Annotated in this window: 50 protein-coding genes (1 of these 50 cut by a window edge); 28 read left to right on the forward strand and 22 right to left on the reverse strand. The window is 68.4% G+C overall.

The features are described from left to right. Positions 1–99 precede the first annotated feature (99 nt). Together MTBUT4_RS17770 and MTBUT4_RS17775 are read right to left on the reverse strand one after the other, a co-directional pair. On the reverse strand, positions 100–3,105 hold the full coding sequence (locus tag MTBUT4_RS17770) for an HD domain-containing phosphohydrolase (RefSeq protein WP_173981048.1): 3,006 nt from the start codon (positions 3,103–3,105) through the stop codon (positions 100–102). A gap of 88 nt (positions 3,106–3,193) precedes the next feature. Continuing rightward, on the reverse strand, positions 3,194–3,691 hold the full coding sequence (locus tag MTBUT4_RS17775) for a YdcF family protein (RefSeq protein WP_173981049.1): 498 nt from the start codon (positions 3,689–3,691) through the stop codon (positions 3,194–3,196). 65 nt (positions 3,692–3,756) lie between these two features. Here MTBUT4_RS17775 and MTBUT4_RS17780 point away from each other — a divergent pair, with 65 nt between their 5' ends. Beyond that, positions 3,757–4,401, forward strand: coding sequence for a class I SAM-dependent methyltransferase (locus tag MTBUT4_RS17780; RefSeq protein ID WP_254434923.1), 645 nt, complete (start codon positions 3,757–3,759; stop codon positions 4,399–4,401). Further along, on the forward strand, positions 4,401–4,805 hold the full coding sequence (locus tag MTBUT4_RS17785; RefSeq protein WP_173981051.1) for a bacteriohemerythrin: 405 nt from the start codon (positions 4,401–4,403) through the stop codon (positions 4,803–4,805). The genes MTBUT4_RS17780 and MTBUT4_RS17785 overlap by 1 nt, the downstream gene beginning before the upstream one ends. 225 nt (positions 4,806–5,030) lie before the next feature. Here the strand turns inward: MTBUT4_RS17785 and MTBUT4_RS17790 are convergent, their stop codons facing one another. Both MTBUT4_RS17790 and MTBUT4_RS17795 read right to left on the reverse strand, forming a co-directional pair. After that, positions 5,031–6,344 carry a hemolysin family protein gene (locus MTBUT4_RS17790; protein WP_173981052.1) on the reverse strand — a complete coding sequence of 438 codons (1,314 nt, stop codon included), beginning with the start codon at positions 6,342–6,344 and terminating at the stop codon, positions 5,031–5,033. Between the two features lie 61 nt (positions 6,345–6,405). Further along, positions 6,406–6,648 (reverse strand): hypothetical protein, encoded by a 243-nt coding sequence (locus MTBUT4_RS17795; RefSeq protein ID WP_173981053.1) that lies wholly within the window; start codon positions 6,646–6,648, stop codon positions 6,406–6,408. Between the two features lie 144 nt (positions 6,649–6,792). On the opposite strand from MTBUT4_RS17795, the gene MTBUT4_RS17800 reads away from it, so the two are divergent. Beyond that, positions 6,793–7,011 carry a DUF2795 domain-containing protein gene (locus MTBUT4_RS17800; RefSeq protein WP_173981054.1) on the forward strand — a complete coding sequence of 73 codons (219 nt, stop codon included), beginning with the start codon at positions 6,793–6,795 and terminating at the stop codon, positions 7,009–7,011. A 399-nt stretch (positions 7,012–7,410) separates the two neighbouring features. On the opposite strand, the gene MTBUT4_RS17805 is transcribed toward MTBUT4_RS17800, so the two are convergent. Further along, complete coding sequence (locus tag MTBUT4_RS17805) at positions 7,411–9,567, reverse strand: amylo-alpha-1,6-glucosidase (protein ID WP_173981055.1); 2,157 nt, start codon at positions 9,565–9,567, stop codon at positions 7,411–7,413. A 3-nt stretch (positions 9,568–9,570) separates the two neighbouring features. Further along, a complete protein-coding gene (locus MTBUT4_RS17810) occupies positions 9,571–10,632 on the reverse strand; it encodes a glycosyltransferase family 4 protein (RefSeq protein ID WP_173981056.1) in 1,062 nt (353 codons plus the stop codon). 237 nt (positions 10,633–10,869) lie between these two features. Here MTBUT4_RS17810 and rpoH point away from each other — a divergent pair, with 237 nt between their 5' ends. Further along, a complete protein-coding gene (gene rpoH, locus MTBUT4_RS17815) occupies positions 10,870–11,748 on the forward strand; it encodes an RNA polymerase sigma factor RpoH (protein WP_173981057.1) in 879 nt (292 codons plus the stop codon). Positions 11,749–12,305: 557 nt separating this feature from the next. On the opposite strand, the gene MTBUT4_RS17820 is transcribed toward rpoH, so the two are convergent. Together MTBUT4_RS17820 and MTBUT4_RS17825 are read right to left on the reverse strand one after the other, a co-directional pair. Beyond that, on the reverse strand, positions 12,306–13,466 hold the full coding sequence (locus MTBUT4_RS17820) for a type III PLP-dependent enzyme (protein ID WP_173981058.1): 1,161 nt from the start codon (positions 13,464–13,466) through the stop codon (positions 12,306–12,308). Next, positions 13,463–13,981 carry an SET domain-containing protein-lysine N-methyltransferase gene (locus MTBUT4_RS17825; protein ID WP_173981059.1) on the reverse strand — a complete coding sequence of 173 codons (519 nt, stop codon included), beginning with the start codon at positions 13,979–13,981 and terminating at the stop codon, positions 13,463–13,465. The genes MTBUT4_RS17820 and MTBUT4_RS17825 overlap by 4 nt, the downstream gene beginning before the upstream one ends. A 238-nt stretch (positions 13,982–14,219) precedes the next feature. Here MTBUT4_RS17825 and MTBUT4_RS17830 point away from each other — a divergent pair, with 238 nt between their 5' ends. Then, a complete protein-coding gene (locus MTBUT4_RS17830) occupies positions 14,220–16,553 on the forward strand; it encodes an adenylate/guanylate cyclase domain-containing protein (protein WP_254434924.1) in 2,334 nt (777 codons plus the stop codon). Between the two features lie 7 nt (positions 16,554–16,560). Here MTBUT4_RS17830 and MTBUT4_RS17835 read toward each other — a convergent pair whose 3' ends face one another. From MTBUT4_RS17835 to MTBUT4_RS17845, 3 genes are all read right to left on the reverse strand, one after another. Then, positions 16,561–16,863 (reverse strand): STAS domain-containing protein, encoded by a 303-nt coding sequence (locus MTBUT4_RS17835; RefSeq protein WP_173981060.1) that lies wholly within the window; start codon positions 16,861–16,863, stop codon positions 16,561–16,563. An 18-nt stretch (positions 16,864–16,881) separates the two neighbouring features. After that, the gene (locus MTBUT4_RS17840; protein ID WP_173981061.1) at positions 16,882–18,843 is read right to left on the reverse strand and encodes a methyl-accepting chemotaxis protein; all 1,962 of its coding nucleotides are present in this window, start codon (positions 18,841–18,843) and stop codon (positions 16,882–16,884) included. Positions 18,844–18,945: 102 nt separating this feature from the next. Continuing rightward, on the reverse strand, positions 18,946–19,782 hold the full coding sequence (locus MTBUT4_RS17845) for an alpha/beta fold hydrolase (protein WP_173981062.1): 837 nt from the start codon (positions 19,780–19,782) through the stop codon (positions 18,946–18,948). Between the two features lie 78 nt (positions 19,783–19,860). Between MTBUT4_RS17845 and MTBUT4_RS17850 the strand changes: the two genes are divergently transcribed. Beyond that, the gene (locus tag MTBUT4_RS17850; RefSeq protein WP_173981063.1) at positions 19,861–21,318 is read left to right on the forward strand and encodes a succinate-semialdehyde dehydrogenase; all 1,458 of its coding nucleotides are present in this window, start codon (positions 19,861–19,863) and stop codon (positions 21,316–21,318) included. A 104-nt stretch (positions 21,319–21,422) separates the two neighbouring features. Here MTBUT4_RS17850 and MTBUT4_RS17855 read toward each other — a convergent pair whose 3' ends face one another. Continuing rightward, complete coding sequence (locus MTBUT4_RS17855; RefSeq protein WP_173981064.1) at positions 21,423–23,447, reverse strand: methyl-accepting chemotaxis protein; 2,025 nt, start codon at positions 23,445–23,447, stop codon at positions 21,423–21,425. Between the two features lie 156 nt (positions 23,448–23,603). Beyond that, positions 23,604–23,921: an STAS domain-containing protein gene (locus tag MTBUT4_RS17860; protein ID WP_173981065.1), complete on the reverse strand. Its 318-nt coding sequence runs from the start codon at positions 23,919–23,921 to the stop codon at positions 23,604–23,606. A gap of 183 nt (positions 23,922–24,104) precedes the next feature. Here MTBUT4_RS17860 and MTBUT4_RS17865 point away from each other — a divergent pair, with 183 nt between their 5' ends. After that, entirely contained in the window at positions 24,105–26,132 is a 2,028-nt protein-coding gene (locus MTBUT4_RS17865; RefSeq protein WP_254434925.1) for an exonuclease domain-containing protein, read from the forward strand. 55 nt (positions 26,133–26,187) lie between these two features. Here the strand turns inward: MTBUT4_RS17865 and MTBUT4_RS17870 are convergent, their stop codons facing one another. From MTBUT4_RS17870 to aprB, 3 genes are all read right to left on the reverse strand, one after another. Then, positions 26,188–27,132 carry a YkgJ family cysteine cluster protein gene (locus MTBUT4_RS17870; RefSeq protein WP_173981066.1) on the reverse strand — a complete coding sequence of 315 codons (945 nt, stop codon included), beginning with the start codon at positions 27,130–27,132 and terminating at the stop codon, positions 26,188–26,190. Between the two features lie 103 nt (positions 27,133–27,235). Beyond that, a complete protein-coding gene (gene aprA, locus MTBUT4_RS17875; protein WP_173981067.1) occupies positions 27,236–29,158 on the reverse strand; it encodes an adenylyl-sulfate reductase subunit alpha in 1,923 nt (640 codons plus the stop codon). Between the two features lie 35 nt (positions 29,159–29,193). Further along, positions 29,194–29,616, reverse strand: a complete 423-nt coding sequence (gene aprB / locus MTBUT4_RS17880; RefSeq protein ID WP_173981068.1) for an adenylyl-sulfate reductase subunit beta — start codon at positions 29,614–29,616, stop codon at positions 29,194–29,196. A gap of 219 nt (positions 29,617–29,835) precedes the next feature. Between aprB and MTBUT4_RS17885 the strand changes: the two genes are divergently transcribed. From MTBUT4_RS17885 to MTBUT4_RS17920, 8 genes are all read left to right on the forward strand, one after another. Beyond that, complete coding sequence (locus tag MTBUT4_RS17885; protein ID WP_173981069.1) at positions 29,836–30,255, forward strand: MazG-like family protein; 420 nt, start codon at positions 29,836–29,838, stop codon at positions 30,253–30,255. A 103-nt stretch (positions 30,256–30,358) separates the two neighbouring features. Then, positions 30,359–31,534 carry a sulfate adenylyltransferase gene (gene sat, locus MTBUT4_RS17890; protein ID WP_173981070.1) on the forward strand — a complete coding sequence of 392 codons (1,176 nt, stop codon included), beginning with the start codon at positions 30,359–30,361 and terminating at the stop codon, positions 31,532–31,534. Between the two features lie 136 nt (positions 31,535–31,670). After that, positions 31,671–32,927, forward strand: a complete 1,257-nt coding sequence (locus MTBUT4_RS17895) for an FAD-dependent oxidoreductase (protein WP_173981071.1) — start codon at positions 31,671–31,673, stop codon at positions 32,925–32,927. A gap of 17 nt (positions 32,928–32,944) precedes the next feature. Beyond that, positions 32,945–35,206, forward strand: coding sequence for an FAD-dependent oxidoreductase (locus tag MTBUT4_RS17900; RefSeq protein WP_173981072.1), 2,262 nt, complete (start codon positions 32,945–32,947; stop codon positions 35,204–35,206). A gap of 3 nt (positions 35,207–35,209) precedes the next feature. Continuing rightward, complete coding sequence (locus tag MTBUT4_RS17905; RefSeq protein ID WP_173981073.1) at positions 35,210–35,824, forward strand: 4Fe-4S dicluster domain-containing protein; 615 nt, start codon at positions 35,210–35,212, stop codon at positions 35,822–35,824. A gap of 11 nt (positions 35,825–35,835) precedes the next feature. Then, positions 35,836–36,735 carry a CoB--CoM heterodisulfide reductase iron-sulfur subunit B family protein gene (locus MTBUT4_RS17910; RefSeq protein ID WP_173981074.1) on the forward strand — a complete coding sequence of 300 codons (900 nt, stop codon included), beginning with the start codon at positions 35,836–35,838 and terminating at the stop codon, positions 36,733–36,735. A 136-nt stretch (positions 36,736–36,871) separates the two neighbouring features. Then, positions 36,872–37,087, forward strand: coding sequence for a type II toxin-antitoxin system PrlF family antitoxin (locus tag MTBUT4_RS17915; protein ID WP_173981075.1), 216 nt, complete (start codon positions 36,872–36,874; stop codon positions 37,085–37,087). Next, positions 37,074–37,421 (forward strand): type II toxin-antitoxin system PemK/MazF family toxin, encoded by a 348-nt coding sequence (locus tag MTBUT4_RS17920; protein WP_173981076.1) that lies wholly within the window; start codon positions 37,074–37,076, stop codon positions 37,419–37,421. Before MTBUT4_RS17915 ends, MTBUT4_RS17920 begins: the two co-directional genes overlap by 14 nt. Before the next feature lie 7 nt (positions 37,422–37,428). Here MTBUT4_RS17920 and MTBUT4_RS17925 read toward each other — a convergent pair whose 3' ends face one another. Beyond that, entirely contained in the window at positions 37,429–38,607 is a 1,179-nt protein-coding gene (locus MTBUT4_RS17925; RefSeq protein ID WP_173981077.1) for an MFS transporter, read from the reverse strand. 95 nt (positions 38,608–38,702) lie between these two features. Here MTBUT4_RS17925 and mobB point away from each other — a divergent pair, with 95 nt between their 5' ends. Next, the gene (mobB, locus tag MTBUT4_RS17930) at positions 38,703–39,194 is read left to right on the forward strand and encodes a molybdopterin-guanine dinucleotide biosynthesis protein B (protein ID WP_173981078.1); all 492 of its coding nucleotides are present in this window, start codon (positions 38,703–38,705) and stop codon (positions 39,192–39,194) included. A gap of 383 nt (positions 39,195–39,577) precedes the next feature. After that, the gene (locus MTBUT4_RS17935; protein WP_173981079.1) at positions 39,578–40,213 is read left to right on the forward strand and encodes a response regulator transcription factor; all 636 of its coding nucleotides are present in this window, start codon (positions 39,578–39,580) and stop codon (positions 40,211–40,213) included. Positions 40,214–40,222: 9 nt separating this feature from the next. Here the strand turns inward: MTBUT4_RS17935 and MTBUT4_RS17940 are convergent, their stop codons facing one another. Continuing rightward, positions 40,223–41,494: a diguanylate cyclase gene (locus MTBUT4_RS17940; RefSeq protein WP_173981080.1), complete on the reverse strand. Its 1,272-nt coding sequence runs from the start codon at positions 41,492–41,494 to the stop codon at positions 40,223–40,225. An 88-nt stretch (positions 41,495–41,582) separates the two neighbouring features. After that, positions 41,583–43,022: a DUF294 nucleotidyltransferase-like domain-containing protein gene (locus tag MTBUT4_RS17945; protein WP_173981081.1), complete on the reverse strand. Its 1,440-nt coding sequence runs from the start codon at positions 43,020–43,022 to the stop codon at positions 41,583–41,585. A 488-nt stretch (positions 43,023–43,510) separates the two neighbouring features. On the opposite strand from MTBUT4_RS17945, the gene MTBUT4_RS17950 reads away from it, so the two are divergent. Further along, positions 43,511–43,822, forward strand: a complete 312-nt coding sequence (locus tag MTBUT4_RS17950) for a DUF485 domain-containing protein (RefSeq protein ID WP_173981126.1) — start codon at positions 43,511–43,513, stop codon at positions 43,820–43,822. Next, on the forward strand, positions 43,822–45,504 hold the full coding sequence (locus MTBUT4_RS17955) for a cation acetate symporter (RefSeq protein WP_173981082.1): 1,683 nt from the start codon (positions 43,822–43,824) through the stop codon (positions 45,502–45,504). Before MTBUT4_RS17950 ends, MTBUT4_RS17955 begins: the two co-directional genes overlap by 1 nt. A gap of 105 nt (positions 45,505–45,609) precedes the next feature. On the opposite strand, the gene MTBUT4_RS17960 is transcribed toward MTBUT4_RS17955, so the two are convergent. Further along, positions 45,610–46,407: an undecaprenyl-diphosphate phosphatase gene (locus MTBUT4_RS17960; protein ID WP_173981083.1), complete on the reverse strand. Its 798-nt coding sequence runs from the start codon at positions 46,405–46,407 to the stop codon at positions 45,610–45,612. 36 nt (positions 46,408–46,443) lie between these two features. Between MTBUT4_RS17960 and MTBUT4_RS17965 the strand changes: the two genes are divergently transcribed. The 9 genes from MTBUT4_RS17965 (at position 46,444) to metC (ending at position 54,953) form a co-directional block, all read left to right on the forward strand. Next, complete coding sequence (locus MTBUT4_RS17965; protein WP_173981084.1) at positions 46,444–47,808, forward strand: hypothetical protein; 1,365 nt, start codon at positions 46,444–46,446, stop codon at positions 47,806–47,808. Next, positions 47,733–49,307, forward strand: coding sequence for a hypothetical protein (locus MTBUT4_RS17970; RefSeq protein WP_173981085.1), 1,575 nt, complete (start codon positions 47,733–47,735; stop codon positions 49,305–49,307). Before MTBUT4_RS17965 ends, MTBUT4_RS17970 begins: the two co-directional genes overlap by 76 nt. 152 nt (positions 49,308–49,459) lie before the next feature. Beyond that, entirely contained in the window at positions 49,460–50,101 is a 642-nt protein-coding gene (gene parA, locus MTBUT4_RS17975; protein WP_173981086.1) for a ParA family partition ATPase, read from the forward strand. 11 nt (positions 50,102–50,112) lie between these two features. Continuing rightward, complete coding sequence (locus MTBUT4_RS17980; protein WP_173981087.1) at positions 50,113–50,583, forward strand: CopD family protein; 471 nt, start codon at positions 50,113–50,115, stop codon at positions 50,581–50,583. Between the two features lies 1 nt (position 50,584). After that, complete coding sequence (locus tag MTBUT4_RS17985) at positions 50,585–51,196, forward strand: NUDIX domain-containing protein (protein ID WP_173981088.1); 612 nt, start codon at positions 50,585–50,587, stop codon at positions 51,194–51,196. Positions 51,197–51,450: 254 nt separating this feature from the next. Then, entirely contained in the window at positions 51,451–52,455 is a 1,005-nt protein-coding gene (locus MTBUT4_RS17990) for a cysteine synthase A (protein ID WP_173981089.1), read from the forward strand. 39 nt (positions 52,456–52,494) lie between these two features. Continuing rightward, positions 52,495–53,352: a sulfurtransferase gene (locus MTBUT4_RS17995; protein WP_173981090.1), complete on the forward strand. Its 858-nt coding sequence runs from the start codon at positions 52,495–52,497 to the stop codon at positions 53,350–53,352. Between the two features lie 105 nt (positions 53,353–53,457). Then, positions 53,458–53,703, forward strand: a complete 246-nt coding sequence (locus MTBUT4_RS18000; protein WP_217424207.1) for an entericidin A/B family lipoprotein — start codon at positions 53,458–53,460, stop codon at positions 53,701–53,703. An 80-nt stretch (positions 53,704–53,783) separates the two neighbouring features. Further along, a complete protein-coding gene (gene metC, locus MTBUT4_RS18005; protein ID WP_173981091.1) occupies positions 53,784–54,953 on the forward strand; it encodes a cystathionine beta-lyase in 1,170 nt (389 codons plus the stop codon). A gap of 34 nt (positions 54,954–54,987) precedes the next feature. Here metC and pflA read toward each other — a convergent pair whose 3' ends face one another. Then, positions 54,988–55,785, reverse strand: a complete 798-nt coding sequence (gene pflA / locus MTBUT4_RS18010; protein ID WP_173981092.1) for a pyruvate formate-lyase-activating protein — start codon at positions 55,783–55,785, stop codon at positions 54,988–54,990. Positions 55,786–55,787: 2 nt separating this feature from the next. Continuing rightward, positions 55,788–57,046 carry the 3' portion of a formate C-acetyltransferase gene (pflB, locus tag MTBUT4_RS18015; protein WP_173981093.1) on the reverse strand. Its footprint extends 1,021 nt past the window's final position, so the window shows 1,259 of its 2,280 coding nt (coding positions 1,022–2,280); the start codon falls outside the window, past its right edge; its stop codon occupies positions 55,788–55,790.

The following is a 57,046-nucleotide window of genomic DNA, read 5'->3' on the forward strand; positions in this document are numbered from 1 at the left end:
TCAATAAATTAGAGTGCGCTCCAGACGATCATCGAATAGACGAGATATGCGAACTCCCCTCCCCTTGATGGGGAGGGGTTGGGGGTGGGGGGGCTTCACTCAGGCGCTGATGTATTTGGAGATATCGACCTCGTCCAGCTGCTCGGGCAGCAGGAAGCGCTCCGCGTAGTCCTTGTAGATGCCCGAGGTCAGGAACAGGTCGAACAGGTCGGGGTCGATGTGACCGTCCTTCTTGAAGAAGGACAGGATCTTGATGCACTCCGACAGGGTCTTGGCCTTCTTGTACGGGCGGTCCGAGGCGGTCAGCGCCTCGAAGATGTCGGCGATGGCCATGATGCGCGACGGCACCGACAGCTCGTCCTTGGTCAGCTTGCGCGGATAGCCGGTGCCGATCAGGGTCTCGTGGTGGGTGCCGGCATATTCCGGGACGCGCCGCAGCTGCTTGGGGAACGGCATGGTCTCCAGCATGGCGATGGTCTGCATGATGTGTTCGTTGATCTTGAACCGGTCTTCCTCGGTCAGCGTGCCGCGGCCGATGGACAGGTTGTAGACCTCGCCCATGTTGTAGAGGTTCTCCGGCACCTTGACCTTGAAATCCAGGGTCTCATAGGCCTTGTGCATGCCGCCCAGGCGCGGGATGACGTGGTGCGGCTTGTCGCCCAGCAGCGGCTCGGCCACCGGCAGCGGCGCATCCTCCATGTGGTCGTAGCGCTTCAGTTCCTCGTGGCCGAGGCCCAGGCGCTCGTCGAAATGGCGCCACCAGGTCTGGGACGCGATCTGCTGCAGCCGCTCCACCTTCTCGGGGGCCATGAACTCGCCGCCGACATTGCACTCGGCGACGAAGGCGAAGTCGTCCAGCAGCTGCGCCTTGCGCGCCGCCATGCGGGCGTTGGCCTGGGCCGGGTCCATGCCCTCGGCGATGGCGCGCAGGCGCAGAATCTCGGCGTCGCGCAGCAGCACCTCGAAGCGCATCCGCACCTCGTGGATGCGGTTGTAGATGGTCTCGAGCTTGGTCGCCTTGTCGACGATGTATTCCGGCGTCACCACCTTGCCGCAATCATGCAGCCAGGCGCCGATCCTGAACTCGCGCCATTCCTCGTCGGTCTCGAAGCGGAAGTCGGCCAGCGGGCCGGCCTTCTGGTTGGTCGCCTCGCGCGCCAGCATGAGAGCCAGTTCCGGGACGCGTTCGCAATGGCCGCCGGTATAGGGGCTCTTGGCGTCGATGGCGCCCGCGATCAGCTGGATCATGGAATCCATCAGGCGTTCCTGCGCCGACAGCAATTCGCGATTGTACATGGCGGTGGCCGCCTGGGCCGCCAGCGCCTCGACGAAGCGCTGGATCTCGGCGACGAAGGGAATCACCTTGTCCGACCCCGGCGGGCGCGCGTTGATCAGCTGCAGCGCGCCGATGATGTCGCCGCCACGCGGCTTCAAGGGCACCGTCATGAACGAGGTCGAACGGTAGCCGGTGCGGGCGTCGAAGGCCTTGGTGCCGGAAAAATCGAACGCGGTGGAATCGTAGGCGTCGGCGATGTTGACGGTGACCTGCTCGTGCACCGCGTGGCTGACCACGTTGCGGTGGTTGGGCCGGCCCTCGTCGTCGAACAGGGGCACCGCCGGGATGGTGATGGGATTGCCCGAGGTTCCGCCGAGGGCGACGTTCAGGGTATCGTTGCGCAGGATCTGGAAGTGCAGCTTGCCGTCGTCGCCGATGGTGTAGAGGGTGCCGCCATCGGCGTTGGTCAGCTCCTTGGCGCCCACCAGCACCATTTCCATCAGCTTTGTGGTGTCGCGCTCGGCCGACATGGCGATACCCAGATCGACCAGCCGGCCCAGCTTCTCCTGCTCGACCTCCAGGGCGCGGGTCTTGGCCTCCAGCGTCGCCTTCATCATGCCGAAGGCGGTGCCGAGGTCGGAGAATTCGATGATTCGCGACGACGGCGCCTCGCGGCCCGAGAAATCGAAGTTCTGCACCCGCACCGCGTCGGCGGCCAGCGCCCGCACGGTCGCCGCCATGCGCGCCGAGAAGAACAGCGCGCCGGGCAGGAACGCCACCAGCGCGCCCAGCGCCAGCAGCAGGATCTGCTTCTGCATGTCGCGGATGCCGCCCGAGAAATCCTCGATCGGGGCCGCCACCGCGATGCCGATGGAGCGGCCGCCGCCCCGCCATTCCTGCATGCGCACCAGCAGGCGGCCGCCAGCATCCTCGACCACCCGGGTGCGCTCGCCGCCGCCTTCGGCCGCCAGCCGCGCCAGGGCCTGCATGATCCCGGTATTCAGCGACTTCATCTCGGCCAGGGCCGGCTGGCCGGCATCGCCCAGGCCGTGGCTGTAGGCCAGGATGCGCTGGGCGTCGTCGAACAGCACGATGCCGCCATTGGCGGAGACCGACTGCTCGGCGACGAAGTCGTCGAGGCCGGACAGGGTGATATCGACGCCGAACACGCCGGCGCCGCCCACCATCCGCCGCGAGGCGGTGATGCCTGGCTGCTGCAGCGAGTTGAAGACATAAGGCGCCGACAGTTGCGCGCCCTCGGCCGCCTTGGCCGCCTCGTACCACGGGCGCTTGCGCGGGTCGTAGGACGGCGCCTGGTCGACCTGGCGGCTGATTTCCATGCGGCTGGCATCCAGGAAGCTCCAGACCTGGCGGCGGGCGTCGCCGCTGCCCGAAATGGAGCGCACGATCCACGCCGTGCCGGCGGGGGCCTTGTGCGCCTCGAGGATGCGGGAGTCGGAGCGGGTGGCGATGACCTGCAGGAAATTGGCGTTCTCGAAGCCGTAATAGACCGAATAGATCGAGGGATCATCGGCCAGCGCGGCATAGAGCAGCGGCAGCGCCGGGAAATCCAGGCCCTGCTCGGACAGCGCCCCGAAGAACGGCTGCGACGCCCCCAGGCCGGCCAGCTTCAGGGTGTCCCCCACTTCGCGATCGACCCGCTCCTGCGCCGTCCGTGCCACCCCGGCGAACAGCTGGCCGGCGGTCTCCTCGGCCGTCTTCGAACTGGCGACATAAACGCTGCCGAGGGTCGCCGCGCTGAGCGCCACGACGATCACCAGAATGGCCGAGACGATACTGACCTGGAAGGGGACCTTGAAACGCAGCATGGAAACACCCGTACAGGGGGAAAGCCATACTTTTAGATCAGGTGGCGAACCGCCGTCCCCTGCTATTTTTGAATGCGCACAGGCTCCGTCACCGAGCCGCCACCTCGCGCCACAGCGTCTTGAGCATCGCGAAAACCTCGCGCAGATGCGCACACCACCATTCGTATCCGGGACGCTCGGGCCGAGCCGCCGAGCCCGCGGCGGCGAGGCCGTGGCGGCGGAACAGGAACAGGGCGCGCGGCAGGTGGTAGGCATCGGTCACCACCACCACCCGGCGCCATCCCCGGGCGGCGACGATGGCGGCCGACAGGCGGGCATTGCCGCGGGTGTTGACCGACCCGGTCTCGACATGGACGCGCTCGGGCGCCACCCCCTCGGCCAGCGCCAGGGTCCGCATGATTTCGGCCTCCGGCACCGGATGGCGCACCGGGCCGCCGCTCATCAGCAGCTCGGCGACGATGCCGGCGCGCACCAGGCCGACGGCATGGCGGACCCGCCGGCGCAGCGCCGGCGACGGGCTGCCGTCGGGCAGCACCTTGGCGCCAAGGACTATGGCGATGTCGAACTCGACAGGGGGGGGCGGCATCGGCTAAGCAGTTCGGACGGCGATCAGGAGGTCTCATGGACAGGCGGCGCAATACGGATGTGATCGTGGAGACGCTGGACCTGGAAGGCAAGCGCGTCATCGACGTCGGCTGCGGCGACGGCCATCTGGTCCGTCACATGGCCCGCCGGGGCGCCAGCGTGCTGGGGGTGGAATGCTCGGCCCGCCAGCTGGCCAAGGCCCGCGCCGGCGAGACCGTCGGCGCCATGGACATCATCGAAGGTGTCGGGCAGGCGCTGCCCGCCGCCGATGCCTCGGCCGACATCGTGGTGTTCTTCAACTCGCTGCACCACGTCCCCGCCGAGCACATGGAAACCGCCCTGGCCGAGGCCGCCCGCGTGCTGGTGCCGGGCGGCACCGTCTATGTGTCCGAGCCGCTGGCCGAAGGGGTGTTCTACCGCACCTGCCGCCCCATCGACGACGAGGCCGAGGTGCGCGCCCTGGCCTACCGCGCCCTGGGCGCCTGCCCGCAACTGCGCATGGAGCGCGAGTTCACCTATCTCCACACCGTGGTGATGCGCGACTACGAGGCCTTCCGCGAGCGCATCATTTCCGCCAATGCCGAGCGCGAGGCGAAATTCGCCGCCATGGACGGCGAGATGCGCGCCCTGTTCGCCGCCAACGGCACCCCCACCCCCGACGGCATGGAATTCGACCAGCCCATGCGCGTCAACCTGCTGCGGAGGGCCTGATGCCCCTGGAATGGCGCGACCAGCTCAGCATCGGCGTGCCCTCCATCGACGCCGACCACAAGCAGCTGATCGCCATCATCAACGAGTTCGAAGCCGGCTCGAGCGCCGGAGCGGAGCGGCTGCAATCGGTGGCGCGCAAGCTCTTCCAGTACGCCGCCAGCCATTTCGAGCGCGAGGAGCGGCTGCAGGTGCTGAACGGCTACGGCCGCCACCAGGCCCATCAGGCCGAGCACAACGCCCTGCTGGACTCGCTGGAGGCCTTCATCCAGTCCCACTTCATCGACCGCACCAAGCCCATCGACACGGCCAGCGCCGCCGAGATGGCGGCGTTCCTGAAGCACTGGCTGGTGGACCATCTGATCCATTCCGACCTCAAGATGAAGGGACTGGTGACGGAGCGGTAAAGTTTTCCGATACGATGTGGTCACCCTCTCCTTCGTCATGCCCGGACTTGATCCGGGCATCCATGCTGCGGAAGGCGGCTCCGCCGCCGCATCCATGCTGCCGAAGGCGGCTCCGCCGCCGCATCCATGCTGCCGAAGGCGGCTCCGCCGCCATGGACCCCCGGGACAAGCCCGGGGGTGACGATCAGGGGGAGGTATTTCCTTGCGTGCGCAAAGCGGGTTAGTTCAAATCCCGCTGCCGCTGGTCTCGCCCGAATTGGGCGGCGGCGTCATCATCACCCGGTCGATGCGCCGGCCGTCCATGTCCACCACCTCGAACGACCAGCCGCGCCAGATGAAGGTCTCGCCGATCTGCGGCAGGTGACCGGTCTGCGACAGCACGAAGCCGGCCAGGGTGTGGAAGTCGCCCTCGTCACCCATGCCGGCCAGGCCGGTGACGGCCTCGACCTCGTCGATGGCGATGCCGCCGTCCATCAGCCACGAGCCGTCGTCGCGGCGCACCGCCGCCGGGTTGTCGTCCCCGTCGGCGGCCGGCATCTCGCCGGCGATGGCGGTCAGGATGTCGGTGATGGTGACCACGCCTTCGACGCCGCCGTATTCGTCCAGCACCACCGCCATGGGGGCGCCGGTCTCGCGGAACATCTCGAGGATGCGTGGCACACGTGTGTCCTCGTGCACCACCGGGGCCTCCACCACCGCCGCCATGGGATCATGATCGGTGCCCGCCAGCACGCGGTTGAGCAGCCGGCGGGTGTCGAGGATGCCGACCAGATCGTCCAGTGTCCCGCGCCCGACCGGGAACCGGGAGTGGCGCACCTCGGCCAGCCGCGCCGCCCAGCCGGCGGTGTCCTCGGCGTCCAGCCACACCACGTCGGGCCGCGGCGTCATGATCGAGCCGACCGGGCGGTCGGTGAGGCGCAGCACGCGGTCGAGCATGGCCTTCTCGGCCGGCTCGATGGCCCCGACCAGGGCGCCTTCGGCGATCAGGGCGCGCACCTCGTCCTCGGTCACCGCCCGCGTCTGGTGCGGCCGCTGGCCGAGCAGGCGCAGCACCGCGTTGGTCGAGGCCCGCAGCAGCATCACCAGCGGACCGCCCGCTGCCGCCAGGCGGTGCATGAAGGGCGCCACCCGCACCGCGATGGCCTCGGCGTGGTGCATGGCAAGGCGCTTGGGCACCAGTTCGCCGGCCACCAGGGACAGGTAGGTGATGGCGCCGATCACCACGGTCATGGCGATTTCCACGGCATACGGGGCCAGGGCCGGCGACGCCGCGGCGATGCGGTCGGCCAACTTGCCGCCCAGGGTGGCGCCGGAATAGGCGCCGGCGACGATGCCGACCAGGGTGATGCCGATCTGCACCGCCGACAGCAGGCGCGACGGGTCGGCCTGCAGCTGCAGCGCCACCTTGGCCCCGTGCGAGCCGGTCGCGGCGCGGCGGCGCAATTCGCCGGCGCGGGCGGAAACCAGCGCCAGCTCGGACATGGCGAAGAAACCGTTCAGCGCCACCAGCAGGGCGACGACAAGTATTTCCCACCACATTCGGCGACATATCCCGGCTGTTGAAGACCAGTGGCCATTCTATCAGCCGGGGCGCGCCAGGTCACCGCCGCCAGACGGGCTTGCCCAAATCCAGATCCTCCTCGTCGGTGAGCGCCCCGGCGGCGGCACCGCCGGCGCCGCCGATGGCGGCACCGCCCAGGATGCTGCCGCCGGTCACTGCGGCGGTGCCGGCGCCGACACCGGCGCCGATGCCGGCACCGGACAGGGCGCGGTCGGTGGTCGAGGTACCGCAGCCCGCCAAAGCGAGCACGGCCAGGGCAGCAGCGAGCAAGCGCGGGTTCATGGACGGCCTCCTCCGAAGGGTGATGCAGCGGCAACAGGCGGACGCACCGGCGGGTTCCCGGGGGCGCGGAAGAAGTAGGCAAGGAACTTGCCGGCGGCTGGCCGGTTAACCCTGCGAGCGTCAACCGCGAAATCGGAGGAATTCATGGCTCAGGAAGGCAGCAGCGGCGGCTCGCAGGGTTCGGCCGCCAACGTGACCCACGCCTTGAAGGGTATCGACTTCCCCTGCTCCAAGCAGGACATCATCAAGCACGCCCAGCAGAACAACGCCGACAAGACGGTGTTGGACGAACTGAACAACCTGCCCGACGAGCAGTACGCCAGCATGGCCGATGTCATGAAGGGGTTCGGCCAGTCGCGCTGAGTCCGGCACGCCCTGCCCCCCTCCCCCTGCCGCAGGCGGGGGGAGGTCGGGTGGAGGGCCACATTGGGGGCTCGCCCTGGGGAGGCCGCGGCAGCGGTCGTCTCGATGGGCGGAGCCCGTCGCACCCCCCCATCGCAAACCCTTGGCCCGCCTCGCCCTTAGCAGGGTGCGGAACCCCCCCTTTTTCTTCCGTCATTCCCGCGCAGGCGGGAATCCATGCCTCAGCGCACTATATATTGCGGCAAGCTCTCCGCATTGCCCCAACATGGACCCCCGCCTTCGCGGGGGTGACGGGTCAGAGGGTGGCAAACCGAGTTTTTCCGCACCCTGTTAGAGACGACCCCCAAAGGGTGGCTCGTCAGGACGAGGCTACGGGTCGAGCGGATTGGCAAATATCCCTCAGAACTCCATCCGGATATCCACCTCGCCCTCGCGCCGCAGCACGTTGATTCCCACCGAATGGGGATGGCGGTTGAGGATGATGTCGACCGAGGCGCCACCCACCGTCAGATTGCCGATCTCGACCCGGTTGAGGAAATCGGGCAATGCCGGGCGGTGGAACAGGATGGTCGGCGGCGACGCCTTCAGTTCCAGCCCCAGCACCGATTGCAGCATCAGGAAAGCCGAGGCGGCCGACCACGCCTGCGGGATGCAGGCCACCGGATAAAGCGTCGGCCCCTGTCCCGCCTGACGCGGGAAGCCGCAGAACAATTCGGGCAGACGGTTGAGATCGACCGCCAGGGCGGCGTCGAACATACCGGCCAGGATCTTGTGGGCACGCTCGGCCATGCCGTAGCGGGCCAGCCCGGCGGCGGCCAGGGCGTTGTCGTGGGGCCAGACGCTGCCGTTATGGTAGCTCATGGGGTTGTAGCGCCGCTCGCGCTCGGCCAGGGTGCGCACCCCCCAGCCCGAGAACAGCTCGGGTCCCATCAGCGAATCGGCGACCAGCCGCGCCCGCTCCGGACTCACCACGCCGCAAAAGAGCAGGTGCCCGGGATTGGAGGTTTCCACCCGGCAGGGGCGCTTGGCGCCGTCCAGGGCCAGCGCGTAGGTGCCGAGATCGTCCAGCCAGAACGCCGCCTCGAACCGCTCGCGCAGGGCCTGGGCGCGCTGCTGCAGCTCGTGGGCGCGTTCCGGCTCGCCCAGCGCGCTGGCCAGTTCGGCGGCCCCCACCAGGGCGGCATAGACGTAGCCCTGGACCTCGCACAGGGCGATGGGACCCTCGGCCAGGCTGCCATCGGCATGGGAAATCGAATCCTCGGAATCCTTCCAGCCCTGGTTCACCAGGCCCTCGGGCCGCTGGCGGGCGTATTCGACGAATCCGTCGCCGTCCGCGTCGCCGTAACGTTCGATCCAGTCCAGCGCCCGCTCCACGTGCGGCCACAGCCCGTGCAGGGTGGCGCGGTCGCCGGTGCGGCGCCAATAGGCGTGGGCCAGCATGACGAACAGCGGCGTCGAATCGGCGCCGCCGTAGTAGCGGCCGTAGGGCACCTCGCCCAGATTGGCCATCTCGCCTTCGCGCCATTCGTGCAGGATCTTTCCCGGCTCGGCGTCCTGCACCGGGCTGGACCGGTCGGCCTGGTTGGCCGCCAGGGTGGCGAGCACGCCGCGGGCGATGCCGGGGTCGATCCACAGATATTCCAGCGCGGTGATGATGCCGTCGCGGCCGAACACGGTGGAGAACCACGGCACCCCGGCATAGGGATAGGGGCCGTCCGGGGTGTCGGTCTCGAGCATGCGCAGGTCGGACGCCGATCGCTCCAGCCAGTGGTTGAACTGCTCGTTGGAGGTGGTGAGCGTGGTGCAGCGGCGGCCCAGCTTGCCGATCAGCTGTTCGCGGCTGCGCTGGAAATGCACGGCTCCGGGGGGCTCGGCCGCCCCTTCCTCGAAGGACGCGGTGTGGTAGAGCTCGAAGGCCTCGCGCGGGCGCAGGCGGGGGGTGAAGCGGGCGTGGCCGGCGGCCAGCTCGGCCGGCGGCTCCGAGAACTCCATCCGGGTGATGCGGCGAACGCCGTCCAGCCCCTGGTAGCACAACGCCACGGTGTCGCCCTCGACGTCCACCCATTGCCGGCCGCGCTCGCGCCGGTGGACGCCGCGCACCTCGAAGACGTCGGCGAAATCGGCCTCGAACAGGTAGGTGATGTCGGTCTCCAGATCCTCGTCGCCGTAGTTGAACACCCGGGTGCGGCAGCACATGGCGCCCTGCCACAGGAACAGCGAACGGAAGACGTGGATGGCCCCCCTGGGAATGATGCGGTTGCCGCCCAGGGGGATGTCGGGATTGGTCAGGTCGACGGCGACGAAGGCGTTGTATTCGTGCACCGTCGAGGACAGCAGCAGCGGCCGCTGGTGGCCCAGGCGCAGTTCGTGGTGGGCCAGCATGCGGGTGCCGCGGTGGTAGATGCCCTGCTCGCCCGAGCCGACGCTGCCGGTGTCGCCGTAGCGGTCGAACACCGCGAAGGTGTCGCCGTCCTTCAGCGTCAGCGTGCGCATGGCCACCCGTGGCGAGGTGGCGAGCACGTAGGCGTGGCCGCTGACGCGGATGATGTCGCTCATGGCTCAGGCCCCCCCGATTGCGGGGCGCAGCGGTGTCCGCCAGCGGGCGGCCAGACGGCGATAAACAGAGACGTAGTCGGCGGCCATGCGGGCGGCGGTGAAGCGGTCCTCGAAGGCGGCGCGGCATGCGGCGCGGTCGAAGCCCCGGCACCGCGCCACCGCCGCCACCGCCTCGTCGACCGAGCCGACCACGAAGCCGGACAGGCCGGGCTCGATCACCTCGGGCACCGCGCCCCGGTCCCAGGCGATGGTGGGGGTGCCGCAGGCCATGGCCTCGATCATCACCAGGCCGAACGGCTCGTTCCAGTCGATGGGGAACAGCAGCGCCAGGGCATCGCCAAGAAAGGCCGATTTGTCCGCCTCGGACACTTCGCCCACCCATTCCACCAGCGGGTCGGCCAGCAGCGGCCGGATCTCGGCCTCGAAATAGGCGCGGTCGGCGGCCTCGACCTTGGCCGCCGCCCTGAGGCGCAGGCCGGTGCGGCGGGCGACCTCGACGGCACGGGGGAAGCCCTTCTCGGGCGAGAACCGCCCGAGGAAGGCGAGATAGCCGCCGGCGCCGCCCCCCGGCTGCAACAGGCCGGGCGGCAATCCGTGCTGGACGGTGCCCACCCAGCCGGCCCACGGAATGGGCTGGCGCTGTGACTCCGAGATCGACACCAGCGGCAAATCGTCGAACTCGCGGTAGAGGGCCGCCAGATCGGGGATGTCCTGGCGCCCGTGCAGGGTGGTGAGCACCGGCACCCCGGCGCGCCGCCCCCACGAATAATGGATGTAGTCGCAGTGGTAATGAACCACGTCGAAGGCGGCGGCCCGCTCCTGAACTTCCTCGAGCTGCAGCAGGTGATGGACCATTCGGTCCTCGACCCCGGAATCCAGCCGCAACGCCCGCGGCGCGCAGGCCACCAGCCGGGCCGAGGTGACCGAATCGGCGCTGGCGAACAAGGTCACGTCGTGGCCTTGGGCGACCAGTTCCTCGGTCAGATAAGATACCACTCGCTCCGTCCCGCCGTAATAGAGCGGCGGGACCGCCTCGTTGAGAGGCGCCACCTGCGCGATCCGCATGCTCTCATCCCTTTGCTGTGGCACACCGACACTTGGGCAGCGCCCCGAACGAGGGCAACGTGAGCTTCGGAGGCAGGGGAACAACCGCGCCGCACCCCCTGTTGCGCCGTTCCGGGCTTGACGTGGATCACTTCGGTTTGCATAATGTTCCCACACCGGTCGTTCATGCGAAGGCCGTTGCGCGTCGCCCGACCTTGCAGGGTGGGCATCGTCATGTTGCTCGTGGGAGGATATGACATGAGGGGTTCCTTGCCGATGGTCGCCGACGATGGCGGCCTCACCAAGTATTTCCGTGACATCCGCGCCTTCCCGGTCCTCGAGGCCGAGGAGGAGTACATGCTGGCCAAGCGCCTGGTCGAGCACGGCGACACCGCCGCCGCCCACCAACTGGTCACCAGCCATCTGCGCCTGGTCGCCAAGATCGCCATGGGCTACCGCCATTACGGCCTGCCCATCGCCGACCTCATTTCCGAGGGCAACCTGGGCCTGATGCGCGCGGTCAAGAAATTCGACCCCGAGCGCGGCTTCCGCCTCGCCACCTACGCCATGTGGTGGATCAAGGCCTCGCTGAACGAGTTCGTGCTGAACTCGTGGTCGCTGGTCAAGATCGGCACCCTGGCGGCGCAGAAGAAGCTGTTCTTCAACCTGCGCCGGATCAAGGCCCGCCTGCGTCTGCTGGAGTCCGGCGACATGGCGCCCGAGCACGTCGCCGCCATCGCCACCGAACTGAAGGTGGACGAAGCCGACGTGGTCAGCATGAACCGCCGCATGGCGGGGCGCGACTCGTCGCTCAACATCCCGGTGGGCGAAAGCGCCACCGAGATCGTCGAGCTGCTGCCCGACGAATCCGACAACCAGGAGACCGCGCTGGCCAAGCGCGAGGAGCTGGGCCAGGGCCGCGCCCTGATCGCCCGGGCGCTGGCGACCCTGACCGAGCGCGAGCGCGAGATCTTCGTCGAGCGCCGCCTGCGGGACCAGCCGCCGACCCTGGAGGAACTGGGCGAGCGCTACGGCGTGTCGCGCGAACGCATCCGCCAGATCGAGGTCAAGGCCTTCGACAAGGTCCGCGCCCTGGTCACCGCCGGCTTCGCGCCCAAGGCACTGGCGGCGGTGTAAAAATGGCCCCCCTCCCCCCTTTTGCGGGGGAGGGTCGGGGTGGGGGGCGAACCGCGTCGGCGCCGTCGCGGAACTCACCCCGCCCCCGACCCCTCCCCATCAAGGGGAGGGGGGCTCAGCTCTGACCTCCCGATCACCGTTACTGTGGCGCCCCCCTATGACCGTCGTCCCCGCGACTCGCGGTGTGAAAGAATGGGTTCACCACGAAGACACGAAGGGCACGAAGAAGGCACAAAGGAAATGACCCTTCTCTGTGACTTCTCTGTGTCTCTGTGTCTCTGTGGTTATTCCCCCGGCGGTTCTGCGACCCCCTATGACCGTCGTCCCCGCGCAGGCGGGGACCCAGGGGTGCACCGACAGTGTGTCCGCGACTCCTGGGTTCCCGCCTGCGCGGGAACGACGGATGAAGATGGTTCTGGGGGGTGATGGTTGATTCACCACAGAGACACAGAGAAGGCACTGAGGAAAAAACACCCTTCTCTGTGACTCCTCTGTGTCTCTGTGGTTATTCCCCCGGCGGGGCCGCGCCAGGTGCCGGGGGTGTAGCCTCCCGCGGCTCAGCCCTCGATGCCGTTATGCCCGGCGAAATCGGCCTCGATCACCGCCACCGCCTCGGACGTCATGCCGTTGTAGCGGGCCGCCATCTCGCGGCCGTAGGCGCCGATCAGGTTGAATTCCAGGTAGTCGCCGTCGGCCACCTCCGCGGGCAGCTCCAGCCGGTAGGGCAGCACGTCGTTGCCGTCGCAGGTCGGGCCGTAGGCGGTGAAGGGGCGCACCGGGCCGCCGCGCGGGCCGCCTTCGGGGGTCACCACGCGGTAGGGCAGGCTGAGGTCGTCCTTGCCCCAGTACACCTCGGTCAGCCCGCCGAAGATGCCGTCGTTGAGATAGACCGCATCGTCCTTCCTCAGGATCACCCGCGCCAGCAGCGAGCCGCCCTCGGCGGCCAGGCCGCGGCCGGGCTCGCACAGCAGGCGGATGCCGCGCGGCGCGGCCCACTCACGGCGGGCCTCGTCGATCACCTGGAAGTAGCGCTCCAGCGGCGGCGCGCCGGTGCTGCGGTAATAGGCCGGGAAGCCGCCGCCGATATCCATCAGCGCCACCGCGATGCCGGCGCGGTCGAGGCACTCGGCGGCCATGCGGATACCCAGCCGGAACGCTTCGGGGTCGAGGCATTGCGAGCCGACGTGGAAGGTGACGCCCGGCCGCAGGCCCAGCTCCGCCGCACGACGCAGCACCGCGCCGAAGAGGTCGGGCGGCGCGCCGAACTTGGTCGAGAGATCGTAGACCGCGCCCGAGCCCTTGGGGATGGCGAGGCGGACCATGGGCACCGCGTCGGCGCCGCCATGGGCCTTGACCTTTTCCAGCTCCGGGATGCAATCGACGGCGTAGTGCCGCACCCCGGACTCGCGGGCCAGGCGGATCTGCGCCGGGGTCTTGGCCGGGTGGTGGTAGAACATGATGCCGTCGGGCACCGCCTCGGCCACCCGCCCGATCTCCATCGGCGAGGCGACGTCGAAATGGCGCACGCCTTCGGCCCGCAGGGTCTTCAGCACCAGCGGATGGGCGTTGCACTTGACCGCGAACAGCACGTCGCCGGGAAAGCCGGCGACGAAGGCCCGGGCCGCCGCCGCCAGACGATGGGGCCTGAGCAGGTGGACCGGGGTGTCGGGGGCGTCCTGGCGAAGCAGCGCTGCGACCGAGCCGAAGCTGCCGATCACCTGGCCAGCTTTCGCGGCGAGCGGGTGACGATGCGCTTGACCTTCTTCGCCTCCAGCCCGGCAAGATAGGCGCGGCCCATCTCGTTGGGCGGTTCGCGCCGCCCGGTGATCCACTTGCGGCAGGCCGAGGAGCCGCAGCCGCAGGCGAACTGGCGGTGCAGCATGTCCTCGGTGACGGCATAGTCGATGGTCAGCAGATCGCCCGGCTGAACGTCCGACAGGGCCCACACCTCCAGGCGCTGCATGTCGAGCATGCAATTGGGCGCGCAGGAATGGGTGAGCAGGCCGACGAACCACGGATCGTGGAGATGGGCGCTGGGCGAGACCTGCAGGGTGTGCTGCAGCACCTGCGCCGACAATTGCCCGGTGAAGGTGGCCACCCGGGTGCCGCGGGCGAACGGAAGGTTGGCCCGGACTCCCACGCCGACCTTGCCGTTCACCGAGGTGACCGTGAACTGCTCGGTGGTGGGCAGGTCGGCGTGAACGAGGTAGTCCGGGGGATAGATGTCAGCCATGCGACGGGCACCTCGGGGCGGGCAAGGTGGGAACGGGATGACACCACCGTAGTACTACCTAGCCGGCATCGTCAACGATGACAAAACATCGAATTAACTCATTGAACAAATTTAAAATTCCGAACGACCACGACCGGATGGGGCCGGCCTCCCCCTTCTGCGCCGAAGCCCTCGCCGAACGGGCGGCGGCGTGCTAAACAGTGGGGTGGGGAAGCAACGTCGCAGGAGGGTTCGGGCCGTGGCGGAGAAGCCAGCGATCATCGGTCCGCAGACACTGTCGTCGCCGCGCGGTCAGCGGGAATGGGAGGACGCGGCCCGGAGCCTGCTGGACGAGGGGCAGAACTTTCTTGCCCACGACGTCTGCCGCGACGGCCTGCGCCAGTTCCCCGACTCCTTCAACCTCGCCATCTACGGCGCCATCGCGCTGTCCCAGACCGGTGCGGTGGACGAGGCGCGCCGCCTGCTGGCGCCGGTCCTCGACGCCATCCTGATCGACGAGGGGCCGTTCCGCCGCCTGCAGACCGCGCTGAAATCGGCGGTGGCGACCCTGGACGCCCCCGATCCCGGCGCCGCGCTGGGCTCCATCGCCGAGTTGGCCGAGGCCATCGAGATGGTGCGCGGCAAGAAGCTGGTGGCCAGCGCCGATTCCCCCACCTACAACGCCCTGGCCCACGTGTTCCGCGAGGCCTGGCTGTCCTCGGGCGAGCGCCGCGACCTGGTGCATTGCCGCGAGCTGTTCCTGCGCGCCTTCCATGCCGGCGCCAATCCGCGCGACGGCGTCGATGCCGCCATGATGGCGGCGCTGCTGCGCGACCGCCGCCAGGCCCGCGACCTTGCGGGCGAGGTCGTCGCCCTGCTGGCGGATGCCCCATCCGTGGCGGCCGGCCCCGCCGTGGACGAACGCTACCGCATTCTCGCCACCCTGGGCGAAGCGCAGCTGCTGCTGGGCGACGGCGCGGCGGCGCTGTCCACCTTCCAGGCGGCGCACGCGCTGGAAGGCGTCCATTACGGCCAGGTGGTGTCCACCCTCAAGGAGATCGAGCTGCTGCGCCAGAGCGGAGTGGCGATTCCCGACGAACTGGGCGACTTCATCAAGCCGCCGACGGTGGTGGTGTTCACCGGCCACGCCCTCGACCGCGACGGCGAGGGGCCGCATTTCCCGCCCGGGCTGGAAGCGGCGGTACGGGCCGAGATCGCCCAGCAGCTGGAGGACCTCAACGCCCAGATCGGCTATTGCATGGCCTCGTGCGGTTCGGAGCTGCTGTTCATCGAGGCCATGCTGGAGCGCGGCGCCGAGGTCAACGTGGTGATGCCCTTCGCCATCGAGGACTTCATCGCCGAGGACGTGCGCTATGGCGGGCCGCGCTGGGAAATGCGCTTCCGCAATGCGCTGAAGCTGGCCGCCTCGGTCACCTACGCCACCGAGGAGCGCTATCTCGGCCACGACATGCTGTACCGCTTCGCCAACCAGTGCCTGCACGGGCTGGCGACCCTGCGGGCCGGCTTCCTGCACACCTCGCCCTACCTGCTGGCGGTGTGGGACATGATGCCCGGCTCGCTGGTCGGCGGCGCCGGCGACTTCATCGACCAGTGGGAAGACATCACCCGCCTGCGCATCGTCGATCTCGACGGCCTGCTGCAGCAGCGCCCCGACCTGATCGGCGAGGAGGGGCCGGCGCTGCCCAATCTTGATTTCGGCGGCGACGAGGAAGAGGGCCAGGGCCGCGTCATCCGCTCCATGCTGTTCTGCGACATCGCCGGCTATTCCAAGCTGAAGGAGGAGAACATCCCCGCCTTCCTGGAATTCCTGGGACGGCTGAAGGAGGGATTGGCCGAAGCCGGGGTCCAGCCCGCCCACATCAACACCTGGGGCGACGCCATCTTCGCGGTGATGGACAAGGCGACGCCCATGGCCGAATACGCCCTGACCCTGGGCGAGGTGGTGGCGCGGCTGGGCGTCGAGATGCTGGACAAGCTGCCCAACCCGCTGAATCTGCGCATCTCGCTGCATGCCGGCCCGGTGTTCGAGGCCATCGACCCGATCCGCGGCAACACCAATTTCTACGGCAGCCACATCAACCGCGCCGCCCGCCTCGAGCCGGTCACCGTCATCGGCCACGTCTACGCCACCCAGCAATTCGTCGCCGTGCTGACCGCCGAGCAATCGGCGCTGCGCTCGGAGGCGGTCAACAACGGCGAGGAATACGTCGAGCGTTACGCCTGCGAATATGTGGGCGTGCTGTCGCTGGCCAAGGATTTCGGCAAGCAGACCGTCTACCACCTGCGCCGCCGCACCGAAATCGACCACGCCCAGCCTGAACCCGAGCCCGAGCCTGAACCCGAGCCCCTGCCTGAACCCGAACCCGTCATCGATGCGGCGGTCGAGGAGCATCCCGCCCCATCGGCAGCCAGCATGCTGAACGCGGTGGCGGGCATGGTGACCCCGGGCGAGTCCGCTCCCGCCAGGGGCCGCCGGAAGAAGACCAGGGACGCGCCCGCCGACTCCGCCGCCGCCGCCGATGCCGCCGGCCTGATCCTGGACGGCGACGGCCCCCTGTGGCCGGGGGCCTGAGCCCGCCTCACACGATGACGAAGTGCCGGCCCATGTCGGCGATTTCGAACAGGCGTTTGACCGCTGCGCGCGGGTCGGAGAGACGGAGCGAAATGCCGAGGGACTCGAACTCCTCCTTGACGATCAGCAGCAGGCCCAGCCCGACCGAATCGAGCTTTTCCAGCCCGGCCAGGTCGAAGGTCACCGTCTTGGCCTGCCGCCCCCGCACGTCGCCGATGATGGCCCGCACGCTTTCATTGTCGATGAAGCTCAGGGAACCGGCCAGGGAGACGATGATTTCGCCGCCGTTGTCCTTCAGTTCGTAGTCCATCACACCCTCCCCCCTTTTTCAGGCCCGCATACGCGACAGGAACCCTTCTGTCTCGTCGACCAGCCCGTCCACCGTCTCGGTCAACGAGTTGGCGCTCCACATCACCCGGATGGTGCCGGCACAGGTGTGGGCCGAGGAATAGGCCAGCTTGGCGACGTTGCGCGACACCACGTCGGCCTGGGCCGCCACCTGCTCGACGTTCACCGCGATCTCGCGGGTCGAGGCGTCCTGCTGCTGCACCGCCCCGGCGATGGCCGACGAGACCTCGTCCAGGGTGCGGATCACCGAAACCACCTCGCCGATGCTGCCGGCCATGGTGTGGGCCGATTGCTGGATCTCCGAGACCTGACGCGAGATTTCCTCGGTCGCCTTGGCGGTCTGGTTGGCCAGGCTTTTCACCTCGTGCGCCACCACCGCGAAGCCCTTGCCGGCTTCGCCCGCCCTGGCCGCCTCGATGGTGGCATTGAGGGCCAGAAGGTTGGTCTGGGCGGCGATGTCGCTGATCAGCTTGACCACGTCGCCGATGGCCCGCACCGCCCCCGACAATCCCTCCATCTGGCCGGCGGTGGTGCTGACCTGGGTCACCGCGTCGCGGGTGATGTCGTTGGCGTGGGCGACCTGGCGGGCGATCTCGTCGACCGCCAGCGAGAGCTGGCGGGTGGCCTCCGAGGCCATGGTGGCCCGCTCGCTGGTGACGCTGGCCGCCTCGCCCATTTCCAGCGACATGCTGCCGCTGCTCTTGGAACGCTCGGACATGGCCTTGGCGGTGGCGCCGATGCCGGCGGTGGCCTTGTCCACCGCCTCGACCTTGGCCTTCACCCCCAGCGCCATCTCGGCCGCCACCTGATCCCGCTCCCGGCGCGCCTGCTCGTCGTGCTCCTGCAGGGCGCGCGACTCGGCCTCGACCCGCAGCTTCTCCACGGCGTTGCGCTTGAAGATCTCGACCGCCCGGGCCATCTCGCCGACCTCGTCGGCGCGTTCGGTCGAGGGCACCGGCGGCGACAGGTCGCCATCGGCCAGGGTCCGCATCACCCCGGTGATGGCGACCAGCGGCGCCGAGACGTTGCGCGCCAGCAGCCACGCCACCGCAAGGCCCGCCGCCATGACGGCGAGCATCCCGGCCAGCGCGGTGTTGCGGGCGCCGGCGAGCTGGGCGGCGTAATCCTCGGTGCCCATGACGATCTCGACCACCGCGGCGGGCTTGCCGGCATAATCGAGCAGCGGCGCGGCGATGGCCGCCACCGGCGCCCCCGCCCGCATCCCCTCGCGGATCACCTTGGCGCCGGCCATGGCCTGGGCCAGATCCTCGGCGGCGTAGAACGGCGCCTCGGCGGTCGCCGCCAGGGTCTTGAAGCCGTCGGCCTTGGGATCGCGCACATAGACGGCGGCATCGACGCCGAAGCGGGTCTTGAAGGCATCGACGAAGCCCTTGCCCAGGGCCATGCCGAACTCGACCGTCCCGATCGGCTTGCCTTCGAAATCGACCGGCACCACGCCGCGGGCGCCCAGCCCGCCGACGCCGCTCTCCAGCCCGATCACCGGGCGGTGGTTGCGATTGGCCTCGATGACGGTGAAGCGGAACGAGGACAGGTCGTCGCCGAACTTGGCCGGCATGTGGACCCGGAAGAACGAAGTGGCCGGCGGCAGGTGGAACTGGAACTGCTCGACCCCGACCTGATCCTTCATCACCTTGTAGCCGGGCGAGAACAGGCCGGCCAGCCCGTCGCGGTCACCCTCGGCAAAGGATTTCTGCACCTGCGGCATGCCCGCCACCAGCCGCGCCATGCCGGCGCCGCTGTCCGAGATCATGGCCACTTGCGCCGCGAAGGCATCGACGACGCCCTCCAGTTCTCGGGTTTCCGCGCGCATGATGGTGGCCGACATCTCCCGCAGCACCAGCGGCACCAGGCCGGCCCCGGCCACCGCGAGAACCGCCGCGAAGCTGATCATCAGCCGCAACTTGAGACCGAGCTTGGCCATGGTCGCCTCCTCCCGCCGGATCTAACGCCATGGTTGACATGATAGACCTAGACTAAAGGATTACCACCCCCATTCCGGTAGTATGTACCCTGCCCTCAGGTTCTAGCCGAGGAAGCGGTCCAGCACCGCCAGCTGGCCGGGGGTATTGAGATAGGGGGCGTGGCCGCACCCTTGAACGTGAACCAGCTCGGCCCGCGGCCCGCGCCGGCTCATGTCCTCGGCCACCGCGCGCTCCACCAGGTCGCTGGCCTCGCCGCGCAGGGCCAGGACCGGGCACGAGATGGCGTCGTAGACGTCCCACATGTCGAAATCGTCGAAGCTGTCGGCGAACACCCGCATCACCGCCGGGTCGTAATGGCACGACAACCGGCCGTTGTCGCGACGGCGCGCGGAGGTTTCGGCCATGGCCCGCCACTCGTCGTCGGACAGCGCGCCGAAGGGGACGTAGACGGCGCGCAGGAACTGCTCGAACTCGGCCATGGTGGCGAAGTCCGGCACCACCGAGACATAGGCCTTGATGCGCTCGATGGCGGCGGCGTTCAGACGCGGCGCGATGTCGTTGAGCACCAGTCGGGAGATGCGATGCCGCCCGGCCTCGGTCCCCGCCAAGCCCATGCCCACCAGCCCGCCCATGGAGGTGCCGACCCAGGCGCAGCGCTCGATCCCCAGTTGGTCCAGCAGCTCGAGCGCCTGCCGGCAATAGGTGGGAATGGTGTAGTCCCGCGCCGGCTCGGGCGACCATGCCGACAGGCCGCGGCCGATGGTGTCCGGGCAGAGCACCCGAAAGCGGCCGGCGAAGTGCCGCGCCGCGGTGTCGAAGTCGCGGCCGTGGCGGGCCAGGCCGTGCCACATCACCAGGGCCGGGGCGTCGCGGTCGCCCCACGCGCTGACATGGACCTCGAGACCGGCCAGGGTGAGGTAGAGCGAGCGCGGAGTCATGGGCGGCGGCCTTTGCGTTGCGGACGGGGTTGAGTATATCTGGTCCGCCAGTGTTGTCCCGCGCCACGGAAGGCCCCCATGCTCGATCTCGCCGATGCCAAGCTGCTGCGCCACCACGCCCATGTGGACGGGCAATGGATCCATGCCGATGACGGCGCCACCCTGGCCGTCACCAATCCCGCCGACGGCTCGGTGATCGCCCGCATCGCCTCGGTCGGCGTGCCCGAGACCCGCCGCGCCATCGCCGCCGCCGCCCGCGCCCTGCCCGCCTGGCGCGCCCGCACCGCCAAGGAGCGCGCCGCAATCCTGCGCCGCTGGCACGATTTGATCCTGGCCAATGCCGACGACCTGGCCGTGCTGATGACCGCCGAGCAGGGCAAGCCCTTGGCCGAATCCAAGGGCGAGGTGGTCTACGGCGCCGCCTTCGTCGAGTGGTATGCGGAAGAGGCCAAGCGGGTCTACGGCGAGCTCATCCCGCCGACCGCCCCCGGCCGGCGCATCGTGGTGACCAGGGAGCCGGTGGGGGTGGTCGCCGCCATCACGCCGTGGAACTTCCCCAACGCCATGATCACCAGGAAATGCGCCCCGGCCCTGGCCGCCGGCTGCACGGTGGTGGTCAAGCCGGCCGAGGACACCCCGCTGTCGGCCCTCGCCCTGGCCGAGCTGGCGGTGCGCGCCGGCATGCCGGCCGGCGTGTTCAACGTGCTGCCCACCGCCGATTACGCCGCGGTGGGGGGCGAGCTCACCGCCAATCCGACCGTGCGCAAGCTCAGCTTCACCGGCTCCACCGAGGTCGGCAAGCTGCTGATGCGCCAATGCGCCGGCACGGTGAAGAAGGTCAGCCTGGAACTGGGCGGCAATGCCCCCTTCATCGTCTTCGACGATGCCGACCTGGATGCGGCGGTGGCCGGAGCCATGGCGTCCAAGTACCGCAACACCGGCCAGACCTGCGTCTGCGCCAACCGCATCCTGGTCCAGGCCGAGGTGTACGAATCCTTCGCCGCCAAGCTGGCCGAGGCGGTGGTGAAGCTGGTGGTCGGCCCCGGCCTGGGCGGCGACACCCAGCAGGGTCCGCTGATCAACGAGCAGGGAGTGGAAAAGGTCGAGCGCCACATCGCCGACGCCGTCGCCAAGGGGGCCAAGGTGATGCTGGGCGGCAAGCGCCACGCTTTGGGCGGCACCTTCTTCGAGCCCACCATCCTGACCGGAATCACCGCCGACATGCTGTGCGCCAGGGAGGAGACCTTCGGCCCGGTCGCCCCGCTGTTCCGCTTCGACACCGAGGACGAGGCGGTGCGCCTGGCCAACGACACCGAATTCGGCCTCGCCGCCTATTTCTATTCCCGCGACGTCGGGCGCTGCTGGCGGGTGGCGGAGGCCCTGGAATACGGCATCGTCGGCGTCAACGAGGGCATCATCTCCACCGAGGTCGCCCCGTTCGGCGGCATGAAGGAATCCGGCATCGGCCGCGAGGGCTCGCGGCACGGCATCGAGGAATTCCTGGAGGTCAAATACGTCTGCATGGGCGGGCTGTAACGTTCCGTCGTTCCCGCGCAGGCGGGAACCCAGGAGTCGCGGACACGCTGACGGTGCACCCCCTGGGTCCCCGCCTGCGCGGGGACGACGCTTCTTCGGAATGCCTACCCCCTGACGGTAGCCAGGAAGCCGTCGACCTGGTGCTTGAGGCTGGCGGCCGGGCCGCTCTGGTCGTCGGCGGCCCACACCACCTGCAGCGCCGAGCCGCAATAGCGGGCGGCGGTCTGGGTGACGTTGACGACGCCGTCGGTGACCTCGTGGGTGGCCTGGGTGACCTGCGCCACGCAATCGCCGATGTTGCGCGTCACCTCGGCCTGGCGCGCCATGGATTCCGCCACCCGGCCGGCGATGTCGTCCATGCGGCGCACGGCCCCGTCGACCTCGGCGATGGCGGCGACGGTCTCGGCGGTGGCGGACTGGATGGCGTCCACCAACTCGGCGATCTCGCGGGTCGAATCGCCGGTGCGCTGGGCCAGGTGCTTGACCTCCTCGGCGACCACGGCGAAGCCCTTGCCCGCCTCGCCGGCGCGCTGCGCCTCGATGGTGGCGTTGAGCGACAGCATGTTGGTGCGCCCGGCGATGTCGCCGATCAGCTTGACCACCCGGTCGATGCGGCCGGCCACCTCGGACAGGCCCTGGACCCGGGCGTTGGTGCGCTCCAGCTGGTCCACGGCGTGACGCACCACCCCCGAGGCCTCGCCGACATTGCGCGAGACCTCGTCGACGCTGGCCTGCAGTTCGCCGGCCGCCTTGGCCACCGCCGCCACGGTGTCGCGCGAGCGTTCGGCCGCCTCGGCGACCTCGAGCGAGCGGTTGTCGCCGCCGGCCGCCTCGCCGCCGATCATGCCGGCGGCGATGGTGCGGATGGCGACGGCGTTGTCGCCGATGATGTCGGCCACCGTCTTCACCGCGCCCTCGAACTGGTCGGCCAGCGCCCGCACCTGGGCGCGCGCAGCCTCCTCCGCCTCGGCCCGCACCGCCTCCTGCTGCTGCTGCAGCCGCACCATGGCGATGGCGTTGTCCTTGAACACCGCCACCGCCTTGGCCATGTCGCCGATCTCGTCCCGGCGGGCGATGCCGGGCACGGTGACGTCGTGGTTGCCCTTGGCCAGCGCATCCATGGCCGTCTCGATCTGGCGGATGGGATGGCTGACCGAGCGGGCCAGCACCAGGGTGGCGGCGAAGAAGGCGAGCGCCGACACCACCGCGATGGCCGAGACAACGGCCGAGGTGCGCGACCGCGTCGCCGCCTGCTCGCGGCTGGCGGCGGCCATGCCCTCGCGGGCATGGGCGAACACCTTGTCGAGGTCGGGCTGCATCTTCTGGAACTGCTGGCGCAGGGCCGCCGCCTCGGCCGCCAGGGCCGAGCTGGATTCGGCGAAGGCCTGCATGTCCTCGGCATAGGTCTTGGCCAGGGTGCGCAATTCGTCGCGGGTCGAGGGCGGCAGCGGCGAGGCGTCGAGCTGGAAGTCGAACTCGTTGGCGTAGCGCCGGTGCTGGCCGCGATAGCCTTCGCCGCCGTACAGCATGAACAGCGATTCCGCCAGACGCAGCTGCAGCATGGCGGGCAGCAGCGGCCCGGCATTGGGCCACATCTTGAGCTCGGACTCGGCGGCCTCGGCCGAATCGGTGAGCTGGCCGCGCAGCCCCGCCGAAGCGGTCAGCCCCAGCGTCTTGGAAATGGCGAACAGCCGACCGAAATGGCCCGAAACCTCGTCGAGATCGACCTTGAGCTCGGTCACCAGGCCTGCCATCACCTCGTCGGTCGCCCCCTGGCCCATATGGTCCAGGGCGTCCGAGATGAATCCGGCATCGGCCTGGAAGGCGTCATGGAGCTTGACGTCGCGCTCGAGCAGGAACTGTTCGTGGTGGTTGCGCAGCTGCGCCGCCTTGGCCCGGACGTCGCCGGCCAGGTCGTTGAGGCGGCGGAAATCGTCATAGGCCGCCATCGCCGCGTCGATGCGCCGCTCGCCCACCTGATAGGCGATGCCGATGACCGCGGCGCACACCACCGCCAGCCCGACCAGGACGGCGAAGCGGGTGCGGATCGGGTAGTTGCCCAGCAGATCGGGGCCGGTGCCGCCATGCGGCAGCAGCGCCCTGAATTGGGTTCCCAGGCGGGTTTCCAAGGCGCGGAGCCGCGGTAGGAGCGGGCGGAGGGCGGCGACGGCGCCGCCGGAAAGGCCGTCAAGTCTCACGTTCGGGTCCCGGCTGAAGGAGCGGATGAACCCGCGAAATATATACGGCCGGAATGACCGATCCGTGACGCCGCCGCGAAGCTTCGATTAAACCTGTGCGTCCGTCTCGATGTCGAAGAAGTCGCGGAAGCGCGCCAGCGCCAGCATGCGGCCGACCTGGCCGCCGGGATTGCGCAGCACCACGCGCCCGCCCTTCTTCATCACCTTCTCGCGGGCCACCAGCAGCAGGCCCAGGCCGGCGGAATCCACATGTTCAACCCGGCTGAGATCGACCACGATCTCGGTGTCGGGGTGACTGTCCAGCCGCGCCATCATCTGGCGGAAATCGGCGTGCTCGGCGAAGGTGAGACGGCCGGCGAGCTCGATGCGGGCAGCCGCGCCGCGGCGATCCTTGTCCTTGTGCATGGCATCCTCGTGCTTTTGGCCAGAGCCTGCGTTTATACCAGAGGTCGGGATGCACAGGCCCATGGTCACGGTAATTTCATCCGGCCTGCCCATGGCGAGGGGGGCGTGAAAGCCGGTTGCCGAGCGGACTGGCTCGGTTGATACTCATGGTCAAAGACAAGAATGAACGCGAGGAGGCGTCCCGTGCCCCACAAACGGCAGGGTCCCCTGGTTTGGCTGGCGGCCGCCCTGGCCGCCGACGCGGTGGCGACGGTGGCCGCCGCCTTTGCCCTGGCGCGCGACCTGCCGTCGTCGCAGCCCATGACCGCCCTGGCCATGGTCTCGCTGGCCGGCGCCGCGGTGCTGTTCGGCGTCGCCTGGAAGATCGTCGACTACCAGGTGGTGCGCAACGCCCGGCGCATGGCCGCCGAGGTCAGGGCCCTGGCCTTCGGCGGCAGCCGCACCGCGGTCGATCCCGACCGCTATCCCCTGCTGGCGCCGCTGCCCGAGGCGTTCGGCGAGCTGGCGTCCAAGCTGGACCTGGCCCGCCGCGAACTGGCCGAGGGGATCGCAGCCGCCGCCGCCAAGGCCGAGGAGACCGCCAGCCGCCTCGCCGCCATCCTCAACGACCTGCACGAAGCGGTGGTGGTGTGCAACCTGCGCCACCAGGTGGTGCTCTACAATGCGGTCGCCATGGACATGCTGTCGGGTACCGGGCCGTTCGGCCTGGGCCGCTCGCTGTTCGAGACGGTGTCGCGCGACGCCGTGGTGCACATGCTGGACATGCTGACCCACCGCGCCGACGCGGGCGGGCGCGGCACCCCGTTCCTGGCCGGCGGCGCCGACGGGCGATTGCTGCTGCAGGCGCGCATGACGCTGATCCGCACCGGCGACGAGGTCACCGGCTACGTCGTCACCATGGTCGATGCCAGCCCGCAGGTGGCCGCCCTGGCCCAGCGCGACGCGCTGCTGCGCGAGGTCGCCGAAGGCATGGAAATGCCGCTGCTGCGCCTGCGCATGGCCACCGACAACCCCGCCATCGTCGAGCGCGAGGCGGGCAACATCGACGGCGCCATTCGCCGCGTCACCGCCGGCTATCACCGCGCGCTGGCCAGCTGGTGGCCGATGACCGACCTCTATTCGGCCGACTTCTTCACCCTGGTGGCGCGCCGCTTCGAGGGCCGCACGCCGGTGGTCAACGCCACCGGCCTGCCGGTGTGGCTGCACGCCGATTCCCATTCGCTGGCGCTGGCCCTGGCCTCGCTGATCGAGGAGGTGTCGGAACGGTTCGGGCTGGCCGAGGTGGACCTTGCCGCGATCTGCGACGAGCAGACCTGCTGGCTCGAGATCGGCTGGGCCGGCGCCACCGCCGCCAAGCCGGCCATCGACGCCTGGCTGGCCAAGCCGTTGCCGCTGCTGGGCGGCATGACCGTGCGCGACGTGCTGCTGCACCATGCCGGCGACGGCATCGAGCAGGAGCATCGCGCCGGCCAGTCGTGGCTGAAGCTGCCCATGCGCAAGGGCGTCGAGGTGCGAATCGCGCCCAAGCCGGTGCTGCCGACCCGCCCGGAATTCTACGACCTCGACCTCCTGAAGGCGTCGCGCGACATCGGCGAGATGGGAGCCCTGCCGCTCCGGTCACTGACCTTCGTGGTGTTCGATACCGAGACCACCGGCCTGCAGCCCAGCCAGGGCGACCAGATCGTGCAGATCGGCGGCGTGCGGGTGGTCAACGGCCGCATCCTGTCGGGCGAGAACTTCAACCGCATCGTCCATCCCGGCCGCTCCATCCCCAAGGAGAGCATCCGCTTCCACGGCATCACCGACGAGATGGTCAAGGACAAGCCGCCCATCGCCGTGGTGCTGCCGCAGTTCAAGGCGTTCTGCGCCGATTCCGTGCTGGTGGCGCACAACGCCGCCTTCGACCTCAAATTCCTGCGCATGCGGGAAAAGGATTACGGCGTCCGCTTCGACAACCCGGTGCTCGACACCATGATCATGTCCAGCTACCTGGACGGCCCCGACGCCGGCCATTCCCTGGACGAGATCTGCGACCGCTACGGCCTCGAGATCGCCGACCGCCACACCGCCCTGGGCGACGCCATGGTCACCGCCGCGGTGCTGCTGCGCCAGATCGAGGCCTTCGAGGCGCGCGGCCTCACCACGCTCGATCAGGTGGTCAAGGAGATCGACCTCAAGGTGCTGCTGCACCAGCGCCAGCGGGCCTTCTGAGCCGACGCATCCCCCCTCCCCCACGAGGGGGGAGAGAGGGAGCGACCGGGTCTATCTACGCCGCGCCCATGCTTTCGCGGGCCTTGGCGATGGCGCCTTGCAGCACCTGTTCCTTCATGGAAATGGTGGGTTCGTTGAACAGGACGTTCTTCATCCAGTCATAGCCCAGCAGCAGGACCGCGTGGTCGTCGGTCTTGAGCATCTCCACCGCCCGGTCATCGACCTCGTAGGTCTGCAGGAACCGCGATTCGAGCACGAAGCGGCGGAAGGCCTGGACGTCGGTGGTGGCGAGGAAGAACATCTTCAGGGTCTGCGGGCTGGGGGCCTTGCCGCCGGGGCCGCCCATGACCTTCCACGACGCCGCCTTCATCAGGATGTCGATCCAGCCGCGGTTGACCCGCTCGTATTCCTCGACCCCCTGTTCCTCGCGGAATTCGCCGACGTTCTGGCTCTTGGTCTGGCAATGGCCCTGGCAGTGGTCCTCCTTGACCAGGAAGAAGAAGTCGTCGACGCCGTCCATGTCCTTCATCTTCACGCTGACCATGCCGAGCGGATAGAAGCGGCAGGTGGCGGGCCGGTCCTCGTAGACGGTGCAGCCCTCGGCGGCATTGAACGGGCAGGCGCCGCGGCCGTCATCGCCGCCCATCTTGATCTTGGCGATGGGCAGGTCGGCCTTCTCGTGCATGGCCGGCACGGTATAGGTCAGCAGGAACTCGGCCGGAGTGATCTCCAGGCGCTTGGACAGGCGCAGGATGCAATTGGGCGTCAGCGTGATGTCGGCCCCATGGCAGCACTTGTTCCAGCAGGTCACGCCCTTGTGGCACTCGAACTCGAAGGTGTCGTCGGGAGTGAGGCGGACCGGATCGACCGGAAAGGCGGACTGGCCGCGCACGGCGTCGAACACCTCGACCTCCATGTCGCGCTCGGTGGAGGGCCGCATGGCCTCCATGTCCAGCTCGCCCAGCTCTTCGTCTTCGGTGGTGCGCGGGGTATCGCTCATTGTCGGTCTTAACTCTCTGGACGTTGGGCGGAAAGGTGTGGCGGGCAGAAAAAGGGGGCGCCGGAAGACCGGCGCCCCCCACTCTAGCACAGGCAGGGTCGGCTTAGTGAGCCTGGCCGCCGTAATGCTTCTCGACGATGTCGACGTGGGCGCGCTTGAAGCACTTCCACTCGCCCGTGGCCGGGTCGATGCGGGAGTTGACGAAGCACTTCCACTCGGCCTCGTTGAGGTCCGGATGATCGGCACGATAGTAGAAGCCCGGATAGCGGGTCTCTTCGCGGAAGTAGATGTGACGCAGATGGGCTTCCGCCGCGACGATGCGGTGGTAGTTCTCCCAGGCGCGCATCAGCTCGTGCAGGTCCTTCGCACGCATCTTCTGCGAGTCTTCCTTGAGCATGGTCAGCAGGTGCAGACCGGTCTCGAGCATGATCTTGTTGGTCTGGTAGTAGGTCGAGGTGCCGGCCACGTACTCATCCATCAGCTTCTGCAGGCGCTGCTGCAGCAGGCGGGGCAGGATGTAGAACGGGTTGACGTCCTCGGCGGTGGTCTTGTCCTTGTGCTCGAGGTAGTTGCGGACCGGCTTGTAGATTTCCTCGGCGATGGCCTTGATGTCGCCCTTCAGCGAGGGCTTGTAGCCGGCATGGTCGCGCACGAAGCGGACCATGTTCTTGCCGGCGATGCGGCCCTCGGCATGGGAGCCCGAGGAGAACTTGTGACCGGAGGCGCCGACGCCGTCACCGGCGGTGAACAGGCCCTGCACGGTGGTCATGCGGTTGTAGCCCCACTTCCACTCGGCCGGGGAGTTCAGGTCCTCGGGACCCGACACCCAGATGCCGCAGCAGCCGGAGTGCGAACCGAGCAGGTAGGGCTCGGTCGGCATCAGCTCGGACATGTTCTGCTCGGGACGGATGTTCATGCCGGCCCACACACCGGCCTGGCCGATGCACATGTCGAGGAAGTCTTCCCAGGCCTCGGCCTCGAGATGCTTGATCTCGGCCGGGGTCATGGTCTCGGCCAGCTTCTTCATGGCGGTCGGAGTGTCCATGAAGATCGGGCCGCGGCCTTCCTTCATCTCCTTCAGCATGGCGTGGTTACGCAGGCAGGTCGGCACCACCGCGGCCTTGTCGTAGGGCGCGAAGGCGGCCAGCATGTCGGCGTTCTTGATCACGTAGTTCTCGCCGAAGGCGTTCAGGGCCTGCGACTTGAACAGCAGGAACCACGCGCCCACCGGGCCGTAGCCGTCCTTGAAGCGGGCCGGCACGAAGCGGTTTTCCATCATGGTCAGCTCGGCGCCGACTTCCGCCGCCATGGCGTAGGTCGAACCGGCGTTCCACACCGGATACCAGGTGCGGCCGTTGCCTTCACCGGTCGAACGCGGACGGAACAGGTTCACCGCGCCGCCACAGCAGTTCAGGATGGCGTTGGCCTTGAACACATAGAGCTTGTGCTCGCGCACCGAGAAGCCGACGGCACCGGCGATGCGGTTCGGCTCGTTGGTGTCGAGCAGCAGCTTCACGATGAAGCAGCGCTCGATGATGTTCTCGATGCCCAGGGCCTTCTTGGCAGCTTCGGCGACGATGGTCTTGTAGCCTTCGCCGTTGATCATGATCTGCCACTTGCCCGAACGGACCGGCTTGCCGCCGTCCTTCAAGGCGACGCCCTCGGAGCCCTTGTCCTTCCACACCGGAAGGCCCCACTCCTCGAACAGGTGCACCGAGTCGTCGACGTGACGGCCGACGTCGTACACCAGGTCGTCGCGGGTGATGCCCATCAGATCCGCCGACACCATGCGGCAGTAATCCTTGGGATCCCGGTCCGGGCCCAGATAGGTGTTGATGGCCGACAGGCCCATGGCGACGGCGCCGGAGCGGTCCAGGGCGGCCTTATCGACCAGGGTGATCTTGGCGTCGGGCGCCCAGCGGCGAGCCTCGAAGGCGGCGCCGCAGGCGGCCATGCCGCCACCGATCAGCAGAATGTCGGTCTCGATCTCGATGATCTCGGGATTGCCGAAAGAATATTCGGACATTTGGTATTCCTTCCCTTAGGCGTGCGTACGCTGTCTCAGATGGTCGGCAGGGTCTTGCCGGTCTCGGTGAACAGCAGGTTGCTGTCGAGGTCGCCCGGAGCGGGCTTGCCGCCGTAGGGATCGATCGAACCCACCGGGGTGGTGCGCACGGGGAACTTGAAGCGCTTCACTTCGCCGTCGCGGAACTTGATGGTCCACATGATGGCGGAATCGGTGCGCATCGGAATGACGGCGCCGCCCATCGGCACGAAGTCCTGGTAGGCACGAACCTCGATGGCCTGCTGCGGGCAAGCCTTGACGCAGCACTGGCATTCCCAGCACTGGTCCGGCTCCTGGTTGAAGGCCTTCATCCGGTTGGTGTCGAGCTTCATCAGGTTGTTCGGGCAGATGTACATGCAGGCGGTGACCGAACCGCCCTTGCAGCCGTCGCACTTTTCGGTATGCACAAAAGTGGGCATCAAAACCTCCCCTGTTGCCTTTCGGCGGGTCTCTCCCTCTCTGCCTGACCGTTCGCTCGGTGACGAAAAGGCCTCACGGGCGCGTTGCCGCGCCGAGCGGTGCAGTCAGTGCTATCCCACATTCATATTCCGGGTTTGACATATTTGCAATCTCTGACGTACCAATTCCCGCAAGATCGTTTCATTGCAGTTTGATCAATAGCAATTTCAAGGCGCCAAATGCCCGGAATCGCGAAAGAATCGACGTTCGGCAAGGGTGGCGGCCTGGACGGGGGTCCAGCCCCCACCCTGGCCGACCTGACCGCCCGTCTGGTCGCCTTTCGCGACGAGCGCGACTGGGCTCAGTTCCACACCGCCAAGAACCTGATGGTGTCACTGGCCCTCGAGGCGGCGGAGCTGCTAGAACTGACCCAGTGGAAGACCGACCAGCAGGTCGAGGCGGCCCTGGCCGCCGACCCGGCCATGAAGGACCGGCTGCGCGAGGAATGCGCCGACGTCTTCCTCTATCTTCTGTTGCTGTGCGAGCGCACCGGCATCGACCTGGCGGCGGCGGCGGCGGCGAAGATCGAGACCAACGCGGCCAAGTACCCTGCCGAGAAGGCCAGGGGTACATGCCTGAAATATAACGAATTGCCTTAAGTTAAGAAGATTCTTGTGGATTGGTTATCTAATTTAAGCGAACTATGATGTGCAACGAGGGCGGCCTAAGCCCCGGCACCAGACTGAAGAGAGAGGGAGACCAATGTCCAAGCTCGTGCAGCCGCATGGCGGCGGCTCGCTGAAGCCGCTTCTGCTTCCCGAGATCGAACGGCGCGAGGAGCTGAAGCGCGCCGCCACCCTGAAAAAGGTCCCGATGACCAGCCGCGAGACGTCGGACGTCATCATGCTGGCCATGGGCGCCTACACTCCCCTCGACGGGTTCATGGGCAAGGCCGACTGGCACGGCGTCTGCGCCGAGATGAAGATGACCTCGGGCCTGTTCTGGCCGATCCCGATCACCCTGTCCGCCGCCCAGAACCTGGCCGATTCCATCAAGGAAGAGGAAGAGGTCGCCCTGGTCGATGCCGAGACCGGCGAGATCATGGCGATCATGGAAGTGGCCGAGAAGTACACCATCGACCGCGACTTCGAGAACCAGCACGTCTATCGCACCACCGACAAGGCCCATCCGGGCGTGCAGAAGGTGAACTCGCAGGAAGCCGTCAACCTGGCCGGCCGCGTGCGCTGCCTGTCCGAGGGCGAGTATCCCGAGAAGTACAAGGGCCTGTATTTCCGCCCGGCCGAGAGCCGCGCCATGTTCGCCGAGAAGGGCTGGTCCAAGGTCGCCGCCTTCCAGACCCGCAACCCCATGCACCGCAGCCACGAGCATCTGGCCAAGATCGCGGTCGAGGTCTGCGACGGCGTGTTCATCCACCAGGTGCTGGGCAAGCTGAAGGAAGGCGACATCCCGGCCGAGACCCGGACCAAGGCCATCGACGCCATGATCCAGCACTATTTCGTGCCGGGCACGGTGATCCAGGCCGGCTATCCCATCGAGATGCGCTATGCCGGCCCGCGCGAGGCGCTGATCCACGCGCTGATCCGCCAGAACTTCGGCTGCTCGCACCTGATCGTCGGCCGCGACCATGCCGGCGTCGGCGATTATTACGGCCCGTTCGACGCCCAGCACATCTTCGACACCCTGTGGTCGGGCGCGCTCGAGACCCAGGCGCTGAAGATCGACATCACCTTCTATTGCAAGAAGTGCTACGGCATGGCCACCGCCAAGACCTGCCCGCACGGCAAGGAGGACCAGGTCAACATCTCGGGCACCAAGCAGCGCGAGATGCTGTCCAAGGGCGAGCCGATCCCGCCGGAATTCAGCCGCCCCGAAGTGGTGGCGATCCTGCAGGACTATTACCGGTCGCTGAACAAGTAGGTTCGTTTTCTCGTCACCCCCGGGGCCTGCCCCGGGGGTCCATCGCAGAAGGGTGGATGGCCGGGTCATACCCGGCCTTGACGGCTGGGTAAAATTTCAATCGGGCCCCAAGAGCCCGGGAGATGGAGAGGGTAGCATGAGCGATACGACGAGCCGCAGCCGCACCATCATGGTGGTCGGCGGCGGAATTGCCGGCATCACCGCCGCCGTCGAGGCGGCCGAGGCCGGGCACGACGTGGTGCTGATCGAGAAGAGCCCCACCCTGGGCGGCCGCGTCGCCCAGATGAACCGCTACTTCCCCAAGCTCTGCCACCCGACCTGCGGCCTCGAGATCAACTACCAGCGCATCAGGAAGTCGAAGCGCATCAGCGTCTTCACCATGTCGACGGTGGCCAATGTGGCCGGCGGCCCCGGCGCCTACAAGGTGTCGGTGAAGACCGCGCCGCGCCTGGTCACCCCGGCCTGCACCGCCTGCGGCGACTGCGCCAAGGCCGCCACCTCCGAGGTGGCCAACCCCCACAATTACGGCATGGACACGGTGAAGTCGGCCTATCTGCCGCACACCATGGCCTTCCCCATGCGCTACGTCATCGACCCGTCGGTGGCCGGCACCCCCGAGGGCGAGGCCATCAAGGCCGCCTGCAAGGTCGGCGCCGTCGATCTCGACCAGAAGGAGGAGACCTTCGAGCTGGAGGTCGGCGCCGTGGTCTGGGCCACCGGCTGGCGCCCCTATCCGGCCGAGAACCTGACCGCCTATCGCTGGAGCGACATCGACGACGTGCTGACCAACGTCGAGTTCGAGCGCCTGGCCTCGGTCGATGGCCCGACCAAGGGCCGCATCGTCAAGCCGTCCAACGGCGAGGCGCCGAAGAAGGTGGCGCTGATCCAGTGCGCCGGCTCGCGCGATCTCAACCACCTGGCCTATTGCTCGCGCATCTGCTGCCTGGCCTCCATGAAGCACGCCGCCTATGTGCGCGAGCAGCTGGCCGACGCCACCGTCGATGTCTACTACATCGACATCCGCGCCCACGATAAGCTGGAAAGCTTCGTCCAGCGCCTGAAGCGCGACCCGCAGGTGCGCTTCATCAAGTCCAAGCCGGCCCGCATCGAGCGGTCCGAAGCCGGCGGACCGGTGGTGTGCGGCGAGAACACCCTGACCCGCGAAATCTACGCCGAGCCCTACGACATGGTGGTGCTGGCCACCGGCATGCAGGCCTCGCTGGGGGCGGACGGAAAGCCGTCCTTCGCCGCCGATTTCGATGATTACGGCTTCGTGTTCGCCGAGGGCGAGTCCATCGCCGCCGGCGTGGCCTCGGGTCCGCTCGACGTGTCGATGTCGGTGCAGTCGGCAACCGCCGCCGCACTCAAGGCCATCCGCGCCGTGACCGCCTGAGCCGGAGGAGAAGAACAATGAGCGAGAGGAAGACCGGCGTTTACCTGTGCAGCGGCTGCGGCATCGGTGAGGCCATCAATGTCGGCGCCCTGGAAACGGTCGCCACCAAGGAATTCAAGCTGGAGCCCAAGACCCACGCCTGCCTGTGCAACGACGAGGGCGTCGGCCTGATCAAGGCCGACATCGAAGGCGGCGTCAACCAGGTGGTGGTGGCGGCCTGTTCGGCCCGCGTCATGACCGACCGCTTCGGCTTCGAGCCGATCCAGACCCTGCGCGCCGATCTGCGCGAGAAGGTGATCTGGAGCCATCCGGCCGGTGACGAGGACACCCAGATGCTGGCCGAGGACTACCTGCGCATGGCGCTGTCGTCGGCGCCCAAGATCAAGGCCCCGGAACCGTGGGTGGATGGCGATTATTCCCAGCGCATCATGGTGCTGGGCGGCGGCGTCACCGGCCTGTCGGCGGCGCTGGAAGCGGCCTCGCTGGGCCACGACGTGCTGCTGGTCGAGCGTTCCGACGCCCTGGGCGGCCATGCCCGCGGCGCCTCGAAGCGTCTGCCCCACACCCCCCCCTACGACCAGCCCGAGGCCAACGGCATCGAGGAGCTGATCGCCAAGGTCCAGGGCAATGCCAGGATCACCGTGCGCATGAACGCCCTGGTCACCCGCACCGCCGGCATGCCCGGCAAGTTCGCGGTGACCTTCGCCGACGGCTCCATCGAGGATGTGGGCGCCATCGTCATCGCCACCGGCTGGCGTCCCTATGACGCCACCAAGCTGGGCCACCTGGGCTACGGCGCCTCGCCCGACGTGATCACCAGCACCGAGCTGGAGAAGATGCTGGGCCAGGGCGCGGTCGCCCGCAAGTCGGACGGCAAGGCGCCGCAATCGGTGGCTTTCGTCCAGTGCGCCGGCAGCCGCGATCCCGACCACCTGCCCTATTGCTCGTCGGTGTGCTGCTCGACCTCGCTGAAGCAGGCCCTCGAGATCCTCGCGGTCAACCCGAAGGCCAACGTCTTCGTCATCTACGAGGAAATGCGCACCCCCGGCGTCGGCGAGGAGCTGTACCGCACCGCCCAGAAGGCGGGCGTCATCTTCATCAAGGGCAAGGTCAAGTCGGTGGACGGCAGCCTCACCGTCACCGTCGCCGACGAGCTGGTGCAGGAGGACGTGCCGCTCCAGGGTCTCGACATGGTGGTGCTGGCCACCGGCATGGTCCCCAACTCGACCAACGCCGACCAGCCGGCCAGCGAGCCCGGCGCCGATCCCAACCAGCTGAACGGCGACGTCGATCCCGAGGCGGTCATCGCGGTGGCCGGCTATTGCGGCGACGCCCCGGCGGCCCACGAGCGCCGCGCCCAGGGGGTGCCCGAGGGCGGCGCGCTGCTGAACCTGCAGTACCGCCAGGGTCCGCATCTGCCGGTGCTGCACGACGGCTTCGCCGACTCGCACTACATCTGCTTCCCCTACGAGACCCGCCGCACCGGCATCTACACCGCCGGTCCCGTGCGTCGTCCCATGGACTGGTCGGAAGCCGCCGAGGACGCCGCCGGTGCGGTGCTGAAGGCGGTGCAGGCGGTGCGTTCGGCCTCGGCCGGCGCCGCCCTGCATCCGCGCGTCGGCGACCTGTCCTATCCCAAGATCAACCTCAACGCCTGCACCAAGTGCCGGCGCTGCACGGTGGAATGCCCCTTCGGCGCCATCGACGAGGACGAGAAGGAATACCCCCAGGTCAACGCCACGCGCTGCCGCCGCTGCGGCACCTGCATGGGCGCCTGCCCGGTCCGCACCATCAGCTTCGACAATTACTCGGTCGAGATGCTGTCGACGCAGATCAAGGCGGTGAACATCCCCGACGAGTTCTCGGGCAAGCCGCGCATCCTGCTGATCGCCTGCGAGAACGACGCCGTCCCGGCGCTCGACATGGCCGGCATCAAGCGCAACACCTGGTCGGCCCATGTCCGCGTGCTCCCGGTCCGCTGCCTCGGCTCGGTCAGCCTGCTCAACGTCTCCGACGCCCTGTCGGCGGGCTATGACGGCGTCATGCTGATGGGCTGCAAGCCCGGCGACGACTACCAGTGCCACTTCGTCAAGGGATCGGCCATGGCGGCCGAGCGCCTGGGCAAGGTCGGCGAGACGCTGAAGTCGATGATGCTGGAACCCGAGCGTGTGGTTCAGGCGGAAGCCTCGATCGCCGATTCCGACCGCCTGCCGAAGGTCATCGACGAATTCGTCGAGAAGATCGTCGGCATCGGCTTCAACCCGTTCAAGGGGTTCTGAGCCATGAACGCCATGTCTCCCAATCCTTCCAAGAAGTACGACCTGAACTTCGCCCGCTGGGTCTACGACAACGTCGACGGCGGCGACCGCATGGCGCTGTGCATGCAGTGCGGCACCTGTTCGGGCTCCTGCCCCATCGGCACCCAGATGGATCACGGCCCGCGCAAGCTGTTCATGATGATCCGCGCCGGCATGAAGGAGGCGGTGCTGACCTCCAACACGCTGTGGAACTGCGTGTCGTGCTACAACTGCGTGGTCCGCTGCCCGCGCCAGGTGCCGGTCACCTACATCCTGCACGACCTGGCCACCGTCGCCGTGCGCGAGGGCTACGCCAAGGCCAAGGAAAGCGACAACGCCAAGTTCGCCAACGCCTTCTGGTGGTCGGCGGCCAAGTACGGCCGCACCGACGAACGCCTGGTCACCGCCAAGTACTATTTCAGCTTCGGCTTCGGCCAGGGCTACAAGATGGGCATGGCCAACCTGCCCATCGCCATGGGCATGGTGAAGACCAAGCGCATGCATCTGGGCATGCCGCACAAGTGCAAGAACACCGGCGAGCTGCACAAGATCCTGGCCAAGGCGGCCGAGATCGAGGCCAAGAAGCACGGCGCGAAGTGAGGATCTGAGCCATGACCAAGACCATGTCCTACTATCCCGGGTGCAGCTCGCAGGCCTCGGCCGTGCACCTGGACAAGAGCCTCCGCGCCGCCATGTCCAAGCTGGGCGTGCAGTTGCGCGACGTCGAGGATTGGAACTGCTGCGGCGCCTCGGTCGGCCACATCGAGGGCGGCCATCTGGGGATGTTCGCGCTGAACGGCCGCAACCTCGCCGCCGCCCAGGCCGCGGGACCCGAGGACGTGGTGACGCCCTGCGCCGCCTGCTACCTCAACACCCACTACCACAACGAAAAGATCCGCGAGAACGAGCAGATCAAGGCCGAGGTCAACGAGGCCCTGGCCGCCGGCGGCAAGTCCTATGACGGCTCGCTGCACGTCCGCCACGCCTGCGAGGTGATCGTCAACGACATCGGCATCGACAAGGTCAAGGAAGCGGCGGTCAAGCCGCTCACCGGCCTCAAGGTCGCCGGCTGGGTCGGCTGCCAGACCGTGCGCCCGTTCGCCAAGACCGAACGCGGCGGCATGTTCGACACCTACGACGATCCCCAGTTCCTGGACGACTTCATCACCGCCTGCGGTGCCGACGCGGTTCCCTTCAAGGGCAAGACCAAGTGCTGCGGCGGCTCGGTCAGCGTCATGAGCCCCGACAAGACCCTGCACCTGATGAAGGACATCCTGGACGAGGTGAAGTCCTCGGGCGCCGAGGTGGTGGTCACCCCCTGCCCGCTGTGCCAGACCAACCTGGAAATGTACCAGCCGCAGATCAACGCCAAGTTCGGCACCGACTTCAACTTCCCCGTCATGTTCTATTCCCAGCTGATGGCGGTCGCCTTCGGCCTGGATGGCGACAAGGATGCCGGCCTCAACCAGCACCTGATCCCGCCGCAGCCGGTCATCGCCCGGGCGAAGTAGTCCAAGGGGGGCTTACGCCTGGGACCAGGGGCCGCGCGCCGCAAGGCAGCGCGGCCCTTCTTGTCAGGGGCCTTGATAACACCGGCGCGCGTCCCTATCCTGCCGGAAAGGAATTTCCTTACGGGCGGGCGTCGCCATGATCACCAGCAAGCTGACCAGCAAGGCGCAGACCACCATCCCGCAGGCGGTGCGGACGGCGCTCCACCTGAAGGAGGGCGACGAAATCGCCTATGCCATCGAGGACGGAAGGGTGGTGCTGACGCGCGTTTCGACCGAACCGGCGGAGGACCCCTTCGCCACCTTCGGCGAGTGGGCCTCGGATGCGGACCAGCGCGCCTATGCCAGCCTTTGACGCCTGGGACGTGGTCAAGGTCCCCTTCCCCTATACCGACCGGCCGGTCCGGCAGCGGCGCCCGGCGCTGGTCGTCTCCGCCGCCGGCCTCCAGCAGCAGCACGGCCTGCTGTGGGTGCTGATGATCACCAGCGCCGAGAACCGCGGCTGGCCGGGAGACGTGCCAATCGCCGACCTGACCGGCGCCGGCCTGCCCGCTCCGTCGGTCATCCGCACGGCGAAGATCGCCACCATCGAGGCCAAGGACGCCGAACGGATCGGCAGCCTGGAGCCCGGCGCCCGACAGGCGGTGCGGCAGCTCCTGCTGGCCGGGCTGGCGTCGGCGACGAACTGACCCGGCCCTACCGCCGCCACGCCAGCAGCGCCGCCCCGGCCAGGGCCGGGATGGCGGCCAGGGCGTAGGTGGCGGTGTAGCTTCCGGTCAGCCCCTGCAGCGCGGCGAAGGCGGGCGGGCCGACCAGGACGCCGCCATAGGTGAAGAACAGCGAGGCACCGGTGACGCGGGGGATCTGACCGGGCGGGGCGGCGTGGGCGACCTCGGCCAGGTAGACGCCGTTCCAGCCCAGCGCGGCGGTGCCATAGCACACCAGCACGCCATAGACCGCGACGACCGGCGACCCGGCGGCCAGCGCCCCGGTCGCCACGGCGAAGCCGGCGGTGAACAGGCCCAGCCCGATCAGCGTCGGCCGCCCGCCGGCCAGCCGGTCGGCCACCAGGCCCGACAGGATGCGCCCGGCCACCCCGGTCACCTGCACCGCCGACAGCAGCAGGCCGGCCTCGACCAGGGTCCAGCCCAGGTCGGCGACCAGCATGGTGACCAGGAAGGTGGACAGCGACAGCTGCACCGCGGCATAGGCGAAACCGGCCAGCGACAGGCCGCGCAGCGCCGGCGCGCGCCAGATCACCGCCAGGCCCTCGAACGGATTGGCCTTCAGGGGCGCCGTGGGGTCGCGGTCGGCATCCCAGGCCGCCCGCGCCGGCATCACCGCCGCCGCCAGCCCCAGGCCGAGCACCGCCACCGCCGCCGGCGCCGCCTGCCAGCCGAAGGCGACGGTCAGGGCCGGCGCCATCAGCCCGGCCACGGTGCCGCCCAGCGGCACCCCGGTCTGCTTGATGGAGAACACCAGGTTGCGATGCCGTGCCGCCGCCCGCTGGGCCAGCAGGTGCGACGCGGCCGGATTGGTCATGCCGTAGCCCAGCCCCACCAGCACCGCCCCGGCCAGGATGGCGGGCAGCCACGCCACCGCGTTGGCCAGGGTTCCGGCGCACATCAGCAGCAGCGCCAGCTGGGTGGTGCGGGCAGCGCCCAGGCGGCGGACCAGCACCGCCCCCATCAGCGAGGTAAGCATGGCCATGCCGTAGGACAGGCTGATCCACCACCCCACCAGCCGCGCCGGCACCCCCAGGGCCGGCGCCATTTCGGGGGCGATGGCCGGCAGGGTCAGCATGGCCAGCGCCACCAGCGCCTGGGCGGTGGTGGTGACGGCAAGCACCGGCAGGACGGTCTTCAGCGCGGACATGGAACCGGCTTGTGCACCGGCTCGGGGTCGGCGGTCAACCGCCGCCGCCGCAGGGCGGGGTTGCGTCCGCCCCCAGCGCGACATAGGGTGCGGCCATGAAGCTGTTCGGCATCGTCGGCTGGAGCGGCAGCGGCAAGACCACCTTGCTGGTCCGCCTGATCCCCGCCCTCACCCGCCGCGGCATCGCGGTGGCCACCCTGAAGCACACCCACCACCCGCGGGCGCTGGGCGGCGGCGCGTGCGAGGTGCTGGCCGAAGCCGGCGCGGTGGAGACGGTGACGGCATCGCCCGAACGCTTCGCGCTGATCCGCCACCACCACCAGGGGCCGGAGCCGGACCTGGCCGATCTGGTGCCCCGGTTCGTTGGCATCGACCTGCTGCTGGTGGAAGGCTTCAAGTTCGCCGGCATGCCCAAGCTGGAGGTGTGGGACCCGGCGCTGGACATGCCGATGCTGGCGCTTTCCGATCCCCATGTCGCCGCCCTGGCCAGCGACGCCCCGGTGGACGCCCCCGCGGTTCCGCTGTTCCGCCGCGACGACATCGCCGGCATCGCCGCCTTCGTGCTGGAAACCTGCGGTTTGTCCTGACCTAGGCGCGGCGGAAGAAGTGGGGGTCGGACAGTGTCGGCACCGACACGGTCAAGGATTCCGTTCCACTTCCTTCCTTGTCGAGGTGTGCATGGGGCGGCTCTGCCGGAAGCTGAAATATTCTTGCCACAACCCAAACAGAAGATTGAAAAGGACCAATCTTTACGAAGCGGTCACCAACCTTGACAGGCGGCTTTCTCAACACGTTTTTTACTCCTTGTCCACATGGCCACTTGGAGGCTCGGCCATCAGCGTACCTACATACACCAGATTCGTGGCGTTCTCTGCAAGCGTCAAAATGTTCATTGCCCGAGGAAGACGACTAGGGTTAAATTGCCGGAAGGGGTAACGCTCCAATACGAACGGCCAGGGACGATGCGCCGATGAAGGTGCTGTTGGTGGATGACCACGCGCTGTTTCGGGAAGGGATCCGTCTGGTCCTCGAAAGCCTTGTCGATGCCCCCATCGAAGTGACCGAGGCGAGCGATTTCCTCCAGGCGCTCGAGGCGGTGCGGGCCGATCCGTCCATCGAAATCGCGCTGGTCGATCTCTGCATGCCGGGCATGGACGGCTTCACCGGTCTGGAGGCGCTGCGCCACGCCGCCCCCGATACCCACACCGTGGTGGTCTCGGCCTCCGAGGACCCCGAAGACGTGCGCCGCGCCTTCACCTGCGGAGCAGTGGGATACATCACCAAGGGCTCATCGACCGCCTCGATGATGGAGGGCATCCGCACCGTGCTGGGCGGCGAGTCCTATCTCAGCCCCAACATCCGCCTTCCCGACTCGCCCGAGGCGCCGCGCCGCCGGCCCGTCAGCGAGCCTGCCGCCACCCTGCTGACCCCGCGCCAGCGTGACGTTCTGGGCATGCTGCGCCATGGCAAGAGCAACAAGGAGATCGCCCGCGATCTGGACCTGGCGGAGATCACCGTGAAGCTGCACGTGACCGCCATCCTGCGCGCGCTGGGGGTCGAAAACCGGACCCAGGCCGCCATCCTGGCCGCCCGCATGGGGCTGTAGGCCGCCCGCCTACCCCGCCGCTCCGGCGGCCAGCACCACCCGGTTCCTCCCGCCGGCCTTGGCCGCGTACAACGCCCGGTCGGCCCCCTGCAGGAGCATGTCGAGGGAATCCCGCGCACCCGGATTGACGCCGATGCTGACGCTGAGCGGTACCGCCTGCTCTCCCGCCACCACCTCCAGGTCCGCCACCGCGGCGCGCAGACCGTCGAAGAACGTCGCTGCCTCGTCGTCCGCCATGTGCGGCACCAGCATGCAGAATTCCTCGCCGCCCATGCGGGCCAGCAGGTCGCCGGGACGGACGTGGCCGGCCAGGACCGCCGCCACCGCCTTCAGCGCCACATCGCCGGTGTGGTGACCCCAGGTGTCGTTGATGCGCTTGAAATGATCGATGTCGATCATGGCTGCGGTCAGAGGTCCCCTGCAGGCCAGCATGGGGGCTGCGGCGGCGAAGAAATGGCGGCGGTTGTAAAGGCCGGTCAACTCGTCCCGGGTGGCCAGGTCGCGCAGCCGTCCGATGGTCTCCAGCGCCGCCACGTTGAGCTCGATGCGGCAGTGGAACTCCTCGCGCTCGAACGGCTTGACCAGGAAGTCATCGGCCCCGGTCTTCAGGAACCGGGCCGAGAGCAGGCCGCTGTTGCTGGTGCTGTTGCTGCCCGAAATGCCGATTACCGTCACTTCGGAGCGCGGGCGCTCCCGGCGCAGCCGGCGCACCATCTCGATGCCGTCCATGTTCGGCATGTCGAAATCGGTCACCACCAGGCTGATGTCCCGGTTCCCCAGCGCCAGCGCCAGACCCTCGGCGCCGTCGGCGGCCTCGACCACCCGGTAGTGATGCAGTGCCAGCAAACCCGCCACCTGTTGCCGCGTGGCGCGGGAATCATCGACCACCAGGGCGGTCAGCGACCGGTTGCGTTCGAGCCGGCGGACCAGATCGACCACCGCCTCGATGCAGGCCGGTCCGTCCTTCGGCACGTAATCGACCACCGGCATGCCCAGGATGCGCTGGCGCAGTTCGGGATCGAACAGGCCGGTCACCACCACCACCGGCAGCCCCCGGCCGACGAAATGCTCGACCACCCCGGTTCCGGCGCAATCGGGCAGGGACAGGCCGGTCACCACGGTGACGCGCTCATCGGCGTGCCGCGCCAGGGCGGCATCGGCCTCGGCCAGGCTGCCGGCGATGGTCACTTCCAGGCCCAGGCGGGACTCGACCGCGTGCGCCGCCATGCGGCCGAACGCCCGGGAATCCTCGACCACCAGCACGCGCGTCGGCTGCCCCATGGCCGCGACCTCCCCAAAGATGGTCCAGCCTACACCATTCGGCGTGGCGAAGGCAGCACCATCATCGGCTTGGCGGCAGACGGGGTGTTCAGGTCCCCAGGCCGCAAATCTGGCGCAGCGTCTGCAGCCGCTTCAGCGCCCAGCGCAGCCGTTCGCGCTGCTGGCGCGGCAGCCGGCGCGGGTCGATGCGGGCCGAGGGCGCCAGCCCGGCATCGATGTCGGCCAGCTGCTGGTCGAGCAGGGTCCACAGCACCGTTTCCTCGACCGCCAGGAAGTCGCGCAGGTCGTCGTCGTGCAGCAGGCCCTTGGCGGCCAGGGCGGTGAAGCGCTCGCTGGTGCCGGTGGCCTCGATATGGGCGCGGATGGCGCGGAAGCGCGCCGCCGACACCAGCGGCAGCAGGCCGGCCTTCTTGGCGTTGAGTCGTCCCTGCCGGGTCGAGAAGCCGCCGAAGAAGTTCAGCGACGGGTCCATATGGGCGACGTGCTGGGCCAGGTACTGCATGAAGAACGCCGATTCCGACGCCCGCTGCACCGCCCAGGCGCGCAGTTCCTCGGCCAGGGCGCGATCGCCCCAGACCGGCTGGAAGTCGAAGAAGATGTCGCAGTACATCACGGTCTGGTTCTCGACCGCGTACACCCACTGGCCGACTTCGTGCTTCCACTCGTCCAGGCTCTTGCGCCACTTGGCCTCGCGCGCCATCACCCCGCCGTCGCAGAAGGGGATGCCGGCCTCGTTGAGCATCTGGTTGACGCGCTTGCCCAGCTCGGCGAACCAGACGTCCTCGGCCGGCGTGCCGGCGTGGACGATGGCGTTGTCCTGGTCGAACACCAACAGGCTCTCGCCGCGCCCGCCCGATCCCAGCACCAGCAGGGCACAGGGCGCCGGGGCGCCGCCCCACCCGTCTTCGGCCATGGCCGCCTCGGACAACTGGGCGGCGCGCGTGGTGAGATCGCGCACCACCAGGGCGATCACCGCGGCGATGCCGGTGGCGCTCACCCCCTCGCCCAGCAGGCCACGGGCCAGGCCGGGCAGCGCCGCCATGACGGCGCGCATGTCCTCGGGGCCCTGCGCCTGCTCGACCGAATCGCCGATGCCCAGCGCCTGGCTCGCCCGCACCTTCAGCAGGGCGCGGCCGGTGACCATGCCGATGGGGCGATTGTCCGCGTCAACCACCACCAGGTGGCGGTAGCCCATGCGGGTCATCTTGCCCAGCGCCACGTAGACGAAGGCATCCTCGCGCACCGAGGCGACCGGACGGGTCATCACCTGGCCCAAAGTCGCCTCGATCCCCGGGCAGCCGCCGGTCGACAGGATTCGCAGCAGATCGCGTTCGGTGAAGATGCCGGCCGCGCGCCCGGCGGCATCGACGCCGACGATGGACGACACCCGTGTCTCATGCATGCGGTGGATGACGTCGCGGAGCGGCACGTCCTCGGCGGCGGTGAGCACCGGCGTGCTCATCACCTCGCGCAGGCGATGACGATAGGGAAAGCTGTCGATGCGGGAAAGCGCCGCGAGGTCGGTCATGCGGGAGCCACCGAAATGCCCCGGCCCATGTGGGCGGGAAGGCGATACCTTTGGATGAGACAGAGAACCACCCTTCCGGACCCACCCGAAAGTCGAGTTCGAACACACGTTCGGGCGGATACTGGATCTTGTGTCAACAAAGAACCCATTGTGCGGCGCAATATTTAAGGAAAACTGAAGGCTACTTCAAATCTTACTGAAACTTTGTTTTACATTACTACAGCCGTCAACAGTTCACACCAGAGACTATAAACATATATCTTTAATCATTAAAGTACATATGCGGCAGCTATGGAGTTGACGTCATGGTAGGCGGATGTTAATGACAGCGAAAGCTTCGAGCAAGCTGCACGGGCATGCCGTCTGCGCATAGGTACCCCGTGCAATTGCGCGCAGGCCAAGAACCGGCTGAATGCCGGCACCCATAAGGACGAGTCGCCCGCCACAGGGGCAAGGCGACCGGGAAAGTGGAGGGTAAAGTGACACAAATTCCCAGCAACAAGGATGCGAGCGCGCATATCTGGAACAACCCGAAGTTTCACGAGCTGGTGCGCAAGCGCACCGTCTTCGCGTGGACCCTCTCGGCGGTCATGTTGGCGATCTATTTCGGCTTCATCCTGCTGATCGCCTACGGCAAGTCGTTCCTGGGGCAGTCCCTGTCCGGCGGCGTGACCACCATCGGCTTCCCCATCGGCGTCGGCGTCATCCTGTCGGCCATCGTGCTGACCGGCATCTACGTCCGCCGCGCCAACGGCGAGTTCGACGAGCTCAACCGCCAGATCATCGAGGAAGCCCACTGATGACCATCAAGACCACCGCATTCGCGGCAATCCTCGCCACTGGCGGGATGCTGGCCGCGACCGCCGCTTTCGCCGCCGGCGCCGATCTCGGCGGGGCGGAGAAGCAGGCGACCAACTGGCACGCCATCATCATGTTCGTGCTGTTCGTCGGCATCACGCTGGCCATCACCTACTGGGCCGCCCGCAAGAACAAGACCGCCGCCGACTTCTATGCCGCCGGCGGCGGCATCACCGGGTTCCAGAACGGCCTGGCGATCGCCGGCGACTACATGTCGGCGGCCTCGTTCCTGGGCATTTCGGCTCTGGTCTACAGCTCGGGCTATGACGGCCTGATCTTCTCGGTGGGCTGGCTGGTCGGCTGGCCGATCATCCTGTTCCTGATCGCCGAGCGCCTGCGCAACCTGGGCAAGTTCACCTTCGCCGACGTGGCGGCCTACCGCCTCGCCCGCGAGCCGGTGCGCATCTTCGCCGCCATCGGCGCCCTCATCGTGGTGATCTTCTACCTGATCGGCCAGATGGTCGGTGCCGGCCAGCTGATCAAGCTGCTGTTCGGTCTCGACTACATCATGGCGGTGATCGCGGTCGGCGCGCTGATGATGATCTACGTCACCTTCGGCGGCATGACCGCCACCACCTGGGTGCAGATCATCAAGGCCTGCCTGCTGCTGGGCGGCGCCACCTTCATCGCCTTCGGCGTGCTGAGCAATTTCGGCTTCTCGTTCGAGGCCATGTTCGCCAAGGCGATCGAGGTTCATCCCAAGCACGGCGCCATCATGGCCCCGGGGTCGCTGGTCACCAATCCCATCGACGCCATCTCGCTGGGTCTCACCCTGATGTTCGGCACCGCCGGCCTGCCGCACATCCTGATGCGCTTCTTCACCGTGCCGAACGCCAAGGAAGCCCGCAAGTCGGTGTTCTACGCCACCGGCTTCATCGGCTACTTCTACATCCTGACCTTCATCATCGGCTTCGGCGCCATCACCATGGTCGCCACCAATCCCGAATACATCGATGTGGCGAAGGGTGGCCTGAACCTCAAGGGCGGCAACAACATGGCCGCGGTGTGGCTGTCCCACGCCATCGGCGGCGACCTGTTCCTCGGCTTCATCTCGGCGGTTGCCTTCGCCACCATCCTGGCGGTGGTGTCGGGCCTGACCCTGGCCGGGGCGTCGGCGATCTCGCACGACCTCTACGCCAACGTGTTCATGCACGGCCGCGCGTCCGAGAAGACCGAGGTCATGGTCTCCAAGTTCGCCAGCCTGGGCCTCGGCGTCATCGCCGTGCTGCTGGGCATCGCCTTCGAGAAGCAGAACGTCGCGTTCATCGTGGCGTTGACCTTCTCGATCGCCGCCTCGGCCACCTTCCCGGTGCTGGTGATGTCCATGTTCTCCAAGTCCCTGACCACCAAGGGCGCGGTGATCGGCGGCTATATCGGGCTGATCGGCTCGGTGGGCGCGGTGATCCTGTCCAAGGTGGTGTGGGTGCAGAGCTTCGGCTTCGCCGAGCCGATCTTCCCCTACGTGTACCCCACCCTCTTCACCATGCCCGCCGCCTTCATCGGCTGCTGGCTGTTCTCGAAGATGGACAACAGCGCGCGGGCTCAGGCCGAACGCGCCTCCTACGACGCTCAGGCGATCCGGTCCGAGACCGGCCTGGGTGCCGAGGGTGCCGCCGCCCACTAAGAATCGGCGGAACCAAAAAACTGCCGGGGTCGTCCGCAAGGACGGCCCCTTTTCTTTGGTGCTCCGTCGTCCGCAAGGACGGCCCCTTTTTCTTTGGTCCCTTGCCTACCGCCCCAGCAGCAGCGCCAGCATGAGTGTGCCGAAGGCGATGCGGTACCAGGCGAAGGGGGCGAAGCCGTGGCGGCCGATGAAGGCGATGGCCGCCTTGACCACCACCAGGGCGGCCAGGAAGGCGGCGGCGAAGCCGGCGGCGATGACGGCGCCGTTGTCGAAGGACAGCTGCGCCCAGTTCTTGTAGAGCGAGAACGCCGTCGCCCCGGCCATGGTGGGAATGGCCAGGAAGAACGAATATTCCGCCGCCGCCCGGCGTTCCACTCCCATCAGCAGCGAGCCCATGATGGTGGCACCCGAGCGCGACACCCCGGGAACCATGGCCAGGCACTGGAACAGGCCGATGCGCAGCGACAGCGACAGCGGGAAATCCTCCACCGCGAACACCGCCGGCTTCCTCACCAGCCGCTCGATGGCCAGGATGACGATGCCGCCGGCCACCAGCGCCATCGCCACCACCACCGGCGAATCCAGCAGCGCCCGGATCCATTTGTAGGCCACCGCCCCGATCACCATGGCCGGCAGGAAGCCGACCAGGATGTTGCGCAGGAACGCCCGGGCGCGCGGATCGGTGCCGGCCGCCAGCACCGCCCCGGTCAGGCGTCGCCAATAGACCACGCACACCGCCAGGATGGCGCCCATCTGGATGACGATCTCGAAGGTCTTGCCCGGCGGCCCCTGGAAGCCCAGCAGATCGCCCAGCAGGATCAGGTGGCCGGTGGAGGACACCGGCAGGAACTCGGTCAGGCCCTCGACCAGGCCGAGCAGCAGCGCTTGCAGGAAGAGATCCATGGGGTCCTTGCAGGGTGGGTTGAACCGGCGGGCGGGATGATGGACGACCCCCGGCCGCGGTGCAATCGCCATCCCGGCCTGCCCGTCCGGCGCACGGCACCGCCCCGGCCGGCGGGCGCAGCCGGGCGGGCTTGCCCCATCATCCGCGCCGCCCACCTGCCCGCCATGCGCCCAACCCCCGCCCTGGTCATGATCGCCGCCCTGCTTGCCGCCTGCACCCAGCGGCCGCTGCAGACCGCCCGCGACATGGAGCCGCCGCCGCTGCCCGGCGCCGCCATCCCGGCCCGCGGCGACCTCGTCCTGCCCACGGGCTACGACGCCCGCCCCATGGCGGCGGGCCTTGTTGATCCGCGCGCCATCCTGTTCGACGCCGCCGGCCGTCCATTGGTGGTGGAGGGCGAGCCGGCGCGGCTGACCCGGGTCGAGGCCGACGGCAGCCTGACGTCGCTGGCACAGGGCGGCGGCAACGGGCCGTGGAGCGGCGGCGCCACCCTGGACGGGCGCATCTACGTCGCCGAGTCGGGCGGCCCGCTGGGCGGCCGCATCCTGGCGGTGGCGATGGACGGCACCGTCTCCCCGCTGCCGGTGGAGCTGCCGGGCGGCGGTCTGGTGGGGCCGCTGGCGGCCGGCCCCGACGGCTGGCTCCACGTCGCCGTGGCGGCGCCGGCCTCGGACCCGGGCATCCCCTGCCAGGACCGTCCGGGCATCATTGGCCGGCTGCCCTGCACCGGCGCGGTGCTGCGGATCGCCCCGGCCGGCGGCCGGATCGCCTTGCATTCCTGGGGCTGGCGCGCCCCGACGGCACTGGCCTTCGCCGCCGATGGGCGGCTGCTGGTGGCCGACCGCGAGGCCGAGGGCGGCGCCGGACTGCACCGCGCCGTCGCCGGGGTGTGGTACGGCTGGCCCGATACCGCCCGGCAACTGGCCCTGACCGATCCGGAACTGGCCGACCTGCCCAATCCGCCGCCGCCGCCCCTGGCCCGGCCGGCGGGCGCGGTGGCGGCGCTGGCGACCGGCGCGGCACCCGACTTCGGCGGCGGCGACGACGTGTTCGCGGCGCTGAGCGGGCCGGCCGGAACCGGCCAAGGCGGCACTGGCACGGTGGCCTTCGCGGACATCGGTGGCGGCACCGTCGTGCCCTTCGCCGCCAACCTGGCCAGCCCGCAGGCGCTGGCCTTCCCGGCCGCCGGCGATTCCTTGTGGGTGGCCGATGGCGGCAGCGGCACCCTGTGGCGCATCACCCGCCATCCCGCCGCCGGTACTGCCCGCTTGCCGCCTGCCGCGGCATCGGCTACACCCCAGGCGAACGACCGGAGTTTCGCCGCGTGGACCGCATCACCCGCCAGGCCGCCGCCGCCTTGTGGATCCTGCCCCTGGCCTTCGTCCTGCTGCTCGCGCTGATGCTGTGGGTGAGCCTGCCGCTGTGGCAGGTCTTCAACCTAGACCCCGACTATTACTACCTGCTCAACGGCCTGCGCCTGCTCGAAGGATTGGCGCCCACCGATCTCAGCCATCCCGGCACGCCGGTGCAGGTGATCATCGCCCTGGTGCTGCGCCTGGCCACCCTGGGGATGTCGGCGGCCGAGGCGGTGGAGGCCGTGCTGCGCGACCCCGAGCCCTATCTGGTCGCCGCCACCCTGGCCCTCTACCCCTTCGTCGCGGTGGCGCTGTACGTGCTCGGCCGGGCCGTCCACCGCGCCACCGGCAGTCTGTGGCCGGCGCTGCTGGCGCAGTCGTCGCCGTTCCTGTCCATGATCATCCCCAAATTCGGCCTGCACGCCAAGCCCGAGCCGCTGCTGATCGCGGCGGCGGCGCTGCTGGCGGCGGCGGCCTTCTCGGCGGCCCGGGCGGGGCGGACCAGCGATCGCCATGCGGTGCTGATGGGGGTGGCGCTGGGCTTCGGCATCGCCTGCAAGGTGCAGTTCGCCGCCCTCGGGCTGGTGCCGCTGTTCCTGCTCGACGGGCGCCGGCTGTTGGTGGTCTATCCCGCCGCCATCGCCGCATCTGTCCTGGTGTTCACCGCGCCGGCGCTGCCCAACATCGACCTGTTCCTCGATCTGTGGGGGCGCATCCTCACCCATTCCGGCGCCTATGGCGGCGGCGGCGAGGGCATCGTCGATCCTGGCCGCTATCCCCGCGCCGTCCTCAAGATGTTCAGTTCCAAGCTGATCCTGTCCGCCACCCTGCTGGCGGCGGCGGCGGTGCTGGTCCTTTACGTCCGCCTGCGCCGGCGCGGCCTGATGGAAGCCGATCCGCTGGCGCGGGTGCTGGCCGGGCTGGCGCTGGCGGCGGTCTCCACCTTCGTCATGGTCGCCAAGCAGCCGGCCGCCCATTACCTGGTTCCCGCCCTGATGCTGACCGGACCCATGCTGGCGGCGCTGTGGGGGCTGACCCGGACGCTGGCGCCGGCCCGGGGACATGGGCGGGCGTGGAGCGCGGTGGCGGCGGTGCTGGTCCTGCTGACGCTGCCGGCCGCCTGGCGCCAGACCGCCGAGCTGGCGGACTGGACCCGGGGCGCCCGCAGCCTGGACATGAACCGGTTCAAGGGCTGCGCCAAGATTTTCTATGATTCCGCCTCGTCGCCCACCTACGCCCTGCAGCGCGGCGACATGAACGCGCAGGCGCGCTACTCGCCCCGCCTGGCGGAGTGGATGCCGGCCGACGAATATTCGTGGTTCGTCAACGACCACACCTGGTGGAAGGAAGGCCTGGTGCGCTGGGCCGTACCCCAGCGCCTCGACGAGGTGATGGCCGCTTATCCCTGCGTGGTCTTCCGCGGCAGCCAGCCATGGAACCTGCTGGACCGCATGCACAAGGCCATGCCCGGCTTCACCTTCGACCAGCGTTGCGAGGCGGGCGAGGAGAGCGTGTTCACCAAGGGCGTCTCCTGTAAGCCCTGAACCAAGCCCGCGCGGCGCCTGAGCGGGCCCGGCACGGGCCAGGGCACAGCGCTTCCGCCGTAGGCGGAAGTGCCCCAAAAGTATCTCGCTATTGCAAAAAGATGGGAACCCGATAGCCTTTCGGACGGGGTCATAGGGATCAGGGGAAGCACATGCCGGCCAAGGCCATAACCATCGCCCAGCAGAAGGGCGGCGCGGGCAAGACCACCATCGCGGCGCAGCTTGCCGTCACCTTCGCCCACCAGGGCCGCAAGGTCGGCCTGGTCGACATCGACCCGCAGGGCTCGCTGGCCGCCTGGTACGACATCCGCAAGATGCTGGTTGACGAAGCCGGCGGCGGCATCACCTTCATCCAGGCGTCGGGCTGGCGGCTGGCGACCGAGCTGGACCGCCTGCGCCGGGGCGTCGATCTGATCCTGATCGACAGTCCGCCCCATGCCGAGACCGACGTGCGCATCGCCGTGCGCGCCGCCGACCTGATCCTGGTGCCGATGCAGCCGACGCCGCTGGATCTGTGGGCGACCCAGCCGACGCTGGACATGGCGAAGAAAGAGAAGAGCGCGGCGGTGATGGTGTTCAACCGCACCCCGCCCAAGGGCAAGCTGGTGGACGCGGTGCGCCGCAAGATCATCGAGGCCGAGATGCCGGTGGCGGCCACCGTGCTGGGCAACCGCGTCGCCTTCGCCGCCAGCCTGATGGAGGGCAAGGGTGTGATCGAGACCAATCCGCGCCATACCGCCACCAAGGAAATCAAGGCCCTGGCCGACGAGATCGCCGGCCGCATGGGGCTTTAGACGGAGAAACCATGATCGCCTTCGTCCTTGCGCTTGCCATCCACACCCTGGCCTCGGTGGTCTGGGTCGGCGGCATGTTCTTCGCCCACATGATCCTGCGCCCCTCGGTGTTGGAGATGGCGCCGGCCGACCGCCTGGCGCTGTGGAGCCGGGTCTTCCCCCGCTTCTTCCGCTGGGTGTGGGCATCCATCGCCGCCCTGCTGGTCACCGGCTACGGCGTGCTGCTGCTGGGCTATCGCGGCGGCATCGCCGGCGGCGCCCTGCACATCGACATTATGCAGGCGGTGGGGCTGGTGATGATCGGCAATTTCACCTACCTCTACTTCGGCCCCTACGCCACCTTCCGCCGCCGCCTGGCCGAGGGCGACCTGCCCGGCGCCGCCGAATCCCAGGGCCGCGTGCGCATGATCGTCACCGTCAACCTGGTGCTGGGCCTGTTCACCACCGCGGTGGGCGCCACCGGCACCTTGTGGGCCTACTGAGATGACCGGCTTTTCCGACGACGACGTCCAGATCCTGGCCAAGGACACCGTCTTCAAGGGCTATTTCCAGATCGACCGCTACCGGGTGCGCCACCGCACCTTCGCCGGCGGCTGGACCGGCGAGATCGTGCGCGAGATCTTTGAGCGCGGCCACGCCGTGGTGGTCCTGCTCTACGACCCCGACCGCGAGGAAGTGGCGCTGATCGAGCAGTTCCGCACCGGCGCCCTGGCGGCCGGCTGGTATCCGTGGCTGATCGAGTGCGTCGCCGGCATCATCGACGAGGGCGAGACCCCCGAACAGGTGGCCCGCCGCGAGACCGTCGAGGAAGCCGGCACCGAGGCCGCCGACATGGTCGAGGTCGGCGGCTACCTGGTCACCGCCGGCGGCTCGTCGGAAACCGTGCGGCTCTACTGCGCCCGCGTCGATTGCAGCAAGATCGCCGGCCTGCACGGCCTGGAGCACGAGGGCGAGGATATCCGCGTCTTCACCGTCCCGGTCGAGGAGGCCTACGCCATGACCAAAGACGGCCGCATCAACAACAGCATGGCGGTCATCGCCATCCAATGGCTGATGCTGGAACGCGACTCCCTGAAGGCCCGCTGGGGCTGCTGATCCCCCCCCCCCGCACTCCCCTCCCCTTGATGGGGAGGGCCATCCTATTTTGCCCCCCTCCCCTTGATGGGGAGGGGTTGGGGGTGGGGTGGAGTCGCACACTCCAACGCCGACGCGGTTCCCCCCCCACCCAACCCTCCCCCACCAGGGGGGAGGGCTTTTTTCGCGCCGTATTTTACATCCCTCGCATCCTTGCGCACGGCGACAATCCACATTAGGCTATCCGAGAATGTGAATTGTCCGAGAAGAACACCATGACCGATATCCGCGACGGCTTCACCGCCACCATCGGCAACACCCCGCTGATCAAGCTCAGGCGCGCCTCCGAGGCGACGGGGTGCACCATCCTGGGCAAGGCGGAGTTCCTCAATCCCGGCGGGTCGATCAAGGATCGGGCGGCGCTGGCCATCATCGAGGATGCCGAGGCGAAGGGGCTGATCCGGCCCGGCGGGCTGATCGTCGAGGGCACGGCGGGCAATACCGGCATTGGCCTCACCCTGGTCGGCAATGCCCGCGGTTACCGCTCGGTGATCGTCATGCCCGAGACCCAGAGCCAGGAAAAGAAGGACATGCTGCGCCTCATCGGCGCCGATCTGCGCCTGGTCCCGGCCGCCCCCTATTCCAATCCCGGCAACTACGTCCGCTATTCCGAGACCCTGGCGGGCGAGCTGGCGGCCACCGAGAGCAACGGCGTGCTGTGGGCCAACCAGTTCGACAACACAGCCAACCGCGAGGGCCACCGCCGCACCACCGGGCAGGAGATCTGGGTCCAGACCGGCGGCAAGGTCGATGCCTTCACCTGCGCGGTGGGGACCGGCGGCACCCTGGCCGGCGTGGGCATGGCGCTGAAGGAGCGCAACCCGGCGGTGCGGGTGGTGCTGGCCGATCCCATGGGCTCGGCCCTTTACAACCACTATGCCAAGGGCGAACTGAAGGCCGAGGGCGGCTCCATCACCGAGGGCATCGGCCAGGGCCGCATCACCCGCAACCTGGAGGGCGCGCCCATCGACGACCAGGTCCGGGTCACCGACGACGAGGCCCTGCGGGTCATCTTCGGCCTGGTGCGCGAGGAAGGGCTGGTGCTCGGCGGCTCGTCGGGCATCAACGTCGCCGCCGCCATCCAGGTGGCGCGGCGGCTGGGGCCGGGACATGTGGTGGTGACAGTGCTGTGCGATTATGGTACCCGCTACCAGAGCAAGCTGTTCAACCCGGCCTTCCTCAGGGAGCGCGAGCTTCCGGTCCCGGACTGGCTGGCGTAGGGGCGGCACAACGAAAAATCGACAAGGGGTGACCGCTCAATGAGCTATGCCAATCCGGAGGCGATCGTCAGCACCGAGTGGCTGGCCGACCATCTGTCCGCGCCCGACGTGCGCGTGGTCGATGCCAGCTACTACCTGCCGATCCAGAACCGCGACGCGCGCGAGGAATACGACGCCGAGCACATCCCCGGCGCGGTTTTCTTCGACATCGACGAGATCGCCGACGACAAGACCGACCTGCCCCACATGGTGCCGGCGCCCGAGAAGTTCGCCAGCAAGGTGCGCAAGCTCGGCCTGGGCAACGGCAACCGCGTCGTCATCTACGACGGCACCGGCTTCGCCAGCGCCGCCGCCCGGGTGTGGTGGATGTTCCGGCTGTTCGGCCACCGCGACGTGGCGGTCCTCGACGGCGGCTTCCCCAAATGGCTGCGCGAGCAGCGGGCGGTCGAAGACCTGCCGCCGATCCCGCGCGACCGCCATTTCATCCCCCACGTCAACCACACCCTGCTGCGCGACTTCGACCAGGTGAAGGCCAATCTCGGCTCGGGCCGCGAGCTGGTGGTCGACGCCCGCGCCCCCGGCCGCTTCACCGGCACCGATCCGGAACTGTGGCCGGTCAAGAACGGTGGCCGCATTCCCGGCTCCATCAACCTGCCCTTCGCCGATCTGATCGACGAGCGCAACCGCACCATGCGGTCGGCCGAGGAGCTCAAGGCCCGCTTCGACGCCGCCGGCATCGAGCCCTCGAAGCCGGTCATCACCACCTGCGGCTCGGGCGTCACCGCCTGCGTGGTGGCGTTGGGCCTGCATCTGATCGGCCATACCGACGTGTCGGTCTATGACGGCTCGTGGGCCGAATGGGGCAACCGCGACGACGCACCGTTCGAGAAGGGCTGATTGCCCCCCGGCCTGCCCCTTGAGAGCGCGCCCCTCCGCCATTGATGTGGAGGGGCGCGCTCCCTACGTCAGGAGCAGGCAAGCCCGACACGAAAGGTGTCCCCCATGATCGCACGCAAGCGCGCCAAGGCCGTCGCCCACCGGCAGGCCGTCCCGTTCGCCGCGCCGCTGGCGGTGCTGATGCTGGCGGCGGCAATTCTGGCCCTGCCCGGCTGCAACACCGTCTCGGGCGTCGGCGAGGACATCGAGGCGGCCGGACGCGGCCTCGACCAGACCTCCGAGAGCACCCAGGAAAAGCTGGACAGCGATTCGCAGAACCCGGACGGCACCTACCAGGCCGGCCAGTATTAGACCTCGGCCCCATTAGCCCTTGGAATCGGGGCGGCGTTGGTGCCACCATCGGCGTCCATCCGCCCGACTCCCTGGGAGCCATGAAGAACGACACCAAGCTGGTCCATGCCGGCCGTCACCCCGAGCAACAGTTCGGCGCGGTCAATCCGCCGGTCTACCACGCCTCGACCATCCTCCACCCCTCGGTGGCGGCCATGGAAGCCAGCGGCAAGACGCCTTTCGGCGGGGTCCGCTACGGCCGCTTCGGCACCCCCACCACCTTCGCCTTCGAGGAAGCCATGGCCGCCGTCGAGGGCGGTCACAAGACCGTCGCCACCTCGTCCGGCCTGGCCGCCATCACCGGTGCCCTGCTCGCCTTCCTGAAGGCCGGCGACCATCTGCTGATGGTCGATTCCACCTATTTCCCCACCCGCAAGTTCTGCGATTCGGTACTGGCCGGCCTAGGGATCGAGACCACCTATTACGACCCGCTGATCGGCGCCGGCATCGCCGGGCTGATGCGCCCCGAGACCCGGGTGGTGTTCACCGAATCGCCGGGCTCGCTGACCTTCGAGGTCCAGGACGTTCCGGCCATCGCGGCGGCCGCCCATGCGGTTGGCGCGGTGGTGATGATGGACAACACCTGGGGGGTGCGCACCTTCCAGCCGTTCCGCCACGGCATCGACGTCTCCATCCAGGCCTGCACCAAATACGTGGTCGGCCATGCCGACGCCATGCTGGGGGCCATCACCCTGGGCGATGAGGACACCTGGCTGCGGGTGAAGACCTCGGTGGCGGCGTTCGGCCATTCGCCGGGCGCCGACGAGCTGTATCTCGGCCTGCGCGGCCTGCGCACCCTGGGCGTGCGCCTGGCCCGCCATGCCGAGACCGCGCTGCGCTTATGCACCTGGCTGGAGGGGCGGCCCGAGGTGGCGCGCGTGCTCTACCCGCCGCTGCCCTCGGATCCCGGCCATGCGCTGTGGAAGCGCGATTTCGACGGCGCCTGCGGCCTGTTCGGAGTGATCCTGAAGCCGGCGGCGAAGGCGGCATTGGATGCCATGCTCGACCATTATGAGCACTTCAACCTGGGCTTCTCGTGGGGCGGCTTCGAAAGCCTGGTCATCCCCACCACCGGCCATTCCATCATCCGCACAGCCACCGCCTGGCGGCCCGAGGGTCCAAGCCTGCGCTTCCATGCCGGGCTGGAGGATGCCGACGACCTGCTGGCCGACCTCGAGGCCGGCTTCGCCCGGCTGAACGCGGCGGCCTGACGCCCGCAACTGATCGGTTCCGATCAGCGAAATCTCACAGCGCCGGCACCTTGCGGGCGCGCAGGTAATCGACGGCATTGGCGACGTCGTCGAGATCGGCCGGCGGCGTCTCGTCGAGGGGATAATCCACCCCCATGTCGTGCCACTTGTGCGCCCCCATCTGGTGGAAGGCCAGCACCTCGACCCGCTCCAGGGTGGGTAGCGACGCCGCCAGCGCCGCGATGGCATCCAGCTCGACGGCCGAATCGGTGAGGTCGGGGACCAGCACGAAGCGCAGCCACAGGCGGATGCCGCGTTCGGTCAGCGACCGCAGGAAGGCCAAGGCGTGGTCGGGGTCGTGGCCGGTGATGCGGCGGTAGGTGGCGGGCACCGCGCTCTTGATGTCGACCATCGCCAGATCGAGGTTGTCGAGAAGCTCGGCCTCCACATGGCCGGACGCCCCCGAGGTCTCGATGGCGGTGGACAGGGTCATGGCCTTGGCGGTGGACAGGATGGCGGCGGCGAAGCGCTGCTGGATCAGCGGCTCGCCGCCGGTCAGGGTGACCCCGCCATGGGCGCGGCGCAGCACCGGCGCGTACTTGGCGATCTCCACCGCCACCCTGGCCGCCGAGGTGTGCTGGCCCTCCTTGGGCACCCAGGTGTCGGGGTTGTGGCAATAGACGCAGCGCAGCGGGCAGCCCGACAGGAACAGCACGAAGCGCCAACCCGGCCCGTCCAGCCCGGCCTCCAGCTCCCATGAATGGACCCAGCCCTCGGGATCGGGCGGCGCCGCCTGCAGGGCCGCGCCGCCGGCCAGGGTGAGGTGGTGGTGGAGGTCCGTGCTCTCCGCCACCCCTACACCTTGCCGTGGAAGGTGCGGCGGATGATGTCGAGCTGCTGTTCGCGGGTCAGCTTGATGAAGTTGACGGCATAGCCCGACACCCGCACCGTCAGCTGCGGGTACTTCTCGGGGTGCTCCATGGCGTCCAGCAGCATGTCGTGGTCGAGCACGTTGATGTTGACGTGGAAGCCGCCGCTGAGGAAATAGGCGTCCATGCCGGCCAGCAGGTTGTCGATCTGCTCGTCGCGGGTCCGTCCCAGCCCCTGCGGCACCATGGAGGCGGTGAGCGAGATGCCGTCCTGCACCTCCTCGTAGGGCAGCTTGGCCACCGAGAAGGCCGAGGCGAGGAAGCCGTGGCGGTCGCGCCCGTGCATGGGATTGGCGCCCGGCGCGAAGGGCTCGCCGGCGCGGCGACCGTCGGGGGTGTTGCCGGTGGCCTTGCCGTAGACCACGTTGGAGGTGATGGTCAGCACCGACTGGGTGTGCATGGCGTTGCGGTAGGTGGGGTTCTTGCGCACCTTGTTCATGAAGGTGCGCACGATTTCGACGGCGATCTGATCGACGCGGTCGTCGTTGTTGCCGAACATGGGGAACTCGCCGTCGATGCGGTAATCAACCGCCAGCCCGGACTCGTCGCGGATGACGTGCACCTTGGCGTACTTGATGGCCGACAGCGAATCCGCCACCACCGACATGCCGGCGATGCCGCAGGCCAGGGTGCGCAGCACCTCGCGGTCGTGCAGCGCCATCTCGAGCCGCTCGTAGCAATACTTGTCGTGCATGAAGTGGATGCAGTTGAGCGCGTTGACGTAGACCTTGGCCAGCCAGTCCATCATGTGGTCGAAGGCGGCCATGACCTCGTCGTAATCCAGCACCTCGGCGGTGATCGGCGGCGCCGGCGGCGCCACCTGCTTGCCGCTGACCTCGTCGCGGCCGCCGTTGATGGCGTAGAGCATGGTCTTGGCCAGATTGACCCGCGCCCCGAAGAACTGCATCTGCTTGCCCACCCGCATGGCGGAGACGCAGCAGGCGATGGCGCAGTCGTCGCCCCAGCTGGGGCGCAGCAGATCGTCGCTCTCGTACTGGATCGAGCTGGTGTCGATGGTGACCCGGGCGCAGAAGCGCTTGAACGGCTCGGGCAGCGACGCCGACCACAGCACGGTGAGGTTGGGTTCCGGCGCCGGACCCAGATTGTAGAGGGTCTGCAGCATGCGGAAGCTGGTCCGCGTCACCATGGGGCGGCCGTCCTCGCCCATGCCGCCGATGCTCTCGG

The sequence above is a fragment of the Magnetospirillum sp. UT-4 genome, assembly GCF_902729435.1.
Taxonomy (GTDB): Bacteria; Pseudomonadota; Alphaproteobacteria; order Rhodospirillales; family Magnetospirillaceae; genus Magnetospirillum.

Excerpts from the sequence above, each read along its gene's own strand:
- MTBUT4_RS17770 (WP_173981048.1), bottom strand. The coding sequence starts at position 3,105 with ATGCTGCGTTTCAAGGTCCCCTTCCAGGTCAGTATCGTCTCGGCCATT.
- MTBUT4_RS17775 (WP_173981049.1), bottom strand. The coding sequence starts at position 3,691 with ATGCCGCCCCCCCCTGTCGAGTTCGACATCGCCATAGTCCTTGGCGCC.
- MTBUT4_RS17785 (WP_173981051.1), top strand. The coding sequence starts at position 4,401 with ATGCCCCTGGAATGGCGCGACCAGCTCAGCATCGGCGTGCCCTCCATC.
- MTBUT4_RS17790 (WP_173981052.1), bottom strand. The coding sequence starts at position 6,344 with ATGTGGTGGGAAATACTTGTCGTCGCCCTGCTGGTGGCGCTGAACGGT.
- MTBUT4_RS17795 (WP_173981053.1), bottom strand. The coding sequence starts at position 6,648 with ATGAACCCGCGCTTGCTCGCTGCTGCCCTGGCCGTGCTCGCTTTGGCG.
- MTBUT4_RS17800 (WP_173981054.1), top strand. The coding sequence starts at position 6,793 with ATGGCTCAGGAAGGCAGCAGCGGCGGCTCGCAGGGTTCGGCCGCCAAC.
- MTBUT4_RS17805 (WP_173981055.1), bottom strand. The coding sequence starts at position 9,567 with ATGAGCGACATCATCCGCGTCAGCGGCCACGCCTACGTGCTCGCCACC.
- MTBUT4_RS17810 (WP_173981056.1), bottom strand. The coding sequence starts at position 10,632 with ATGCGGATCGCGCAGGTGGCGCCTCTCAACGAGGCGGTCCCGCCGCTC.
- rpoH (WP_173981057.1), top strand. The coding sequence starts at position 10,870 with ATGAGGGGTTCCTTGCCGATGGTCGCCGACGATGGCGGCCTCACCAAG.
- MTBUT4_RS17825 (WP_173981059.1), bottom strand. The coding sequence starts at position 13,981 with ATGGCTGACATCTATCCCCCGGACTACCTCGTTCACGCCGACCTGCCC.
- MTBUT4_RS17835 (WP_173981060.1), bottom strand. The coding sequence starts at position 16,863 with ATGGACTACGAACTGAAGGACAACGGCGGCGAAATCATCGTCTCCCTG.
- MTBUT4_RS17840 (WP_173981061.1), bottom strand. The coding sequence starts at position 18,843 with ATGGCCAAGCTCGGTCTCAAGTTGCGGCTGATGATCAGCTTCGCGGCG.
- MTBUT4_RS17845 (WP_173981062.1), bottom strand. The coding sequence starts at position 19,782 with ATGACTCCGCGCTCGCTCTACCTCACCCTGGCCGGTCTCGAGGTCCAT.
- MTBUT4_RS17850 (WP_173981063.1), top strand. The coding sequence starts at position 19,861 with ATGCTCGATCTCGCCGATGCCAAGCTGCTGCGCCACCACGCCCATGTG.
- MTBUT4_RS17860 (WP_173981065.1), bottom strand. The coding sequence starts at position 23,921 with ATGCACAAGGACAAGGATCGCCGCGGCGCGGCTGCCCGCATCGAGCTC.
- MTBUT4_RS17870 (WP_173981066.1), bottom strand. The coding sequence starts at position 27,132 with ATGAGCGATACCCCGCGCACCACCGAAGACGAAGAGCTGGGCGAGCTG.
- aprA (WP_173981067.1), bottom strand. The coding sequence starts at position 29,158 with ATGTCCGAATATTCTTTCGGCAATCCCGAGATCATCGAGATCGAGACC.
- aprB (WP_173981068.1), bottom strand. The coding sequence starts at position 29,616 with ATGCCCACTTTTGTGCATACCGAAAAGTGCGACGGCTGCAAGGGCGGT.
- MTBUT4_RS17885 (WP_173981069.1), top strand. The coding sequence starts at position 29,836 with ATGCCCGGAATCGCGAAAGAATCGACGTTCGGCAAGGGTGGCGGCCTG.
- sat (WP_173981070.1), top strand. The coding sequence starts at position 30,359 with ATGTCCAAGCTCGTGCAGCCGCATGGCGGCGGCTCGCTGAAGCCGCTT.
- MTBUT4_RS17895 (WP_173981071.1), top strand. The coding sequence starts at position 31,671 with ATGAGCGATACGACGAGCCGCAGCCGCACCATCATGGTGGTCGGCGGC.
- MTBUT4_RS17900 (WP_173981072.1), top strand. The coding sequence starts at position 32,945 with ATGAGCGAGAGGAAGACCGGCGTTTACCTGTGCAGCGGCTGCGGCATC.
- MTBUT4_RS17905 (WP_173981073.1), top strand. The coding sequence starts at position 35,210 with ATGAACGCCATGTCTCCCAATCCTTCCAAGAAGTACGACCTGAACTTC.
- MTBUT4_RS17910 (WP_173981074.1), top strand. The coding sequence starts at position 35,836 with ATGACCAAGACCATGTCCTACTATCCCGGGTGCAGCTCGCAGGCCTCG.
- MTBUT4_RS17915 (WP_173981075.1), top strand. The coding sequence starts at position 36,872 with ATGATCACCAGCAAGCTGACCAGCAAGGCGCAGACCACCATCCCGCAG.
- MTBUT4_RS17920 (WP_173981076.1), top strand. The coding sequence starts at position 37,074 with ATGCCAGCCTTTGACGCCTGGGACGTGGTCAAGGTCCCCTTCCCCTAT.
- MTBUT4_RS17925 (WP_173981077.1), bottom strand. The coding sequence starts at position 38,607 with ATGTCCGCGCTGAAGACCGTCCTGCCGGTGCTTGCCGTCACCACCACC.
- mobB (WP_173981078.1), top strand. The coding sequence starts at position 38,703 with ATGAAGCTGTTCGGCATCGTCGGCTGGAGCGGCAGCGGCAAGACCACC.
- MTBUT4_RS17935 (WP_173981079.1), top strand. The coding sequence starts at position 39,578 with ATGAAGGTGCTGTTGGTGGATGACCACGCGCTGTTTCGGGAAGGGATC.
- MTBUT4_RS17940 (WP_173981080.1), bottom strand. The coding sequence starts at position 41,494 with ATGGGGCAGCCGACGCGCGTGCTGGTGGTCGAGGATTCCCGGGCGTTC.
- MTBUT4_RS17945 (WP_173981081.1), bottom strand. The coding sequence starts at position 43,022 with ATGACCGACCTCGCGGCGCTTTCCCGCATCGACAGCTTTCCCTATCGT.
- MTBUT4_RS17955 (WP_173981082.1), top strand. The coding sequence starts at position 43,822 with ATGACCATCAAGACCACCGCATTCGCGGCAATCCTCGCCACTGGCGGG.
- MTBUT4_RS17960 (WP_173981083.1), bottom strand. The coding sequence starts at position 46,407 with ATGGATCTCTTCCTGCAAGCGCTGCTGCTCGGCCTGGTCGAGGGCCTG.
- MTBUT4_RS17965 (WP_173981084.1), top strand. The coding sequence starts at position 46,444 with ATGATGGACGACCCCCGGCCGCGGTGCAATCGCCATCCCGGCCTGCCC.
- parA (WP_173981086.1), top strand. The coding sequence starts at position 49,460 with ATGCCGGCCAAGGCCATAACCATCGCCCAGCAGAAGGGCGGCGCGGGC.
- MTBUT4_RS17980 (WP_173981087.1), top strand. The coding sequence starts at position 50,113 with ATGATCGCCTTCGTCCTTGCGCTTGCCATCCACACCCTGGCCTCGGTG.
- MTBUT4_RS17985 (WP_173981088.1), top strand. The coding sequence starts at position 50,585 with ATGACCGGCTTTTCCGACGACGACGTCCAGATCCTGGCCAAGGACACC.
- MTBUT4_RS17990 (WP_173981089.1), top strand. The coding sequence starts at position 51,451 with ATGACCGATATCCGCGACGGCTTCACCGCCACCATCGGCAACACCCCG.
- MTBUT4_RS17995 (WP_173981090.1), top strand. The coding sequence starts at position 52,495 with ATGAGCTATGCCAATCCGGAGGCGATCGTCAGCACCGAGTGGCTGGCC.
- MTBUT4_RS18000 (WP_217424207.1), top strand. The coding sequence starts at position 53,458 with ATGATCGCACGCAAGCGCGCCAAGGCCGTCGCCCACCGGCAGGCCGTC.
- metC (WP_173981091.1), top strand. The coding sequence starts at position 53,784 with ATGAAGAACGACACCAAGCTGGTCCATGCCGGCCGTCACCCCGAGCAA.